General features: G+C 55.4%; 35 protein-coding genes (1 of these 35 running past the window's edge). 21 read left to right on the forward strand and 14 right to left on the reverse strand.

Annotation, left to right across the window (positions count from 1 at the left end):
* Window positions 1-105 precede the first annotated feature (105 nt).
* From RDV48_13915 to RDV48_13940, 6 genes are all read right to left on the reverse strand, one after another.
* Complete coding sequence (locus RDV48_13915) at window positions 106-1,269, reverse strand: ATP-grasp domain-containing protein (protein ID MDQ7823891.1); 1,164 nt, start codon at window positions 1,267-1,269, stop codon at window positions 106-108.
* Between the two features lie 10 nt (window positions 1,270-1,279).
* Window positions 1,280-2,323 carry an ankyrin repeat domain-containing protein gene (locus RDV48_13920; protein ID MDQ7823892.1) on the reverse strand — a complete coding sequence of 348 codons (1,044 nt, stop codon included), beginning with the start codon at window positions 2,321-2,323 and terminating at the stop codon, window positions 1,280-1,282.
* Between the two features lie 14 nt (window positions 2,324-2,337).
* Window positions 2,338-3,036 (reverse strand): hypothetical protein, encoded by a 699-nt coding sequence (locus RDV48_13925; GenBank protein MDQ7823893.1) that lies wholly within the window; start codon window positions 3,034-3,036, stop codon window positions 2,338-2,340.
* Window positions 3,037-3,183: 147 nt separating this feature from the next.
* Window positions 3,184-3,966, reverse strand: coding sequence for a hypothetical protein (locus tag RDV48_13930; protein MDQ7823894.1), 783 nt, complete (start codon window positions 3,964-3,966; stop codon window positions 3,184-3,186).
* A gap of 173 nt (window positions 3,967-4,139) precedes the next feature.
* On the reverse strand, window positions 4,140-5,231 hold the full coding sequence (locus RDV48_13935) for a hybrid sensor histidine kinase/response regulator (GenBank protein MDQ7823895.1): 1,092 nt from the start codon (window positions 5,229-5,231) through the stop codon (window positions 4,140-4,142).
* A gap of 27 nt (window positions 5,232-5,258) precedes the next feature.
* Window positions 5,259-6,359: a hybrid sensor histidine kinase/response regulator gene (locus RDV48_13940; GenBank protein MDQ7823896.1), complete on the reverse strand. Its 1,101-nt coding sequence runs from the start codon at window positions 6,357-6,359 to the stop codon at window positions 5,259-5,261.
* Between the two features lie 192 nt (window positions 6,360-6,551).
* Between RDV48_13940 and RDV48_13945 the strand changes: the two genes are divergently transcribed.
* The 10 genes from RDV48_13945 (at window position 6,552) to RDV48_13990 (ending at window position 20,815) form a co-directional block, all read left to right on the forward strand.
* Window positions 6,552-7,937, forward strand: a complete 1,386-nt coding sequence (locus RDV48_13945; GenBank protein ID MDQ7823897.1) for a TolC family protein — start codon at window positions 6,552-6,554, stop codon at window positions 7,935-7,937.
* A gap of 53 nt (window positions 7,938-7,990) precedes the next feature.
* Window positions 7,991-9,322 carry an HlyD family efflux transporter periplasmic adaptor subunit gene (locus tag RDV48_13950; GenBank protein ID MDQ7823898.1) on the forward strand — a complete coding sequence of 444 codons (1,332 nt, stop codon included), beginning with the start codon at window positions 7,991-7,993 and terminating at the stop codon, window positions 9,320-9,322.
* Window positions 9,323-9,333: 11 nt separating this feature from the next.
* A complete protein-coding gene (locus RDV48_13955) occupies window positions 9,334-11,277 on the forward strand; it encodes an ATP-binding cassette domain-containing protein (protein ID MDQ7823899.1) in 1,944 nt (647 codons plus the stop codon).
* Window position 11,278: 1 nt separating this feature from the next.
* Window positions 11,279-12,427: an ABC transporter permease gene (locus tag RDV48_13960; GenBank protein ID MDQ7823900.1), complete on the forward strand. Its 1,149-nt coding sequence runs from the start codon at window positions 11,279-11,281 to the stop codon at window positions 12,425-12,427.
* Between the two features lie 5 nt (window positions 12,428-12,432).
* On the forward strand, window positions 12,433-13,560 hold the full coding sequence (locus tag RDV48_13965) for an ABC transporter permease (GenBank protein MDQ7823901.1): 1,128 nt from the start codon (window positions 12,433-12,435) through the stop codon (window positions 13,558-13,560).
* 143 nt (window positions 13,561-13,703) lie between these two features.
* Window positions 13,704-14,114, forward strand: a complete 411-nt coding sequence (locus RDV48_13970) for a hypothetical protein (protein MDQ7823902.1) — start codon at window positions 13,704-13,706, stop codon at window positions 14,112-14,114.
* Window positions 14,111-15,970, forward strand: coding sequence for a radical SAM protein (locus tag RDV48_13975; protein MDQ7823903.1), 1,860 nt, complete (start codon window positions 14,111-14,113; stop codon window positions 15,968-15,970). The genes RDV48_13970 and RDV48_13975 overlap by 4 nt, the downstream gene beginning before the upstream one ends.
* Window positions 15,971-16,137: 167 nt before the next feature.
* Window positions 16,138-17,130 carry a hypothetical protein gene (locus RDV48_13980; protein ID MDQ7823904.1) on the forward strand — a complete coding sequence of 331 codons (993 nt, stop codon included), beginning with the start codon at window positions 16,138-16,140 and terminating at the stop codon, window positions 17,128-17,130.
* Window positions 17,131-17,661: 531 nt separating this feature from the next.
* Window positions 17,662-20,013 (forward strand): HNH endonuclease signature motif containing protein, encoded by a 2,352-nt coding sequence (locus tag RDV48_13985; GenBank protein MDQ7823905.1) that lies wholly within the window; start codon window positions 17,662-17,664, stop codon window positions 20,011-20,013.
* Window positions 20,014-20,197: 184 nt separating this feature from the next.
* A complete protein-coding gene (locus RDV48_13990) occupies window positions 20,198-20,815 on the forward strand; it encodes a molybdopterin-dependent oxidoreductase (GenBank protein ID MDQ7823906.1) in 618 nt (205 codons plus the stop codon).
* A 100-nt stretch (window positions 20,816-20,915) separates the two neighbouring features.
* Here the strand turns inward: RDV48_13990 and RDV48_13995 are convergent, their stop codons facing one another.
* Window positions 20,916-21,134, reverse strand: coding sequence for a hypothetical protein (locus tag RDV48_13995; protein ID MDQ7823907.1), 219 nt, complete (start codon window positions 21,132-21,134; stop codon window positions 20,916-20,918).
* Complete coding sequence (locus RDV48_14000) at window positions 21,121-21,699, reverse strand: UbiD family decarboxylase (GenBank protein MDQ7823908.1); 579 nt, start codon at window positions 21,697-21,699, stop codon at window positions 21,121-21,123. Before RDV48_14000 ends, RDV48_13995 begins: the two co-directional genes overlap by 14 nt.
* Window positions 21,700-21,873: 174 nt before the next feature.
* On the opposite strand from RDV48_14000, the gene RDV48_14005 reads away from it, so the two are divergent.
* From RDV48_14005 to RDV48_14015, 3 genes are read left to right on the forward strand one after another with little or no spacing between them, the layout of a single operon-like run.
* The gene (locus RDV48_14005; protein ID MDQ7823909.1) at window positions 21,874-23,724 is read left to right on the forward strand and encodes a PAS domain S-box protein; all 1,851 of its coding nucleotides are present in this window, start codon (window positions 21,874-21,876) and stop codon (window positions 23,722-23,724) included.
* 51 nt (window positions 23,725-23,775) lie between these two features.
* Window positions 23,776-27,033, forward strand: coding sequence for a hypothetical protein (locus RDV48_14010; GenBank protein ID MDQ7823910.1), 3,258 nt, complete (start codon window positions 23,776-23,778; stop codon window positions 27,031-27,033).
* A 1-nt stretch (window position 27,034) separates the two neighbouring features.
* Window positions 27,035-28,135, forward strand: a complete 1,101-nt coding sequence (locus RDV48_14015) for an NAD(P)/FAD-dependent oxidoreductase (protein ID MDQ7823911.1) — start codon at window positions 27,035-27,037, stop codon at window positions 28,133-28,135.
* A 5-nt stretch (window positions 28,136-28,140) separates the two neighbouring features.
* On the opposite strand, the gene folE2 is transcribed toward RDV48_14015, so the two are convergent.
* The 3 genes from folE2 to RDV48_14030 are packed head-to-tail and all read right to left on the reverse strand — an operon-like array spanning window position 28,141 to window position 31,351.
* Complete coding sequence (gene folE2 / locus RDV48_14020; protein MDQ7823912.1) at window positions 28,141-28,920, reverse strand: GTP cyclohydrolase FolE2; 780 nt, start codon at window positions 28,918-28,920, stop codon at window positions 28,141-28,143.
* Window positions 28,917-30,134 carry an ABC transporter substrate-binding protein gene (locus RDV48_14025; GenBank protein ID MDQ7823913.1) on the reverse strand — a complete coding sequence of 406 codons (1,218 nt, stop codon included), beginning with the start codon at window positions 30,132-30,134 and terminating at the stop codon, window positions 28,917-28,919. The genes folE2 and RDV48_14025 overlap by 4 nt, the downstream gene beginning before the upstream one ends.
* Complete coding sequence (locus RDV48_14030) at window positions 30,134-31,351, reverse strand: adenosine deaminase family protein (GenBank protein ID MDQ7823914.1); 1,218 nt, start codon at window positions 31,349-31,351, stop codon at window positions 30,134-30,136. The genes RDV48_14025 and RDV48_14030 overlap by 1 nt, the downstream gene beginning before the upstream one ends.
* A 174-nt stretch (window positions 31,352-31,525) precedes the next feature.
* Between RDV48_14030 and RDV48_14035 the strand changes: the two genes are divergently transcribed.
* Together RDV48_14035 and RDV48_14040 are read left to right on the forward strand one after the other, a co-directional pair.
* Entirely contained in the window at window positions 31,526-32,812 is a 1,287-nt protein-coding gene (locus RDV48_14035; GenBank protein MDQ7823915.1) for a glycosyltransferase, read from the forward strand.
* Between the two features lie 97 nt (window positions 32,813-32,909).
* Window positions 32,910-33,155 (forward strand): hypothetical protein, encoded by a 246-nt coding sequence (locus RDV48_14040; GenBank protein ID MDQ7823916.1) that lies wholly within the window; start codon window positions 32,910-32,912, stop codon window positions 33,153-33,155.
* Between the two features lie 5 nt (window positions 33,156-33,160).
* Here RDV48_14040 and RDV48_14045 read toward each other — a convergent pair whose 3' ends face one another.
* The 3 genes from RDV48_14045 to RDV48_14055 form a co-directional block, all read right to left on the reverse strand.
* Window positions 33,161-33,628, reverse strand: a complete 468-nt coding sequence (locus RDV48_14045; GenBank protein ID MDQ7823917.1) for a hypothetical protein — start codon at window positions 33,626-33,628, stop codon at window positions 33,161-33,163.
* Between the two features lie 129 nt (window positions 33,629-33,757).
* Window positions 33,758-38,995, reverse strand: coding sequence for an HD domain-containing phosphohydrolase (locus RDV48_14050; protein MDQ7823918.1), 5,238 nt, complete (start codon window positions 38,993-38,995; stop codon window positions 33,758-33,760).
* Between the two features lie 314 nt (window positions 38,996-39,309).
* On the reverse strand, window positions 39,310-43,746 hold the full coding sequence (locus tag RDV48_14055; GenBank protein ID MDQ7823919.1) for an HD domain-containing phosphohydrolase: 4,437 nt from the start codon (window positions 43,744-43,746) through the stop codon (window positions 39,310-39,312).
* A gap of 299 nt (window positions 43,747-44,045) precedes the next feature.
* Here RDV48_14055 and RDV48_14060 point away from each other — a divergent pair, with 299 nt between their 5' ends.
* The 6 genes from RDV48_14060 to RDV48_14085 all read left to right on the forward strand — a co-directional run.
* On the forward strand, window positions 44,046-47,378 hold the full coding sequence (locus RDV48_14060) for a PD-(D/E)XK nuclease family protein (GenBank protein ID MDQ7823920.1): 3,333 nt from the start codon (window positions 44,046-44,048) through the stop codon (window positions 47,376-47,378).
* Window positions 47,353-51,075, forward strand: a complete 3,723-nt coding sequence (locus RDV48_14065; GenBank protein ID MDQ7823921.1) for a UvrD-helicase domain-containing protein — start codon at window positions 47,353-47,355, stop codon at window positions 51,073-51,075. The genes RDV48_14060 and RDV48_14065 overlap by 26 nt, the downstream gene beginning before the upstream one ends.
* Before the next feature lie 68 nt (window positions 51,076-51,143).
* Window positions 51,144-52,877 (forward strand): ankyrin repeat domain-containing protein, encoded by a 1,734-nt coding sequence (locus RDV48_14070; GenBank protein ID MDQ7823922.1) that lies wholly within the window; start codon window positions 51,144-51,146, stop codon window positions 52,875-52,877.
* Window positions 52,878-52,888: 11 nt separating this feature from the next.
* Entirely contained in the window at window positions 52,889-54,355 is a 1,467-nt protein-coding gene (locus tag RDV48_14075; protein MDQ7823923.1) for an ankyrin repeat domain-containing protein, read from the forward strand.
* A gap of 12 nt (window positions 54,356-54,367) precedes the next feature.
* Entirely contained in the window at window positions 54,368-55,891 is a 1,524-nt protein-coding gene (locus RDV48_14080) for a caspase family protein (GenBank protein MDQ7823924.1), read from the forward strand.
* 25 nt (window positions 55,892-55,916) lie between these two features.
* On the forward strand, window positions 55,917-57,671 hold the 5' portion of the coding sequence (locus RDV48_14085) for a caspase family protein (protein MDQ7823925.1). 318 nt of this gene lie beyond the right edge of the window; 1,755 of the gene's 2,073 nt are visible here — the first part of the coding sequence; its start codon is at window positions 55,917-55,919; its stop codon lies off the right edge, out of view.

Genomic DNA, 57,671 nt, shown 5'->3' on the forward strand with positions numbered 1-57,671 from the left:
CCCCCCTGCCGCCCTTTACCCGGTACTGTGAATATACTCGAGCATGGCCTTCATGCGGAGTTCAATGTTCTCCGCTTTGTTCATTGCCTGCCCCCCTGCCGCCCTTTACCCGGTACTGTGAATATACTCGAGCATGGCCTTCATGGTGTCCATGTCTTCAGATCTTATGATAAAGTAAGTGTCCCCCATTGCCGGGGCAAAGAGGGACGGCATGGCGCCATCCTTCACCACGTGATTTCCCCAGGTCCTGAGCACATCCTCATGGGAGTGCACATAGTGCTTGCAGGCTTTTCTCCCGATATAGCAGCAGTAATATTTCCTTGTATACCGCGCCTTGAACTCGCCCGTCATGATGAGGTTCGCCCACTCCCCGTAAATATCAATATCGGTGGCATAATTGAACATGTCAGTGGTAAAGCCCCCGGGGGGGCGGACGTTCACTTCAAGCCCCATGAGCTTTCCATCCCTGTGGGTCCTGAAGTATTCCAGGTGGAAAAACCTCTCCTTCACCCCGAAGGCCTTGAGGGTCTTTTTCCCTGCCTCCACGAGATCAGCGGGAATTGAGCGCAGGGAGTAGTAATAGACATGGTCTCCCTCCTGTATCGCCTCCATGATTCCCTTGTTATAGACATGAGAGGTATAAAAGACGGGGTTCCCCTCCCTGTCGGCGAGGCCGTCAAAAGTGCAGGTATCGCCGAAGACATATTCCTCAATAAAGTATGAATTAGGGGGATTTGATGAGAAAAAGTGCTCAAGCTCCCCGTCATTGTTGATTCTTTTTGTATTCGATGCGCCCACGCCATTATCGGGCTTCACCACCACGGGATATCCCGCTTCACTGAGGAACTCCTTCGCTTCGGGAAGGGTGGTGACGACCTTTCCCTTTGCCACATCGATGCCCCCTGCCCTGTAAAGCTTCTTCATTCTTGATTTCAGCTTGATATCATTGATCTTGTCGGCTTTTATGCCGGGTATGTTGAAGTCGGTCCTGAGCTTCGCCTCCTTTTCGAGCCAGTACTCGTTATGGGAGTCAAGGCGGTCCACCTTCCCGTATTTATGGGTCACATAGGCCACGGCCCGGAGAAGACTGTCGTAAGACTCCATGGAATCGACTCTGTAGTACTCAGTAAGCGAAGAGACAGCGCCGTTCCCGAGGCGCTCAAAGGCCTCATCGGCGATTCCTATGATATTGGCTCCCCTTTTCTTGAGGGCGGCGCAGAAAAGATGGTACTGCGGCGGGAAGTGGGGGGAGAGGAATATCACGTTCATTGCATCACCTCTAAAACCAGGCCCCTGTCACTCGCAGGTAGTCGGCAATCTCGCTTTTCCCTGCCCCCACCACCGCGGTGAGAAGAGTCTGGCCGTCATTGTCCTTGGCGTTGATATCAGCGCCCTTGCCCACGAGAAATTCCACGGCATCCTTCTTGTCACCAAGGGCTGCCTTGAAGATGGGCGACTTCCCTTCGTAGTCCTTGGCGTTCACATCGGCGCCGCCGGCGAGAAGGACCTCCGCCATATCGACACGCCCCTGCCCCACGGCAACGTGAAGAGGTGTTTTGCCTTCAAAATCCTGGGCATTGATATCGGCCCCATGGGAGACAAGCTTCACGCACATTTCCCCCTTGCCCTCAAGGGCAACCCAGTGAAGGGGCGTCCTGCCCGTTGCATCCTGGTCGTCCAAGACAGCGCCCTTGGCAACAAGCATATCCACCAGATCTCCATGGGTGCCATGAGCGGCCCAATGAAGGGCCGTGGCGCCGTTCTTGTCCTGGTCCGTCACCGATGCGCCATGATCAAGGAGAAACATGGCAGCCTTGACTCTGCCATTGCAGGCGGCAAAGAGCATCGGTGTGAGACCGTCGCTGTTCTTGCCGCTGATGTCCGTTCCCTTTCCCAGAAGATCGCCGAGGGCTCCCATGTCCTCTGACATTATCGCGTCGAAGATGGTTTTCTGTTTCTTCTTCACCGGCTCTATCATCTTTGTCTTTTTGTCTTCAACAGGTCTGGGCCGTGTCTGGCTTGCCACGGGAGGCTCCGGTAGAGCATTGATCCCGCCGACATCCTGGGCTTTCCTTGCCCCGGGATAGACAAGGGACCCACCGGTGGACGATGTTTCCGTGAAGATCGAGGCTCCAGTGGCCTGTACTGTTGATGCCTTGGTGATAAGGTAGATCGGCAGGCTGCATACAGGCGCAAAAAAAGTGAAGATTGCCCACCCGAGGGCCTCACCTGCCGCCTTGTTTGATTTCACTGCGTCCTGGTATACCCACCATGCACCCACAGGGCCGCTCAAAATCCACAGAACCGATAAGCACCCCTCCATACGATCCTCCCCCTTTACACGGCCAATTCAAGCTTTGTCGTCACACGGCTCTCCACATGGGCATCCCCGCTGTCAATAACGGTTGCCGTGGTCATATGAAAGCCCAGGAGCCTCCCCTGGCGGTGGGCAAAAAAGACTTTTCCCCCCGCCGTTATCTTTGCATGAGCGTTATCTCCCGCAGGCAGTGATGTTCCGGGGCAGGAGACCGCTATGACGGCGCACTCCAGATCGCCGATAGGCAGAAGGCCCTCATAGGTATATTCATAATCGAAGGTCAGGCTCCTTTTTTTCCCCCTGAGCTCCGACGGAGCGCCTGCAGGGAAGAGGACCTCGCCCGATCCTCTCCAGGAGTCGCCCGGGGAAAGGTCCCGCTCAGGAAAAGAGGGATAGACAAAGGGCAGCCTCACCGATGAGGCGATAATCTCGCCATTTTTTCTCATAGTGACCGTGAGGGTCTGCTCCGCCGGCCTGAGAGGTGTCGTCATGCTGTTCTTGGTGACGGAGCCCTCCCTTATGGAAAATTCTGCGTCAAAGGCATCGGGAGGGACCTCCCTTACTATTCTCTCCTCTATGAGCATTTCCAGGCAGTATTCATGGGTCGCTGCCCGGTCGCCTTCCCGGACATGCTGCAGCGAGCTCGTCACAACGTGGTATTCCATCACCTCGTCCTTGCGGGGCTGGTAGGCAAGCCTTATGGTATCCTTCTCCGGCACAGAGTACTCCTCCTGGTGGTTCAGAGGCACAGGGTCGTTTCACCCATAATTACACAAAAAAGGAGAGGTTCCTCCCCAAAAAAGATGGACAGCTCCCGCTCACGGCCGTGAGCGGGAGCTGTCCACCCATGTGCGCCCTGAAGCTTCCTAGAAGAAGAAAGGCATCATCATGAAGGGGAAAAAGCTCATGCCGCCCGAGCCGAACATGCTCATCATCGAGAGAAACTGAAATGCCTGGCGCTGCTCGATATACTGCTTCATACGGGGATCTTCCGTCTGGACTGCCTTCTCATCGGTCTTTCTGTCGGCGGCATTGTAGACCTGCTGATCGCCTGGATGGGGCAGGCCGTATTTGGCGACAGTATGATCAAAGCTGTCCCTGCTGTAGCTCCCCAGGGCATAGGCCTCACGGGCATGGATCCCGAGTTCCGTTCCCTTCTGAGAATCGCCGAGTGCCTTGAAGGTCTGGAGGTTCACATACTCCTTCTCCCGCTCCGGCGAGAGCTTCATCTTCTCGGCCTCAGAGCGCGCTCTCACATCGACGTCCCTCATTATGCCCCTGATCTGCTCCTGCATTTCAGGGTTCTGGCTCCTTATGGAGGAAAACACCTCGTCGCTTTTCTGGGAGAACTTTTTGGTGAGAAAACTGTTGTAATCGATATCGGCCCTGGCTTCATCAATGACGTCATCGCCCGACCTGGGACGGGGAGTATACTGGCTCGCGAACTCCTTGACCAGGTTGGGATGATATATTCCCGTTTCGCCGTCAGAGGTGCTGACGAACACATCGCTCGATTTCTCATCAACTCCAAGCTCCGTAGTGGCAGCTATCATGTTCCTCCCGTTGGAGCCTGTCACATAGACCAGGTTTTCCATGGTGAGGTTCCTGGAATTTACGTAGAAATTAGGATTGTTCACCTGCTGTGCCATCTGGGAGATCCCCTTTCAATGATACTTTTAATGATTACATTTTCTTGTGTCACTATTCTCATTATAAAGGGCTTATATTTCCTAATCTTTAAGAAAGTATTAACAAAATATTGCCAGGGAGTTAAAGTTTCGTTTCAATTGTAAACTTTTTCCTTGCCTGCAGGCAGCCAGCCTCACTCATTCCAGGCCTCGGCGGAAAGCGCAAAGCGGACCATTGTTCCGGCCCCCGGGGCGCTCTCAATGCTTATCCGGGACCGGTGATGTCTCAGGATATGATCCACCAGGTAGAGGCCAAGGCCCATGCCCCTGCTTTCCCCGCTCCCCTGCGCGAATTTCTGGAAAAGCTTCTGCTGATCGGCGACAGTAATCCCCTTTCCCGTATCGGCCACCTCAACGGCCAGGCCCTTGCCCTCCCTCTCGGCCTTCACCGTGATAGAGCCTCCGGGTGGGGTATGGTGGAGGGCATTCAGGACGAGGTTCTGGAAAACCTGCCTGATGCGGAGACTATCTCCGTAAACTTCCGCCCCGCGGGGACATGAGAAAGTCAGGGCCACTTTCCCGAGACCTGATGCGATGCTGAAAGTGTGCTCCATCTCGCTGAAAAGGCTGGTGAGAGAAAAGGAAGCGAAGTGATACTTCAAGTGCCCCGCTTCAAGCTTTGAGAGGGTTATGATATTTTCGATGATAGAGAGCATTACTTCGCTTGAGTGGTGGATGATGTTGTTAAACTCAAGCTTCTCCGCCGATATGCCGCCGAACTGCGGGTTTCCAAGAAGAGCGGTAAAGCCGATTATGGAGGTGAGCGGTGTCTTGAGATCGTGGGTGAGCGTGGAGACAAAGTCCTCCCTCATGACATCCATCTCTTCCGAGAGCCTGCTGCGCTCCATGGCATAGCGGATCGAACGGATCAGTGTCTCCCTTTTCAATGCCGATTTGGTGATAAAATCCTGGGCACCCATCTGCACAGCGGCAATGCCTGTCTTTTTACTGTCAAGGCCCGTGAGGATCACCACAGGGATTTTACGGGCTTTTTCAATAATGGCGCTGAGGGTCTCAAGCCCATCGCTGTCGGGAAGGGTCAGATCAAGAATCACAAGGTGGTAGAGAAGCACCGAGAGCCTCTCGCATGCATCGGCAAGTGTGCCCACCACATCAAGATTTATGACAAGATCGCCGTCCTGCCGCTCTCTGGTGTATTCCCTTATAAGTGCCACGTCAACGCTGCTGTCTTCCACAAGAAGGACCTGCACTGAAGCGTATTCCATACTTTCACCTCGCTGTCCGGGCTGCCGTTATTTCCCCTTTCCCCAGCCACCGGCCCCCGACCCCTTCTTCAGCGTGAACCTGAACTTCGTGCCCTGCCACGGGGCGCTTTCCATCTCAATACGGCCCCCATGGGCCTCGATTATGTACTTTACCGTGTAAAGGCCGAGCCCGGAGCCCCTCTTTTCCTTGCTGCCCTGGGTGAACTTCCTGAAAAGCCTCTCCTGCTCATCGGGCGGTATGCCGTATCCTGTGTCCGTCACCATGACAAGCACCTGATCGCCCTGCTCCTCGGCTGAAAGGGTGATGGTGCCTTCAGGGGGAGTATAGCGGAAAGCATTGCTCACCAGGTTGTAAAAAACCTGCCTTATCCGTTCGAGATCAGCAGATACATAAAGGTGGGGAGGGCAGTCAACGACAAGCGCGGTGCCGCTCTGGAAGACCTGCGGCTCAAAGATTCTCTTAAGCTCTATGAAAAGATTCTTCAGCAGAAAATCCTCAAAACGGTATCCCATGTCGCCCATCTCGATTCTCGCCGCGCTTTCGATATTGTTGATCAGCGCGAGCATGAGATCGCTTGAGAAGACGATGAGGCGGGCGAATTCTGCCTTTTCTTCAGAAATGTCGCCATAGAAAGGATCTTCAAGCATCGAGGCAAAACCCTTGATGGAAGTGAGGGACGTCTTGAGATCAAGCGAAAGGGAGTTGATGAAGCGCTCCTTCATCGAGCTGATCTCCTGTCTCATCCTCTGGCGCTCCAATGCATAAAATATGGAACGGACAAGCTCATCGCCGCCTGTCTTCCCCTTTACCAGGTAATCCTGTGCCCCCCTTCTCAGAGCCTCTATCGCAGCCTTCTCATCATCGATCCCGGTGAGCACTATGGCGGGAACTGCCTGTTCCTGAGAAAAAAAGAAACCGATGGTTTCAATGCCCTTGGAATCAGGGAGGGTCAGCTCAAGGAGCACCAGGTCGGCTTTTTTTCTGGAGAGCTTTGCAAATCCCTCGGAAAGGCTCTTCGCCCGGGAGAGGTGGAAGTCATTGCGGGAGCTGCTCAAAAGCTCACAGAGGTGATCGTAGTCCTCACCGTCGGCCTCAATGGCAAGTATCTTATAGGGGACTTTTTTCATCGGTGCTCCGGAGGAAGCTCTCTCTTAATCCAGGTTATATTCGCACTTATATCCATTTTTCCTTGCGCGAAGGAATTTAGGAAAAATGAGAGAATGTATAGAAATTTCGCAGAGATCCCGGCAGTTCATCAAAGCATCTCAAGACGCAAAGCGACACAATTTCAGATACAATCAGCTTTCAGGACATTTTTTATGCAGAGAGTCATATGTTTCATAATTTTTTCGTGCCTGATAACTTTGACGGCCTGCCAGGCCGCTGAAAAGCCGGGACCCCTCTCCTACAGCCTCACCCTTGACCAGGCTATCGACTATGCCCTGAAGGAAAACAGGACCTATGACAATGCGAAGATGTCCATCAAGTCCGCTGAGCTGAGCTATCGTGCTGTGCAGAAGGAGTGGCTCCCCAAGTTTACCACCAATTACTCCTATGACAGGACCTTCAGCGACCTTACTTTCTCCGCATCGGCTCCGGATATAAATGATCCCAATTTGATGGATACCTACAGCATCTCCTTCCCCCAGGACAACTACATGTGGACTACGTGGTTTTCCATGCCGCTCTTCTCGGCATCGCTCGATACGCAGGTAACCATCGCCAGGCTTGGCATCGACGTGGCCAAGGTGCGCCTTATCCAGGCGAAGAACGAGCTGGTGGCCAATATAAAGCTCTACTATTACACGGTGCTCAGGGACCAGAGATTCATCGAGTTTCTTTACCAGAACCTTAAAAGCTATGAAGAGCTTGAAAGGCTCAATGACCAGTATCACCGCCAGGGCCTGGTGGCGATGAACTCCGTGCTGGAGGCCCGCGTGGAGAAGGCCAACGCCGAGCAGGAGCTTGCCAACTCCATAAGGAACGCCGATGTCTCCCTTGCCACACTGAAAACCGCCATGTCCATGGACATCACCAGGAATATCACCATCGAGGACATGCCCGAGAAGGCTGTCTTTGATCTCACCTTTCTGCAGTGTATCGAAGCTGCAAAGAAACAGAACCCCGAGCTCATCGCTTTCCAGTTTCTCAAGAGCCAGGGAGAGCTTGCCGTGAAGCTGGAAAAAACGGAATATACCCCTTCGCTGAACCTTTCCGCCTATTATATGACCTACGGCGACACGCCGGGCATGCAGCCCGTTCCCGGCATTCCCGGCAGCCTCCTCACGGGGATGCTGAGCCTCAACTGGATGTTTTTTGACTGGGGGAAAAAGGCCGACGAGGCAAAGATAAAGCAGGTCGAGCTCGATCAGCTCAGAAACAATGAAAAGCTCACCTATGACAGGGTCGTGCTGAGGATAAAAGAGGCTTACAGCCAGCTCAGGACTGCGGAAAGAAATATGGAGACGGCAAAGATCGCCATCGTATCGGCAAGGGAGAACCTCAGGATCTCAAAGCTCCGTTATCAGCAGCAGGTGGCTCCCCAGAAAGAGGTCATAGATGCCCTCACCAATCTGAAGAGGGCCGAATATAATTATCAATCAGCCTTCTATGCCTATCACATCGCCGTGGCGGGCCTTGATCAGGCCATGGGAAAAGACACGGCGAGGATCATAGAGAGCCAGAAAGGCGATGTGCGGAAGTGAAGGCGCGGCAGCGGGCCGATCTCATGTGATAACTTAAACTCGAGAGGTTGACTATGGACAAGAACAGGATTATTCAACTCGTGCTGATGGCCATTTTCATAGGCCTCATGCTTGTTGCGGGGTGCAACTTCATCAAGGAGCTCCAGGGCGAAAAGAAAGAATCAAAGACCATCATCGACGTGAGCGGCCGCATCGAGGGTGATCAGTTCAACGCCGGCGCGAAAGTGACGGGAAAAGTGGACCGTCTCCTTGTCGATGAAGGTGATACAGTAAAGAGAGGCCAGCTTCTTGGCTCCATATACTCCGAGCAGCTCAAGGCCAGCGTCGATTCAGCGAAAAAAGAGGTTGAGATATGGAAAAGCCGCATCATACAGTCCGAATCGGCGCTGGAGCAGGCCAAGGCAAGAACCCATGCCTCTGTCAATCAGGCAGAGGCAGGTCTGAACGTGAACACCTCGCAGCTCAACAAGGCCCAGGCCCTTTACAAACAGAGCGTGGCGCAGCTTGACCAGTCCGTCCTTGCCGTCAGGCAGGCCGAACTGGACCATGCCCAGGCAGGGGCCAGCCTCAAGAAGGCAAAGGCAAACCTCGATTACAATGACAAGGAATTCCAGCGCTACAAGAACCTCCTCAAGGAGGACGCCATCCCGAAGACAAAATATGATGCCGTCGAGACACAGTACATCACCGCAAGGGAGGATTTTGTGCTGGCGAAAAAGCAGGTTGACAAAGCCCTCACCGCCATTGACACGGCGAAAAAAAACCTTAATGTCGCCAATGCCAACGTGAATATCGGCATTGCGGGGATCAAGGAGGGAGCCTCGTCGGTCGAAGCGGGAAGAGCCAACGTAAACCTTGCCCAGGTCGGGTCCTATGATATCGAGCAGCGGGAAAAAGATGTGAAAATGGCCCATCAAAGCCTTGCGAAAGCCCAGGACGCCCTCAAGTCTGCCTTGGCGGACCTTGAGGACTCCCGCGTCTATGCACCGATTGACGGCAGCGTCATCAACAAGATAGTGGAGCCTGGCGAGGTCATTGCAGGCGGAACTCCCCTCGTCACCGTCGTTGACCTCAACAAGCTCTATCTCCGGGCTTTCATGCCCACAGAGAGGCGCGACAGAATAAAGATCGGCAATGCCGTAAAAATCACACCCGACGGCCTGGACCAGAGCTTTGAAGGTGTCGTCTATAAGATATCCGACAAGAACGAGTTCACCCCCAAGAACGTGGAGACCAAGGACCAGAGAACCAAGCTGGTCTTTTCCGTGAAAATCAGGATACTGGACAACAAGGAGAAAAAGCTCACGCCAGGCATGCCCTGCGAGGCCCAGATTGACACGGCCAGGAACATCTCCACCGAAGGCCTGGATAAGCCGGAAAAATAAGGACGTGCCTGATGGACTCAATTCTCACCGTGACCAGTGTGTCCAAAAGCTTCAGGAAGGTTCAGGCCCTCAAGAATGTCTCTCTTAAAGTGAAAAAAGGCGAGATATTCGGTCTCATAGGCCCCGACGGCGCGGGGAAAAGCACCCTGATCTACATCATAGGGGGGCTCCTGCGCCCGAACGATGGCTCGGTGACTCTGCTGGAGAACGACATGCTCAAAGATCCCGAGGTGGTGAAGCCTCACCTTGGCATCCTTCCCCAGGGCCTTGGCCTGTCGCTGGCCGCCGAGCTCTCCATAGAGGAGAACGTAAATTACTTCGCCGAGATCAACAGCGTGGACCCGAAAAAGCGGGAAACCCTCAAGACGGACCTCCTGGAAGTGACAAAGCTGATGCGCTTCAAGGACAGGGCCGCCAAGAACCTCTCGGGCGGCATGAAGCAGAAGCTCGGCATCTGCTGCACCCTCATCCACTCACCCAAGATGGTCTTCCTGGACGAGCCCACCACCGGCGTCGATCCAATCTCCAGGAGGGACATCTGGTATCTCATCAACAAGATCCTGAAGGAGAACGACATCACCATCTTTCTCACCACCTCCTACATGGACGAGGCTGAGCGCTGCCACCGCATGGCCCTCATGCACCTTGGCGAGGTTGTGGCCATGGGTGATATCAATGACCTCACCAGGCAGATCGACGGCAGGCTTATTGAGATCTACGTGGACGATCAGCAGAAGGCTCTTGGCATCTTCAAGAATATGGAGGCGATAAAAGTCATTTACCCCGCCGGGATCAAGCTTAACGCCATATACAGCGGGCAGGAGGCCGCCGGTGACTCCATCAAGAGCTTCGGTGAGGCCCATGACATCAAGGTGAACCGCATCGAGGAAGTGGTGCCCACTCTGGAAGACGTGTTCCTGTCGAAGATTATGAAGCAGGCCGCAGGATTCAACCAGGAGGCCCTCGAGGAGTTCTACAATGTGCCGGGGAAAACGCAATGCAGGAAGAGCAGCGACGATATCATGATCGAGGTGAAGAACCTCTACAAGATATTCGGGAACTACACGGCAGTGGACAACGTGAGCTTTGACGTGAAGCGCGGCGAGATATTCGGCTTCCTGGGCCCCAACGGCGCCGGCAAGACGACGACGATAAAGATGCTCTGTGGCCTCTTCCCGCCCACGAAAGGCTCGGGCAAGATAAGCTCCTTTGACATCATGAAGGAGCAGTGGAAGATCAAGGAAAACATCGGCTACATGTCGCAGAAGTTCTCCCTTTACCGCGATCTCACCGTGGGCGAGAATATCGAGCTTTACGCGGGCATATACGGTGTCCCTGAAAGCGACCTCCAGAGAAGAAAAGAGCTCATCCTGAAGGTGGCCGACCTCGAGGGGAAGGGGGATATCATCACCGACAGCCTCCCCATGGGCATCAAGCAGCGCCTGGCCCTGGGGTGCGCCATCATCCACCAGCCTGAAGTGATATTCCTTGACGAGCCCACGTCAGGCGTCGATCCCATCGCCCGGAGAATATTCTGGGACATCATCTTCTACCTCTCCCAAAAAATCTGCGTCACCATTCTCGTGACGACCCACTATATGGACGAAGCCGAGCAGTGCAACAGGATCTCCCTGATGCACATGGGGCGCCTGATAGCCCTGGGAGCTTCCCTGGAGCTGAAGAAGAAGGTCACCGCAGAGATAGGCCTGATGCTTGAAATCCTCACGACGGCGCCCTTTGAGAGTTATGACATCCTGGGGAGACATTTCGGCTTCTGCAACATATTCGGGAGGACCATCCATCTCTATACCAGGGATGGCGCCAAGGATGAAGGGAAAATAAGACAGCTCCTCTCGGAGCAGAAAATCGAGGTCCTGGACATGAGAGAAAAGCTCATGCCTTTTGAAGATGTCTTTGTCTATTTCTGTGAAAAAGCCGAAAAGGGGGAAATCTGAGATGTTCTCTCCGCGCCGGATGTGGGCCGTAACCATGAAAGAAACCCAGGAGCTCGTGAGAAACTGGATGAGCTGCCTTCTCACCATCATCGCGCCCATCATTCTCTATTTCCTCTTTGCCTACGGCTTTCCCCTCGAGGTGAAAAACATCCCCATCGGCGTCCTCGACGAGGACAGGACAAAGACAAGCAGGGAACTCATCGATACCTTCTCGGCGAGCAAGGTCTTCAAGATCAAGCAGTACATCGACCGGTTCGAGGATATCGATACTATCATCAGGCAGGGAAAGATCAGGCTCGTGCTGGTGATACCTGAGAAATTCGAGGAGAGAATCAGGCAGGGGATGCCCCAGTCTGTCCAGGTCATCATAGACGCCATTTACACGAGCAGGGCACAGATGAGCGGCGGGTACGCTGACACCACTGTCGCGGCCTTCAGCGAGAAGGTGTTCAACGACTATTTCAGGAAACGGTTCGGCCCCGGCCAGGGGGCGGGCTCAGGGATGCCCGTTGAGCTCTTCGTGAGCCCCTGGTTTAACCCTACTTTCCGGAGTGAAGATTTCATCATCCCCGGGGTCATCGCCATCGTGCTGGTCTTTCTTCCGCCGACCATCATGGCCATCTCCATTACCAAGGAAAAGGAAACAGGCATGATACTGAACATGTACTGCTCACCGGTCACCAAAACCGAGTTCATACTGGGAAAGGCTGTCCCCTACACGGTCCTCACCTATGCCAACTGCCTGCTCTTCATATTCCTCTCCGTGTTCTTATTCGGGGTGCCTTTCAGGGGGAACATTCCCCTCATGCTGGGTGTCTCCCTTCTCTATGTCATAGTCGTGATAGGTATCGGTGTCTTTGTGGCGGTTCTCGTTCCCACGCAGATAGCGGGGATATTGATCACCTCCATAGTGAACCTCGTCCCCACCTTCATGTATTCGGGCTTCATGCTCCCCATCATATGCATGGATCAGGCCGGTAAAGAAACGGCCTATATGCTGCCTCCTACTTACTATATTGACTTTACCAGAAAGCTCATGCTCAAGGGGGTGGGCCTCGAGTACCTCTGGGAGGACATTGTGGTGCTCTCGGCGATGGCCGTGGGCCTCTTCGTCATCTCCATCATACTTTTCAGGAAAAGGCTGGGGTAACAGCGATGGGCTTCAAGTTCTTCACCCTTCTCAGGAAAGAGGTAATCCAGTTCACAAGGAATACCGTGCTGCTCGTCATCGTCCTCTACGCGGCCACGCTCGACGTGTGGATGGCCGCCCAGGTCACGTCGGACCTCAAGAACTTCCCCATCGCCATCTACGACATGGACAAGAGCCAGAAAAGCTACGACCTGGTAAGGAAGCTGAGGCCTCCCTACTTTGTCATCCATTCCTACATAGACGATGAAAAGAAGGTGCAGGACCTCATCCTTGGCGACGACGTGGGCGCAGTGCTCATCATACCAAGGAAATTCCAGGATAATATCGTCTCTTACAGGGGAGCCCGCGTGCAGCTTGTGCTGGACGCCACGACAAGCAACACGGCAGAGATAGCCGCGGGGTACGTGGGAGCAATCATCGCTGATTTTCAGAACGAGATTCTCACGAAGGAATGGCAGGTCTCGACGGTGATGTACAAGCTCATGCCACTCATCAGGAGCGAGACGCGCTTCGCCTTCAACCCCAACCTGAATGATGCATGGGCGATGACGCTCCAGGAGTTTTTCACCATCTTCACCCTCATCGCCATCCTGCTTCCCGCCACGGCAATGGTGAACGAAAAGCAGTTCGGCACCATCGAGCAGCTCATGGTGACGCCCGTGAAGCCTTACGAGATAATGTTCGCCAAGGTGCTCCCCATGATGGTGGTCTTCATTTTCGCGAGCTTCATCTGCATCTACACCATCCTGATACCGCTGATCCATGTCCCCTTCATGGGGAGCCTGCTGGAATTTCTCATCGTGACCACCGTGTTCTGCTTCACCGCGTCGGGGATAGGCCTCCTTGTCTCGACGCTCTCCAACAACCTCTCTGAGACCGTCCTGCTCACCCTCCTGGTCCTCTTCCCCATCATGTTCCTTTCGGGCACGTGGGTGCCGCCGGAGGCCATGCCGCCCTGGATGGCGTTCCTCGTGAACTTCTCCCCCCTGAAATATTACCTGGACCTGGGCTACGGCATCATTCTGAAGGGCAACTCCCTCCTCTTCATGTGGACTGAGTTCCTCAAACTCACGGCTCTCGGCGTGGTAGTCTTCTGGATAGGGGCCCAGCGCTTCAAGAAGATGTTCGGGTAAAATCGGGGACAGACTCCCCGAGGATTCCATGGGCCCTGCGAAGTCGGCACCACATGAGAAAGTTGAAGGACAAAATGCAGGAGGATGGGATTCTTTCGTGAAATAGAGCAAGAGCGTCAGCTTGGGGTGTCTGGAGGTGGACGATGAAGCTTACTACCGAGGAGATAATGGAGCGGATCAATGCCTATGTGAACTATGCCCATCGTATAAAAGAGATAAAGGACCTCCTGCTTGATTTTGAGATATATGGCGAAGAGGATATCGTGGAGGCGGCGATGATCCAGCAGGAAGAGCTTCTCAGGGAGATCCACGTCATTTATCAGGAAAGAATGCTCCCCATAGTGGAGGAAATAGCCCGTCACGTCGATGACAACAGGCACCTGCTCACTCAGCCCCGGCGGGAGCCCACGGCAGAGGAGGCATCACAGAGAGAGGTTCAGGCGGAACAGCCAGAGGGGGAGGCGGAGGATCCCGATGCCATGTCACGGTCAAGCGCAAAGACCTTGGGCGATGCATTCCTTTCATCAATGAAGAAGAACCTTGACAAAAAATGAAGGACGAGAAACAGAAAACACTCCTCATCTTCCCTCCCCAGTGGATCCCCCTGAATCCCCACTTCTCCCTCGCCACCCTTGCAGGCCACCTGAAAGGTGAAGGGCATGAGGTGGTCCTTGAGGATATCAACATAAAATTCTACCGCCACATACTGTCGCCGGAATATATGGATTATTCGGCGGCAAAGGCGGAAAACAGCTATCAGTTCCTCAAGCAGAAGCTCATGATCACCCTGGCGAGCAATGATGACTCCCTTGCCGCCCAGATTGACAGCGCGAGGCTGCTGAAGATTGAAAAAAATCCCGGGAGACGGGAACAGATGATCCAAAAGGTCAAGGAAGAGCTTCCCCTGGCTTTCTCCGTCTTTGACTCGAGGGAGAAGTTCTATGACCCTTTCCTTCTCGTGAAAGCCTTCCTCACCGTCGATAAAGCCCTTGAAATCGCGTCACTCCCCTATTATCCTGCAAAGATAAGGTTCAATGACTTTTTCACCCCCCGCTTCCCCCTCACCGTGCAGGGGATCATTGATTTCACAAATGATGCAGACGAAAACATGTTCCTCCCGTTCATGAAGAGGGAGGCCACGCGGCTCCTTAAATATCAGGCCGATATCATAGGCATCTCCATCAACTCGCCGACACAGCTCCTCCCGGGATTGACGCTTTCCAGGATCCTGATGCAGAAAAAGCCGGAGGGATGCCACCTGAACATAGGGGGCAACTATTTCACAAAGCTCAGGGAGGTGATTCTCTCCCGCAAGGAGCTCTTTGACCTCTTCACCGACAGTATTATACTCGGCGAGGGGCAGAAGCCGCTGCTGAAACTGATTGCGGCACTCAAAGGAGGAGAGAGCCTGAAAGGCGTCCCCTCCCTCATATATGCGGATCCGGAGCTGGGGCGGCCTGTCTATACCTCCAGGGACATGCCCGTTCCCCTCAACGACCTTCACCACCAGGTGCTGGACGATCTGCCTCTGGACAGGTATTTCGTACCTGATCTGGCAATCTCCCTTCAGTCCAGCAAAGGCTGCTACTGGCAGAAATGCACCTTCTGCGACACTGACTTCGGTGTTGAGCCCGATATCAAAGACGTGGACCGCCTTATCGATGAAATCAGATTCCTCAATACCTCTTATGGCATCAGGCATTTCGAGTTTATCGACGAGTCCATCACCCCTCAGTATATGGATGCAATGGCCCGGCGGATCATCAAGGAAAAGCTCGACATCACGTGGTTCTGCAACGCACGGACAGAGCGCGCCTTTACCAGAAGGCGCCTTGATCTTTACAGAAAGAGCGGCCTTGTCATGCTCCTGTGGGGTGTGGAATCGGGAAGCGCGAGAATAATGAAGCTCATCAACAAAGGCGTGGATTTCGAGAAAAGGCTGGAGATCCTCAAGAGCTCAAGCGATTCCGGTATCTGGAACTTTGCCTACATCTTCTTCGGCCTTCCCACCGAGACAAGAGAGGAGGCGGAGATGACCATCGACCTTATAAGGGATCACACCGATATCATCCACTCCTATGGAAGAAGCGTCTTCACTCTCGGCAGGCATGCCGCCCTTAAGGACAAGGCGGAAAAATTGGGCCTCGTGGAATGCATTATGGACGAGCAGGAGCTTTCAACAAGCATGGGCTACCGCTCCCTCACAGGAATGACGCCCCGCGAAGTGATGGAGATGGCCGATATCTGCAAGGCCGCCTGCCATCTTCAATATGGCGAGCCTCTCTGGATGTACCTCAAGTACAGGGAGATCCTCTTTCTCTATATCAGCCGCTACGGCATGGACTTCGTGCTGAATCATAAATTCACCGATGAGCAGAAGCGCACCATTCATAGCATGTACGGCTCCTGAGACAGTATAGGCAATAATTGCACAGCTCATTCTGAAAAAATGAATCAGAGAATTTTACAAAATATTAATGATATTCAGATTTTTTTCAGAATTAATTGAATTTCAATTCACCGGCGCCGGTGATAAAGCGGGTAAGATAATGAATATCCTGGAATCTGGAGGCTACTATGGAAGGAATACCTGGAATCCCCAACTTTGATTTTTCAAGAATCGAGGAACTGTCAGCAGACCTGCAGGAGCAGAAGATGAAGTGGGAAAATTCCCTGGCTCAGAAGCCGCAGGCTCAGGAGCCGCAGGCTGAGGAGCCGCAGGATAAGGCGGTAAAACCCAAGGCGGCTCAGCCCCAGCAGGGTGCGAAGGCAGGAGAGGCAAAGGGAGCCGGCAGAGGAGTTGACGGGATGACAGGAGCTTCCCCGGCTGCAGGAGCCGCCGGAGGCGGAGAGCCCATCATCAATAAGAACGGGACCAGGATGAACGCCCAGGAAGTGGCCACAATTGCCGACATCTTCAAGAAGGCCGGCAAAAGCGGCATGAAGCCGGAAGAGCTGGCGAACAAGCTGAGGGAGAGAGGCATCGAAGCAGAGGTCACCAAGATCAACGGCCATCCGGCCATCAAATTCGCCAACGGCGATGCCTTTGTCGATACGAGCGCCAATGGCGTTCTTGATACCGATGACAAGGAGTGGGTCGAAGCGCTGAACATATTGAAGGGAAAATACGGAGCCAATGCTCCCCAGCTCCAGGGCGGCTCGCCCCTGTCACCCCTGGCGAATGCCGGCGGCCTCGGCGGCCTCACCGGCGTTGGCGGCGATGGACAGGCTGTCACTCCCAACAATGCTGCAGATATTGTGAATGCCTTCGAACAGAATACCCAGCTCCAGAGAGGCGAGGCGGGCGGCCCGCAGCTCCCCAATCCCACAGGTGAAGGGAAGGGTCAGGATTCAGGGCAGCTGAAGAGCGTCATGGCGGAGCTTGACGGCTCGCTCGGCGAGAAAGGCTACAAGGGAAGCACCGCCGAGGAGCTCCTTCAAAAGGGTGAGCTGGAATCAGTGCTGGGAAAATATGGAATTCAGATGCCTGACGAGCTCGAGCGGAAAAGCGCCGGCGATTTCGTGAACAATCTCTTCAGGGATGCCCTGCTGATAGCCAGCATAAAATAAGGGCTCCAGATTATAGCCGGGCAATGCATATGGGGCAGGTTCTGAACCTGCCCCTTTGCTTTCCCAGGTGCTGATCCAATATTAGATGAATCCCTATTTCAACAGTTCCGAAGGCAGATAATAAATTAGACACAATCGCAAGTGATCCAGTTTATGATCCAGTTTAAGTGGATCATGATCAAGTTTTTCCCGGATAACATCAAGGCTTTTCAGAACTCGTCAATTGGGCTGTCACATATTCTTTACCAACAGGGACAAAGATTATTTTCGGTGAAACAAACGGCTCCCTGGGAGGGACTGAACGATTACAAAAATTCTTCCGCCCGGAAGCGGGTCCGACTTGAAATGCCCGAAAACCGGCCTGGCCGCTCGCTGGCTGGCGCGTAACAGCCTTCAGGGTCATTTTTGACCTTTTCGCCTCATCCGGGCCATTGGAAGGACACTGGGTGATGGCGTTTTATCGTTGCCGTGATGAGGTTTCAGAGAGGTGACCTGTTTGATATTTTATCGCTGATATGCTATGATATAATCATGGATACACATGTAACCCAATTCATTGCTGCCCTGTTTCTCCCTGATGAAGAAGAGCTTCTTCACCTCGGTGATCCTTTTTCTTCCCAGGATTACGAGGATATGCTCCTTCTCCCGGAGCCTTATGAGCTTCCCGCTGAAACCAGTCACCAGACGGAGCGCCTGGTAAAAATCACCAGTGAGGGCCTCATCCCCGAAGCGGAAAAGCTCACGGAGGACAGCTCCTTCGGCTCAATCGACAGGGATGAGCGGGCAGAGCGCATTGATTTTCTGCTCTGCGAGGCAGTCCGCGGCCGCCTGGCACTGGATCTCGTGCTTGGCGGTCTTCTCGTTACTCTCAAATCGAAAGGAGTTGATCAGTTAGGATACCGCTCCATGGGGACCTTCGCCACGGAGCATCTCTCTTTCTCGGGGCGCACCGCATCGGAGCTGATGCACAACTATAAGCTCCTCAGGAGCCTGCCCCTCACGCGGGAGGCCTATCTGCAGGGCAGGATCGCCAAAAGCGCTCTCAGGCATCTTTCGAGGGTCATCACGCCCGAGAACGAGGGAGAGTGGCTCGGTGTCGCCCGGGCGCGCTCTCTGTGCGGCCTTGAGAGGGAAGTGAAAAGGGCTCTCGCGGGAGAAAATGCCGGATCGGCTCCCGCTTCCGGGGTAAGCGATAAGGCACACGATGCTGAGCCTGAGGGCACGATGATGTATTTCAGCGTGGCACCGTCCCTTGCCCTCACCTGGGACTTCGCCCTCTCCCTCTTCCGGGACAGGGAGCACTATGACGGACCGCTTTCGGGATTTGTCGAGGCGCTCCTTGCGAACTTCCTGGCCTCAGGGAAAGTGGCGCCGGAGCTTCCAGCCCTCGATGCCGACGGGAACCGCCCCATATTCTCCCGGGGGGGTCCCCTCCTGAAAAGGAGGATGAGAAACCGCCGCGTGAGCGCTCCCGGCGAGGTCAGCGGGCAGGCCGGCGAGGGAGAGGCCGGTGAGACTCCGTGGTCATCACCATGGAGCATCTTCTTCCCGTCGTGGCTTGAAGAGGCCCGGCCGGAAAAAGTTACCGGGGCCTCCGCGAGGGCAATTGCAGGCCGCCTGATCAGGGCCGCCTCGATCCGCCAGAGGCTCGACGTGGCCGCGGGGATGCTCCTTCGGGCGATGGATGAGCGGCAGCTCCACCGCCTTCTCGGCTATGAATTCATCGAGGACTATGCAGGGGAGCGCTGCGGCTTCTCGATGGCGCAGACCCGCCAGCTCATAATGCTCGCCGAGGGATTCCGGCGCCACTCACTCACCGATGACGCCTTCAGAAAAGGCGTCATCACCAGGGAACAGGCGCGCCTCATTCTTCCCCTCGTGGACTCCAGGAATGAGTCACAGTGGATCGCCTATGCCGCGAGCGTGCCCACCGTTGACCTCAGGGAAGAGGCGGGGCGTGTCGCCAGGATCCTGGAGTATGACTGCCTGGTCCCCCACAATTATACTCTGCTTCCCGGATTCCGCTACGTCACCGACGAGAGGCTTCACGACCTGCCGGAGGAGGTGCAGGACTGCATACGTGACGGCTCGTGGTACAAGGGGCCCTCACTTGATTCTTCGTGGCCTCTTGAGGCAGACGACGAGGAGCTCTTCGCTTCCCGCGACAGGCGCTTCGATGCGCCCTGGAAGTATTTCAGCGGTGTAGAAGAGATGATGGCCTCCGAGGCCTCCATGAAAATTGAAAAAGATTCGCGCCTGTGTGCGGGGCAAAAAGCCCGGGAGCTCTGCACCATCCCCCGGGGTGAGAGCCCCGAGGAGACCTTCCTGGTGGACATCCTCTCGGCAGGGAGCCCCTCAAGAGCTGCCACAGGAACCATGATGATAAAATTCTTTCTCCCCCGGGAGCTTGAGGTGCTCTGGAACCTCGCGGCCCATGCCTTTCTCGTCAGGCTTGCCCTGGCGGAAGGCGCTGACAGCCTGGTCCTCCCGGAAGAAAAATTCCTTGCCGCCCTCATGGCGGACTATCTCAAGACCGAGGGAACCTTGAAAAAAGCGGCCCATCATCACAAAATCCTGAAGCGCGACCGGTTTCGCTGCCAGACCCCCGGCTGCCGGTGCCGTCGGAATTTGCACGTGCATCACATCATCAGGCGCTCCCAGGGCGGCACCGATGACCCCTGGAACCTCATCGTGCTCTGCGAGGCCTGCCACCTCCACCTCCTCCACGGCCTTCGGACCCTCACCGTGAGGGGCAGGGCGCCCTTTGAACTCACCTTCACCTTCGGCTCCCTCTCTGAAGCAGGGGCCCCTTTCCTGGTCTATCAAAGAGGAGTCCGGCGGGAATCAGCGGCGCATGCCGCCGGTGTCTCCCCGGGCTTCTGAAGGCCGCTTTTCCAGAAGAGATAAAATGATCGGGAATGATCCTCCAGGGGAATGGCAGTTATCATGGAGCAGTCCTCCGGGGGCCTCCAAGCATCATTATAGAGAGGCACCCCTGCCCCCGGGCGGATCGGGCAAGGGCCGTTGATTGCTTGATCCAGTGAGCCTGCGACAGAAAGGTGATGAGATGAACCGCATCGTGGAGATCGTCGCCTGGATTCTCTCCCTGCCTGTGGCGCTGTGGCGGGCGTCAGCACCGAGGAAGTATCTTTCTGAGCTTGTCACTTACTCCATTGACGGCATGGAGTGGCCTGACCTGCCGTCGTGGCGCCTGGAGGTCTCCGGAGAGGTGGAAGAAAAGCTGGTCCTGGACTGGGATTCATTCAGGTGCCTTCCCCGCTCTGAGCTGAAAAGGGATTTTCACTGCATCACCGGCTGGAGCGTCCTGGATGTAACCTGGGAGGGAGTCCTCTGGAAGGATTTCCTTGCCCGGATAAGGCTCCTGCCTGGCGGCAGATTCGTAAGGTTCATCTCCCATGGCGGCTACTCGGCTTCATTTTCACTGCAGGAGCTTGAAGGCGCCATTCTTGCGGACACCCTGGAAGGCCAACCCCTTGCCCCCGAAAGAGGCGGCCCGCTGCGCCTTGTGGCGCCCGAGCTCTATGGCTATAAGAGCGTGAAGGGGCTCAGGCGGATCGAGATAACCGCGGCCCGCCTCCTGGGCTTCTGGGAGCTCTGGGGATACGGCCCCTCCGGAAAGATAGGGGCCACGGAGAGAAAGCGCATCGCGAGGGCAAAAAGGTGATGGGCCTCATGGATTCATAGGGAGAGTGTATCATTGCCTGGATTGTGTCCTTCTCCATACGGACTCCCCTCGGTTCTCCGATACAGGCAGCTTCCCTGCTCTACAGCCTGAAGATAAAGTGGTTAGGTGAAACAATTTCCAGGGTGCCTTCATTGAGCCATGTAGAGAGCCGCTTCTTATCCATGCGCATAAGGGCCTCGCGTTCGGCGGCATCACGATTCTTACGGCGCGTGCCCCTCTTCCGGCCCAGGACTGCCCGGACAGCAAAAAAATTCTCTTTCTTTTCCCTGATGAATCGTTCGAACTCAAGGGTTCTCATGCTTAAGCCTCGCCACTTCCCCGCAGAGCTCCCCAAGGGCTGCCGCAGTGTGCTCCTCAACGCACCTTCGTTCAAGATAGGCACGGTCAATGTTGTCTCCATACATGAAAAGCAGCTCTTCGGCCCAGTAGCCGTCATCGGTGGACTTCCAGTGAACAAAGGCATTCAGCCTGTCCACTATAAGGTCCTCTATGCCGATGAGAGCCACTTGCAGGCCCTCCACTTCAACGATGGTGACCCTGTCGCGCTCTTCCCCGGCGAGTGCAAAGCCTGGGATTTCAATGAAGAGGTCGAGTTCCTCACTTATCCAGTGCCTCCCCTCCTTCCGGAAGCCCCATCCATTGAGCAGGACCCCGAGAGATCCGGGATCCGCATAGACCAGGTCCACATCACCGGTCGCATATCCGCCGGTAGAGTAAAACTCAAGTGCAAATCCCCCCACCACAACGGGCCTTTCTTTCTCTGAACCAAGTGCCTCAGACATGAGACCAAGGAAAAATAAAGTCCTCTTAAGGGGGTCCTGAATGGTCTTCGCTTTATCCAGAAGCTCTCGATAACGCTCCATGGCACCTCTCTGCAGGTATTGCCGAATCTTCCACTTCATTATAACAGAAAGAGGAAAGACCATCAACAAGAATCAGGCGTGTGGCCTCATGACACGCCACTATTTGACCACCCAAGCCCCTTTCTGCTATAATCGCTCATGACTGGAATATTCTGTTCTCCTGGAGTATGAAAAATGGACTCTCCGGCAGCGCCTTCCCTCGATCTCCCCGTTGAAATCCCGCTCGATGAGAGCCTTTTCAGGGATATCCTGGGCAGCATCAACGCCCTTGTGCTCCTGCTGGATCCCCAGGGCCGCGTGATTCACTGCTGCCTCTCCTCGGAGAGCAGCCGCTTTTTTAAACCCGGCTCAGTAAATGGAAAGCCTTTCTGCGAAATTGCCCCCCTCACCGACGAGAAGGGAAATGCCGATCCCGTATGCTCCACGCTCAGCGAAGGGAAGAGAGAATTCCATTATAGAAGCGCGTTGACTGCACTGAACGGTGAAAAAGCAATCATTTCCTGGTCCCTCTCACAAATCCCGGCAGGCGGCGGCACCCTCAGGTATATCGTCGCCACAGGCATCGACATCACCTTGCAGGAAATGATGGAGAAAAGAAGCAGTGAATTTGAAGCGCGCGTCAGGAGCATCCTGGCCTATGCCCCCCTTGCCATCTTCATGATCGATGACACGAGCGCCATAGTGATTGCCAACAGGAAAGCCGCGGAGCTCACCGGCTACCCGGAAGAGGAGCTCAAAGGCAGCTCCATGGATATCCTGATACCGGAGAGCATAAAGGCACGGCATGAAGCGCTTCACCTGCAATATCTCAAGCATCCCACTGCACACGTGATGGGCGCCGGAAAAGATATCAACTGCCTTCGCAAAGACGGGAGGGAAGTTCCCGTGGAAGTGGCCCTCAGCCATATTGACTCACCTTCAGGCTCACTCACCGTGTGCTTTGTCTCAGATATCACGGTACGCAAGACCATCGAATCAGAGCTCAAGAAGGCCCGCGAGGAGTTCATCGCCATCCTGGCCCACGATCTCAAGAACCCCCTGGCATCAATGATGGGATATGCCCAGATCCTGCAGCGCAGGCTGGGTAAAGAAGCCGACAAGGACGTCTTTGAATACCTCATGATGATAAGCCAGTCCGGCAGCATCCTGCTGAACCAGATCAACAACATCGTGACTGCATCACGCATGGATGCCCATATGAGCACGTACCATTTCGAATCGTTCTCTTTCTCCGAAGTCCTCGAAAAAATGAAGGCCCTCTTCATGCCCCTTGCGCAGTTCCAGGAGATCACCCTTGAGTTCTCATCAAGTAAGGACCTCAAAGTCTACGGAGACAAAGACAAGCTCAGCCACGTATTTGAAAATCTCGTCATCAACGCCTTCCGCTACACACCCCGCGGGGGGACGATTGGCATAGAGGCCCGCCCTGAAGGCGAGATGGCCGTCATCAAGGTCTTTGACACGGGGAAAGGCATCCCGGCGAAGGACCAGGAGCACATTTTCGAAAAATACCGCCAGGTGCAGGGCGAGAAAAAAGGAACAGGCCTGGGCCTCTACATTGTGAAAAATGTGCTGGAAGCCCACAGGAGCCCCATCGCCCTCGAAAGCTCCCCGGGTAAGGGCACGTCGTTCACCTTTTCACTTCCTGCGACGAAAGAAAAGGAAGCGCCGCTTGCCGGCAGTTTCCTCGTGGTGTGCAGCAATGAGAAGCTGCGCTCCTCCATCACGGCATACCTTGAATCGGAAGGAACCCTGCCCGAGCTGGCCTCAAACGGCATGGAAGGCCTCCGCATGGCTTCCACGGGGGATTACCATTCCATCATCATCTCAGATGACCTGCCCGATCTCACGGTGAAGGACTTCATGAAAGCCTTGAAGCTTGGCGAGGCAACGATAAATGTCCCCCTCATCGTCATCACAGAAAAAGATTCTCACAGCCACGGAAAGAAACCGGCAAGAGCGCTCCGCTGGCCTTCTGATTCAGGGCTGCTGAGGGGAATGCTGGAAGAAAGGGCTTCACAATAACAGCCTATTGATCTGCATGGGCAGTCTGAACTTGTTCCCTGGAGGTGCCTTATGGTTTCAAAGCTCGACGACAAAACCACCACTCTGCTCAAGCTGGAGTATCCTTTCCCCCTCTCTTACCCCTATTTTTCCATGAGAAACGCCGAGGAGTTCAAGACAAAGCTTGACAAGTCCATCGAGGTTCTGGAAAGCCTTGTGAAATACCTTGCCACCATCACCCTGGGCTCCCTGCTGAGAGGGCCCGTGACGGCGGAGCACGCCACGTTCCTTCTCTCCTTTCTGCCGCGGCCTTCTCTGGGCACCTGGAACGCCGTCCTCAGGGAGACGCTGAGCGCTCATCACACAAGGCCCGAGGACCTCTTCCTGCCGGAGATATACCACTTCTATTTCAAGGCAAACAAGAAGCAGTCCGAGAATGCCAAAATCATAGACGAGCTTATCAACGAGAGAAACAGGCTGGCCCACGGCGGAGGCCCCTCGTCGCCCAAAGACTGCGAGGCGAAAGCCGAGGAGATAGCGCCGAAAATAGAGGACCTGCTCCTTAACCTTTCGTTTCTCCGCGATTACGATCTCCTCTTCATACGATACTCAAAGAAGGAGGGGGAAACTTACCATCACTCCGTGAAACGGTGCATGGGCGCTTTCGCGCAGTTTGAGAACCGGGATATCTCCACTGCCTCGGCGGAAAATGCGAGCCACATGTATCTCTACCACAGGGAGCGGAATGCCCTCCTCGATCTTCATCCCTTCGTGGTCTTCAGCGACAGGTTTGAAGGCGCAAGCTCCCAGGAGATTTTCTTCTATAACAGCTCCCAGGACAACAAGGCGAGCTACATGAACTACCAGTCGGGCCACTCCTTCAAAGATGCCGATCTTTACGGCGACATCGAGGCCCTCACAGGGAAGCTGAAAGCTTTCGCCACGGTGAAGGAGGTCCGCTTCGAGGAGTACAGGAAGCTTGTCGTCGAGGCATGGAAATTCGGGAAAGTCTCCCCTGAAGACAGTGAGAAGCTTGCCCGCAGGCGGGAAGAGCTCAAGATATCGCCCGAGGAAGGGGTAAAAGTCGAGGAAGAGGTCAAGGAAGAGCTTTTCTTACGCCACATGGAGGGCCTCATAGGCCTTCTCTGCGATGATGACAGAAAAATTGAGGCTTCGCAGACCATCATCAACACCGGCGTGAAAACAGTGCCCTGTCTTATAAAATCGCTGGATAACGAGAAGGCTCTTGACGAGATCGTGGCTATCCTTGCAAAATTCGGCAATGAGGCCATACCTTCCCTGAAGGAGGCACTGGGTGATGAAAAGCGGAAAAATGGCGCCCGATCAGCCTTGAAAGCTCTTGGCAACCAGGCCATATTTGAGCTTCTGAAGGATCTCGAGAAGGAGGAAGAGATACCCGGCACTGAGGAGACTCTGGTCTTCTTTGAAGGGCAGGCCGTGGCACCCCTTATCGAGGTTATCAGGGCGCGGGAGCAGCGGGCTCAGGAAGGCGGTATGAAGATCGTGAGCCTCAGGGAGGACAGGGCCTGGATCCGCGCCAGGGAGATCCTCAGGAATATCGGGAAACCTGCGGCAGAGGTGCTGGTTACCGCTCTTGACGATCCCCTTATTGAGGGCACGGCATCACAGCTCCTCAGCGATATTGGCAGCAGCTCCTATGAGCCCCTCGTGAAAGCTCTCCGGGATGAGGCTCTGAAGGGAAAGGCCCTGGCGATACTTGGTACTTTCGGTCCTTCCACGGTCCCCGTGCTTCTCGAAGAGGCGGGGAAAAACGATGGCCTCTCGGCCCTCGCAGAGGAATATATCCTCCGTTTCGGCAAGGACAGCCTCCCTTACCTTGCTGAAGCGCTCAGGCTCGGGACGTGTACGGGTCTCGTGACAACCCTCCTGGCGCGCTTTCCAGACGAGAGCCCTCCCCTCCTCATCCCCCTCCTGTCAGATGAGAGCCTCGCGCCCACGGCGGAATCACTCCTCCTCCAGGCAGGAGCACCGGCTGTCCCCCCCCTGGTGAAATCCCTCGGTGACAGCACCCGCGGTGAAAGGGTCCAGGCCCTCCTGGGCAGATTCCCTCCCAGTGCCGTGCTGGAATCGCTCCTTGCCGAGATCAGGCTCAAGGGGAAGAGCATCATTGACTCCACAAGCCTTGCCGGGAAGATTGAGTCGGGCATGAGGAGTGTTCTGAAGGATCTCCAGAAAAGCAAGATCTTTGGTTCCGTGCAGGAAACACTGAAAATCAGGAGCGACTCCCTCGAAGAAGCCCTCAAGGGGATAAGGGATCCCTTCACCAAGAGGGCCTTTTCCCTCATCACCTCCATGGAGCCTGCCACGCTCTCTGAGCTTGTTGCTTACCTGGATGACGATCAGCTCTTCGATTTCATAAGGCTTGCCTTCGTGACTGTCGGCGCAAAAGGAGCCTCCGTGATAATTGACGCTATACCCCGCTACACCGAGAAGGCACGGGATCACGCAGTCACTATCCTTTCAGACATGGGAGCTCCCGTGGTGCCGCTCCTTATCACGGCCCTCGAGGACGGGGCTAAAAAGCCCGTGGCGGTGAGCGCCCTTGTGGCTACAGGAATTCCCGCCGTGAAGGAAGTGGCAAATGCCCTCATTGACGACCTGAAGCGTGAGACTCTCCAGGGCATTCTGAGGGAGATTGGCCCCGGTTCCGTCCGGGAGTGCCTCCCTTTCCTGGGTGTCCCCGTCATAGGCGAAGCCCTTGACGAGGTCTTTCTCTCGATGAAGACCGAAGCCATCACCGCGACACTCGTTGAGTGCCTTGAGGTATCTTCCTCCAGGGCTCATGTAGTGAACCTCCTCAGGAGATTCGGTGAGAAAGCCACGCCAGCCCTCATCGAGGGACTGAAAAAGGAACCTCTTACGGCCTCTCTGATGGAAGTCCTCCATTCAGTGGGCCCCGCGGCGGTGCCTCCCCTCTTCGAGAAAGTCCGCGGAGAGAGCGGCGCCGTGCAGAGCTTCATCAAAAACATCTTCAGCCTCGGCCAGAAGAGCACCCCGTCCTCGCCGTCCAGGAAGGCCCTCGTGGAGCTCTCTGCCTCGTGGTGCGATCCTCTCATTACCATAAGCCGCGACGCCAAAAACAGGGATCTCGCCATACCGCTTGTGGCCGAGACGCTTGTCTTCATAATGTCCCGCAGGGATCTTGCAGAGGGCCCCGTGAGCCTCTCGAAGATCAAGGAGTATCTGTCGGCTTCAAGCCTCACTTCCCAGGTGAAGACCGCCCTTGACTCCCTCAAGAGCTATCCCGACCAGGTAATCGCGGAGACAAAGGCGGCGCTCGAGGTGTAGCATGGATGCAGATATCGTCATAATAGGCGCCGGTGTCGTGGGTCTTGCCGTGGCGGCCCATCTTGCCGGCACGGAGAGGGTTCTTTATGTCCTCGAGAGGAACGAGAAGTTCGGCCAGGAGACAAGCTCCAGGAACAGCGAGGTTATCCACGGGGGCCTTTATTACAGGCCGGAATCTCTCAAGGCACGGCTCTGCCTCGAGGGGAACAGAATGCTTTATGAGTTCTGCGAGAAGCACGGCATTCCCTCGAGGCGGATTGGGAAGCTCATCGTGGCAAACAGCGACGAAGAAAGGGAAGCCCTCGAAAATGTGAGGAAAAATGCCGTTGCATCAGGAGTAAAAGGGATCCGATGGCTCACAAGGCAGGAAATCATTTCAATGGAGCCTGCCATTGCCGCAGAAGAGGCGCTTTTTTCAGAATCTACGGGTATTATTGACTCGCACCGCCTCATGCGCCATTTCCTGGTGAAGGCCGAGGAGCAGGGAGGGCAGGTCGTATACCGCTCCTTTGTATCGGAAGTGGAAAAGCTCGATGACGGCTACAGTGTGAAGGTTGCCCATTCCTGCAGGAACTGCTTTGATTTCACCACCAGGCTTCTTATAAACTGCGCCGGCCTCGATGCCCACAATATAGCAGCGGCTCTGGGCCACCGCCATCGGATCCACTTCTGCAAGGGAAGTTATTTCAGCGTGGGTAACGGAAAAGAGAGGCATATCAGCCACCTTGTCTATCCCCCGCCTGAGATGGCCGGCCTGGGCATACATGCGACACTGGACCTCGGTGGGCGAATGCGCCTCGGGCCTGACACAGAGTATGTCCAGGACCCTGGAGATTACCATGTTGACGAGACCCGGAGCGATGCCTTCTTTGAGAGAACCCGCCCATTCCTTCCCTTCCTGGAGGCCCGGGACCTGGCTCCTGACATTGCAGGGATGCGCCCCAAGCTCCAGGGCCCGGGGGAAGGCTTCCATGATTTCCTGATTTTCTTTGATCCGCCGGGGGCACTGCATCTGCTGGGGATCGAGTCGCCGGGCCTCACCTCGTCGCCTGCCATAGCCCGCCTGGTGGAGGCTATGCTGAAGGAGCAAGACCTCCTCTGAAGAGCTCAGCGCGACTCACTGTGGTATGCAAAAGCGCTGTGATTATGGATCGACTCCGCTGATTCGCACTCCACCTCGAACCAGTCAATTCTCGAATCGCTCCTGAGGAGCAGCACGGCATCCCTCACCACGTCCTCGACAAACTTGGGGTTCTCATAGGCCTGCTCCGTCACGTACTTTTCATCGGCCCGCTTCAGGAGGGGAAATATGGCGGCGCTCCCCAGGGGCTCGAGGCCTGACACGAGCTCCTCGATCCATATGAAAGCGCTTTCAGGGTAGTGGACCCTCACCTTGAGAACAGCTCTCTGGTTATGGGCGCCGAAATGGGAGATCTCCCTGCTGCAGGGGCAGAGTATATGGAGAGGGATCTTTACCCCGAGCCGGAACAGGAATTCCTCTTCCATGAGCACGCCGCTGAACTGGCACTCGTAGTCCAGGAGGCTCATGGCCTCGCTCACAGGAGTGCTCTTGGCAATGAAGTAACGGAAATCCAGCTCAATCTCGGCTCTCCGGGCACCAAGGCTCTTTCTCACGGCTTCGAGAATCTCCTTCACCTCAATGCTCGAGAGCTTCCGGCGGCTCCACCCGTAGAGCTCCTCGACAAACCTGCTCATGTGGGTGCCGCGGCACTCATGGGAAAGGTCGGCCGAGAGGGAAACCCTTGCGAGGACGGGCTGGTACGACCCGTCGGGGACCCTGATCTCCAGGGGCAGGTAAATATCCTTCACTCCTGCCTTCTGGAGGGTTATTCCACGGTGATCCCGGGAGCCCTGCACATCCTTCATCGGAGTGCTTCCCGCTGGTCCCAGGGAGGCATTGGGAATAGAAGAGGTGCCTTGCTGAAGCTGGCGGGCCACACGAGCATGAATTCTCCCTTCTGTACCTGCTGGATAAGGAGGGGATGGCTGTTCTGGTTGGTATAGCTCTCGAAATGCTCGAATCTTATTTTCCCGAATACGGTATCGGCATCAAGGGCAAGGAGCCTTGTGCGGAGGCCGTCTCTTGTGAGGGTATCCCCTCCTTCCATGCATTTCGCAAGGACCTGCATGGTGGCATAGGTCTCGGCGCTGTGGTACTCGGGGTACACCCCATAGCGGCTCCTGAAGGTCTTCACAAAATCCCCCGCACCGGGCCATTCAACAAGGCGGTTCCACTGGGTCACCGTGAAAACATATTCCACATCGCCTTTCCCTTCGCTCAGAAACTCGCTGAGGCTGAAGCCGGCTCCGCAGCCCGCAAAAACCCGGGGATTCAGTTCCACTTTCCGCGCCGTTCTCATCAGGTTGAGGCCGTCCTCTTTGTGGGCAATCATCACGATGGCTTCAGGCTTCTTTGCCTTCACCTCCCTGAGGAGAGGCTCAAAAGTGAGGGACTGGTTTTCAAAGCCGCTTGACTGCTTTATTTCAAACTTCATGTCGGAGGCGTACTTCCTGATGTGCTCCGAAGTTCTCACGCCGAAGTCATCGTTTTCATACAGCACCGCAAGGCTCCTTGTGTGAGTGCAGTTCTTCAGAAAGTCCAGGACCGTGACGGCATAGTAAGAGGCAGGGGCATTCATCCTGAAGACCCACTTGTAACCCCTCATGGAGATCTCTTCAGAAGCGCTCGTCGGCGAGATGAGAGGTATCTTTCCCTTCTCGGCCTCTTCTGCGATGGCGATGGTGCAGAGGTTGCTGTAAGAGCCGACAAGGGCCAGCATCTCCTTGGACTCGGCAAAGTGCTTCGCTGCTTCCCTGGCTTTGGTCTCATCACCCTGGTCATCTACGTAGACTACCTGGAGCTGGTCTTTAGGCTGCTTTCCGGCATTCAGGTTCTGGAGCGCCATATCGATTCCCTTTTTCATGGACTCGCCGAAGCTCTTCCTGATGCCGGTAAGAGGAATAATGACACCGATTTTCCTTTGAGGGGGGCCGCATCCCCCGATTAAAAGGAGCAGAGCCACAAAAGCCGCAAGGACCGCCGCACCCCCGCGGGGAAAAAACCGCCCGAACCCTGCCACTATTCTCCCTCACTTTTCACATAAGCCTTGTTCACCTCTTCCAGGGCATCCTTGTACTTCAGCTCCCGGGCGACCCTGGAGCGAAGGTTTCGCATGGAATTGTAGGAGTTGAGCGCCTCGGGGTAATAGCAGTTGTAAAGAGCGCTGTTAAAGCCGTGGGTGATGAGGATCTTTATATGGTTGAGATCGAGGGAGAATGCCTTCGCCGCTATATAGAGCTCCTTGGTGACGGTGGTATCGGATACGAGCCTGTTGTCGGTGCAGAGAGTGGTGCGCAGGCGGTTCTCCAGGTATATCCTGAGAGGGTGGGACTCATAGGTATTATGCTCGGGATTGGTCTGCAGGTTGCTCGTAAGGCACACCTCGATGGGGATCCTCTCATTCATGAAATATGACATGAGAAGGGGATCCTTGTAAAGATTCGTGCCATGGCCTATCCTCTTTACATTGTTGCAGGTGACGGCCTGCTGGATGCTCTCGGGGCCGAAAGCCTCACCGGCATGGACCGTTATGGGGATATATCCGTTCGTCACAATGGAAAAGGCCTTTTTGTAGCGCTTCGGCGGGTTGTCCATCTCGGCGCCCGCCAGGTCGAATCCCACGATATGGTGATCCTTTTTGGCCATCTCGACGGCGTGCATGGCCGTCTCAACTGCCATGAGGACTGATGCGCTGTCGTGAGTAGCGTAAGGAAGGGATTTCATGAGGTTATCCTCTATGCCGCATGACACATAATGGCGCATGGCGCATATTATTATGCCTGTCACCATGTCATATTTCCCCTCTGCCCTCGCAAGGCCCCTGCACACGGCGGAGGTGATGCTCTCCATGTCGAGCCCCTTGTTGGTATGAAGAATCGGGGCAAAACGCACTTCGAGGTACCTTACGTTTTCCTGTGCGGCGTCCTCTGCAACTTCAAAGGCTATCCTTTCCAGTGATGCCTCGTTCTGCATCACTGAAGTGGTTATCTCAAAGGCCTTGAGATATTCGGGAAGGGACTTGTTCTTCGCGTAGACAAGGTTATCTTTCACGAGAAGCTTTGAGAGCTCTTCCCTGCTGACAGGATAGGGCATGCCCTGTTCCTTGATGAGCTCGACAATAGTATCTATCCTCAGGGAGCCGTCGAGGTGGCAGTGCAGATCCGTCTTTGGAAGGCGGAATATCTCCTGGTAAAGGGGATCAGATTTATCGACCTCCAGGCGCTTTTCCTTCTTCATATGAGCTCCTTTCACTTGATTTCCATGTATCTTCTATCTACAGTGGGCCATTCCTGCCGTACGCCCCGGGGCTTCAGCCTTCATCAAAAGGAGTTCTCAGGATCTTTCACGAATCTCACCGGAAACTCCAGCAGGAAAGTCCTGGTGATTCGACACTCAGAGAGGAAAGGGCTGATGACAAGGTTTATTACCCCTGACAGGGCGCTTTTTGTGCTCCTCTGCTTTGAAGGGCCTGATCTCTATTCGCAGGCCGGCGGGCTCGGCATAAGGATGACCGAGCTTTCGAGGGTGCTCTCGGAGCAGGGCTTCATCAACCATTTCTTCTTCATCGGCGACTGTAACCTGCCGGGAGAGGAGAAAAACTATGGCCGCAAGCAGGTGCTCCACCGCTGGTGCCAGTGGGTAAGCGGCTACCACCCCGAGGGCGTTTACGAGGGAGAGGAAGGAAAGCGCAACGAGTGGGACAAATCCCTTCCTCCCTACCTTGTCGAGCATATCATAAAGCCTGCGGCCTGCGAGGGCCGGCCCATCGTCATACTTGCCGAGGACTGGCACACGGCAAGGACCGTGCATATCCTTGACGCTCTTCTGAGGGAGCAGGGCCTGAGAGACAGCTGCATCATTCTCTGGAATGCCAACAACGAGTTCGGCTTTCACCACGTGGACCTGCGGGCTCTTGACGCCATCTGCACCGTCACCACCGTAAGCTCATTCATGAGAAGGCGCCTCCTCCCTTACGGCGTCGATCCCCTGGTGCTCCCCAATGGCATACCCGGGAGAATCATAGGGTCCGTCGATCCTTTCCGCAAGCATATCCTGAGGGAGAGCTTCAGGGGCCTCCTCCTTCAGAAGACCGGCCGTTTCGACCCCAACAAGCGCTGGATGGAGGCAATTCACGCCCTGGCCATCCTCAAGGAGAGCGGGGCCATGCCCCACCTCGTGATGAGGGGAGGCCGTGAGCCTTACAGGAGGGAAGTAATGGGCCTCGTGGAGCGCCTGGGCCTCTCCCATGCCGTCATAAGGGTCTGTGATCCCTCATACGAGCATATTCTTAATGCCCTGAGGCATCACAGCCAGGCCGATATAATCGAGATGGACTTCTATGTGCCCGAGGAGTTTCTGATGCTTCTTTACGGTACTGCCGACACGGTGCTGGCCAATTCTGGCTACGAGCCTTTCGGCATCGTGGGGCTCGAGGTCATGGCCAAGGGGGGAATAGCTATCGTGGGTGACACGGGGGAAGATTATGCAAGGAGCTTCTTTAACAGCTTCCGTGTCCAGAACGATGATCCTGCCGAGCTCGTCTCATTCATACTCCGCGTCAACCTGGACAGGGGCCTCCATAATTTCATGAGGAACAATGCCCTGATTACAGCCCGTGAATATGTATGGGAAAATGTGCTGGACAAGCTGATCTTCATGGTGGAGGAGATCGGTACTGCCTTAGGGCAGCTTGTCTAGCCCTTTACTTTTTCTCCCAGGTCGTGATAATACTTCATGACGTGAAAAGGGAGAGTGTTTCCTCACTTATCCCTGTACCATGAAAGGAGCTGTTATTATGAGCTTTACCTCTTCAGACCCAGTTTCTTCCGTCAGCCAGGGCGACTGGACAGTGGGCACGGGCAGAAAAGCCTCGCAGATGGATGCGCAGAATTCCGAGTATGCGGATCAGATGTCACAGTCCCGGGAAGCCCAGGCAAACCAGAAGGCTGAAGCGGAAAAAATGCAGGCGGACCGTGAAAAAACCATGGCAGAGTCGCAGAACAAGGTGATACAGGCCCAGGCACAGCAGGCAGCGGGTTAGCAGAATCAGGCGAAGCTTTCGGTATGATGGCTCCCCCTCATCCCCAGCACCCTGTTCACTTCCTGTCCTACGTCAATGGAGTGGTTCAGGATGTCTGTGGCCTGGGAGGCAAGCTGGAGGCCTTCGTCAAGACAGAGGGTTGATCCCTCTTCGGTATTCTCAATGTACCGGACCATCTCTGCCAGCGCTTCGAGCATCATCTCGGCGCCCCTGAGCGCCGAGCCATATTCTTCATCAATGAGAGCCTCCAGTTCGGGATCACTGAAGGGGGTTCTTTCCATTTCTCTGAGGGTAACAAGGCTTGCCTCAACTTTATTCCCGATTCCCGAAAGGACCTGGAGAAACTCATCGGGCGAGATTATGGCCTCCTTCAGGTCAAGACAGGCAGCTTCAAGTGTTGCAAGGTGTCCCCTCTTCTGCTGCGGGAGCGTGAGGCCTTCTGGTATCCTGGGAAGCACGGCGCCGCAGCTCATGCAGACTCCATCGCCTTCGAAATTCTGTGTTCCGCACCGTACGCAAATCATGGGGACCTCGCTTCTGTGGGGAAATAGTTCTCTTCAGGGGAGGGTGATCCCTTTTTCGCAGGGGCTCACTGGTATGGTTCAGGCAGACTGTGCCATCGGTTCTTCTATTATCCGGAGGAAAGCCTCGACGAGCTTCGGGTCAAAATGGGTGCCGGCGCAGCGCTTGAGCTCCTCTACAGCATTCTCGACGGTCATTCCCTTACGGTAAGGCCTGTCGGAGACCATCGCGTCAAAGGCATCGGTGATGCTCACTATCCTCGCCGCAAGGGGAATATCCTCGCCCTTCAGCTTGTCAGGATAACCCGAGCCGTCATACTTTTCATGGTGGTTTCTTACCACGGGAAGCACATGGGACATCGCGGGGAGAGGCTTCAGAAGCTCTTCGCCGATAAGGGGGTGCTGCTTGAGGACCTCAAATTCCTCGTCGGTAAGGCGGCCCGGCTTATAAAGGATGCTGTCAGGGATCTTGACCTTTCCTATATCGTGCAGGAAGCTGCAGTTCTTGAGATCGATCACGCCGAGATACTTTGAAAGGCGCTCTTTCACCGGCGAGGGCGCTTCCTTGAGATCGAGCTCCACTTCGCCGATGTCGTGGAAGCGGGCTCCATCCTCAATGCTCCTGAGCTGCTTTTCATCGGTGACGCCAAGCTGCCTTGCCAGTGAAACCGAGAGGTCAATCACCCTGGAGGAATGGTCAAAGGTAAAGGTGCTGGAGGCTTTCATAAGCATGTATATGAGCTTTGCCGCCATTTCATTGCCTGTCCAGCTCTCCTTCTGGGACTTCTTGATGACGGATTCAATGCTTGAAGCGGCATTCTGTACTGCTTGGTTCTCCTGCTTGACCTGGGTCTGCCTGGTCGCCTCAACCTTCTGAACGGCGTCTTTCTGGACATCCTGCTGCGCCTTCTGTTTTACCATAACCGTGCTGTCTTGCTCTGCAGGGGCTTCGCTCCGTGGAGGCTCTTCCTTCCTCAGGGAGATCACGGCGGCCCGTGGTTTCTGTCCCTGGACTGCTGCCACAAAGCTTCCGGGATCTCTCCCCTGCTCTCCCTCTCCTTCTCCCGTGCTCCCCTGTTTCATTGCTGCCTTGGGTTCCACGACACGGAGGAAAGGTGTCTGGCCAGTTCTGGGCTCATTCTTCACCTGCTCGGCAAGGGAAGGCCTGTTGGTCTCGGCACCAGCCACTGAATCGTTGATGACGGAGCGGGCATAACCTCCGGGATCCTTTGACCCGCCCTCTGCAGAGATGCGCGTCATGTGCTGGCTGCCTATCTTCTCAAGGGGCCTGGACTCCGCTGCGGCCTTTCCACCCCTGAGAACAGAAGCACCCATGGTTTTCGTGAATCCCTGGTGCTTTTCAGAGAGCTGAATCCTGCCCTGAAGGCCCTTTGTCTCTTCATCCCGGGCGGCAGCGGGGGCGGCAGCGGGAGGGGCTGCCTGCATGCTCTTCTGGGCCTGGGGCTTTTCATCAGCTCTTGCAACGAGGCTGTCAATCTTCTCGATAAGGGTTCTGTGTGATTCCATAGTTTCAGGCACAGCTTTTGTCACCGGCGGTGCTGAGGGAGCGCCTGAGGGGGCAGCCGAGGGCACATTCTCAGTTCTCGGCTTGATCACCTGCGAAGTGGAAAGAAGGAATTCTCTGCCAGGGGAAGCGCCCTTGTCCGGTGCACCCATGAAATAAGCATTCTCCCTGCTTCCCTGAATGTCTGCGTCTTTTCCCCTGGACGGGAAAGCTTCCGATTTTGCCGGCGCTTTCATGGCCACTTCGGGGCTTTGCAGGATTCTATCCCGTATCGACGGCTCTCCCGGGACTTTCATTGAGTCGGCCCTGGCAGGCGCCTGAAGCCCGGAGTCTTTTTTTGTTCCAGCCCGCGGGGAATTCTGCCGGCTATCGCTGTTCTCTGAGATCTGCCTCTTTCCCGGGGCCTTGATATCTTCGGGCCTTATCAGCCTGAGAGTATCGCGCATTTCCTTCAGGGACCTGACTTCATCGACATGCCTGTTGCTCTCTGCAGGAGCCTGCGGCTTTCCTGCCCCTTCCTCGGCGGGCTGGGAAAGACGCTTGTCATTCACTTCCTGCTGCGGAGCAAGCAGGGAAGTCCTGAGCACCACGCGCGTTACCTGTTCCTGAGGCACTTCCCTCGTGGCGACGGAGACCTGCCTCAGAGGATCTTTGTCTTTCTCACTATTCTTGACCTGGTTCGTCTCGTTCTCTGACAGCACCTGCAAGGCAGCAGGAGCCTGAATTGTCGGGGAAACTTCACGTGAGCTTCCTGCATCGCGAACGATTGCTCCCGCCTTTGATGGATCGCCTGCGGAAGGGGCCTGGAGAGCACCAGGAGCCTGGCTGCCCATGCCTGTCTCGCGGACAGTGCTCTTCGCCTGAACCGGCTCTGCATCTACGGTATTCTTGCTGGCAGGCTCCACCGTCCGGGCTGCTCCATTCTCTCTCTGCTCTGCTGCTGGAGGAGGGGCATAACCCTGGGAAAGGGGCCTGGCAGACGTCTCAGGGCTGTTCACCGGGGTTCTTGTGCTTTCAGTGCGGGAGATCTTTTTCTCGCCAGAAACCTTTGCCTCCTGGACATTGGCCTGGGCAGGCTCTTTCTGCCGGGCCGCATTGCCCGGGAAACCTTCCCTGCTTTTTTCCTGAGAGGCTTCCTGAGGCTTCACGGGGGCCTTCTCCTGCAAGAGGGCCTTCCCGGCGATATCATGAGTTTTCCCATGCTCCCCGGCAATGGCACGGCCCTGCTCTCCCGCTTTTCCTGCCTCGGCTGCCTGCTGGCCCTTATCACAGTTTAAAGCCCTGGGTTCCTGCGGTGACCCTGTTTCGCCTCGCCTCTCGGTTTTCCCGGCAATCCCTTCACTTTTGACTGCACTGCCATGATGCTTGGTATCAGGCGCCGTTCCCTTTGATGATTGTGAGGGGGGAGGCACAGCAGAGACAGGTGACGGCCTCACACCGGGGATATAGGCAGCATGGGGCTGGGATATGCCCGGGACATCTTTTCCGTGAGAAGCTCCACTGTTCTGGTTCTTTTGAGGGTCAGCTCCTCCAGAGGAGCGCGGGACTGAAGCTTGCCAGGGAAGACTTCCGGCAGCCTGGAATAGTTTTTCAGCCTGACTGTTCAGGTTGTGGCTCATATGCTGTACCTTGGAGAGCACATTGTCGTTGAGGCTCACTACCCTGTTCTGCACGTCGCCTTTTATATCAATGGTCTTTGACTGCAGCTCGCTGTGTATACGGTCAATCTTGGGTGATACCGATGATGACAGCTCCTGGCTGCGTGCAGAGGAGGAATTGTTTTCACTGTCAGCCTTCTTTTCCGCAACCATGTCTTTCACTCTTGGCTTATTTTCCACTCTATTTGCCTTCATATCCCTTGCAGCGTCTTTTTCCACCGGCACGAGAACTTTGCAAAGCTTTTCCTTGCCTTCGACGACGGGCGTCACTGGCACCTTATTATCGTGCTGCCTGTTATGATGGACGCCATGATGGCCATGGGCCGGAGATCCGTGATGAGCCGCCGGTTTATGGTTCTTTATGAGCGGCGAGCCAGTGAGGCTTTTCGCATGGTGTGCCGTACCGGCTGGTGAGGGCACCACCTTTTTAATAAGAGCCGGCACTACTTTTTTCGTGGCCGGTGTCTTTCCCCCGCTTACCGTGAGGGCCTTCACAGGCGCCTTGGAGTCTGATGCAGTGCTCTTTTTCTCGGTGCGGGAAGAGGACGCAGGCTTCTCCTTTGAGCTCTCCACCTCTTCCCTTACTTCCTTTTCTGCCTCGGAGGCCTTGGACTTCAGGTCGCCCTGCATTTCCTGGGCCACGCTGCTCAGATCGGATCTCACTTCCTGGACTTTGGGAGAAACCTCATTCTGAAGGCCCTTTATGTTGGTCTCCACTTTCTCGCCCACATTGGCGGCATCATTGCCGGCCGGGATGCCCTTGTTCCCGAGGTGCTTCTGTACCTCCGACGTTGACTGCGACAACTTGTTCTGAATCTCGTTCCCTATCGACTCGGCCTGAACCTCCACTTTGTCCTGCACGTCGCCGGCCTTGGAGGTCACATAGGAGCCGAGGTCTTCCACCTGTGACTGCACTCCCTCGGAGACACTCTCTGCCTTTGAGCTTACTTCCTCATTGATAGTGCTGGATTCAGACGGCGTAACCGACGACGATTCCGTATCAGACGAGACAGCGGTAGCATCAACGGGAACAGCATTTATCGCAAGGTCACTCGTGAGGTGATCCTTGCCGGGAACTGTTCCGTCCGGGCTGACTGACGTGCTGTTCGGCTTCCCGTCAGGGTTGCCTGACGTTCCGTCAGCCACCGGATTGCTCCCGCCGGGTACAGAGCCGCTGGTGCCGGTTCTCCGGGCAGCTCCTTCCATAGAGGTATCTGTGGTGTTTCTCTGCGCCGACCCGGTGGTTCTCCAGCCTGTTTCCTTTGCGGGTGCCATACTCTGAGCGCCCTCCGCACCCTGGCTTTCCCGGGATGTGCTGCCGCCCGCGGGAGCTGTCTGGGCATAAGCTTCAGCCCAGGCATTATATGCTTTTGCCTCTGAGGCCCCGGAGGACTGATGATTCTGATCGGCACCGTGGTGACGACCGTGGTGATATCCATCATGGTGGCCACCGTGGTGACGACCGTGGTGACCTTCATGGTGGCTGTCCTGGTGGCTGTAATAATTACGCCAGAGGGCATTGAGGGAATCTGTCTTTGTATGTCCTTCCTGGCGCATATGCTCGACCTGCTGCTCCAGTTCCTTCATGGTATGCTGTATCTTTGCCATTTCGGCATCCATTGAGGTCTCGGGCATACCTTCCAGCAAGCCCTGCTTCTGAGAGGGAGTTTCCCTTTCACCGGGAGCATTTTCTTCTCTTCTCATCTCTTGAGCTGAAGCATGGCCATGGCCATGGTGCCTGTGATGAGTAGAGACATCATCGCTGCGCTCAGTTCCGTTTATGGGCGGTGCATAAGAGGCCTTTACCGCCGAAAGCCTGTTATTTTCCTCAGCGGAGCCGCCGTTGATATAGCCGTCGAAGAGGCGCTCAAATTTGCGATAGAGGCCAATGTTATAGAGATCATGGGCAGCCCTCTGCACCCTGTCCGTTCTCGAAGGAGAATACTCCCTGTCTGCCGGTGAGACTGACGGAGCGCCTGCCAGCAAAGATGAGGATGACAGGGAAGATGACGAGGAGGATATCGAAGGGCTTGAAATGCTTGATGAACTGCTCTGGCTCCTGGAAGGAGTATATGAGGATACTGCCGAGGTGGAGGAGACTGTATCGTTGTTCTGAGAACGACTCTCTTCTGACATGGTGCTGCCTTTCTCCCGCTTTCCCTTACTCTCATTATTACCTATTTTTGACAATGATAAAATCATGAATTTGTAAAAAAGGTTAACACAAAGTTTTCTTTTTGTTAACCTTTATTTAACAAAACCCGGCCAGCCAGTATCGGCAGCAGAAAAGGGATTATTAAAAAGCCTGAGGAATGGGAATATACGATGACCTATAAAAAAAAAGCCCATGTCATGAAGCTTTTCATAGATAACAGGACTAAAACCCTTATTGAAATAAGCTGGAGCCACCCATGACAGGAAGATGCGTGCACATTGTCGGGAATACTGCTCTAAAAGGCTTCCGTACTTACTATATGGATAAACTTTTCAACGAGGATCGGATCAAAGTGGGTTCCTGCGCAGCGCTTCAGTTCCTTCACCGCATCCTCAAGAGACATGCCTTTGCGGTAGGGCCTGTCGGAAACCATTGCATCAAAGGCATCGGTAATGCCGACTATCCTGGCGGCAAGGGGAATATCCCCGCCACTCAGCCTGTCAGGATACCCGGAGCCGTCGTATTTCTCGTGATGGTGCCTCACCACGGGGAGCACATGGGCCATTGACGGCAGGGGCTTGAGGATGGCCTCACCGATGACGGGGTGCTGCTTGAGCACTTCGAACTCCTCGTCGGTGAGGCGGCCGGGCTTATAAAGGATGCTTTCAGGGATCTTGACCTTGCCTATGTCATGAAGGAAACTGCAGTTCCTCAGGTCCATCACTCCCAGGTACCGGGAAAGCCGCTCTTTCACATGCTGCGGCGCTCCCTGGAGATCAAGCTCCACCTCGCCGATGTCGTGAAAGCGGGCGCCGTCTTCAACGGTCCTGAGATCGTCCTCGTCAGTAATGCCAAGCGCTCTGGCGAGGGCTGCCGAGAGCTCAATCACGCGCGATGAATGTTCAAAAGTAAAGGTGCTTGAAGCTTTCATCAGCATATAGATAAGCTTTGCCGCCATCTCATTGCCAGTCCAGTTTTCCCTCTGGGACTTCTTGATGACCGATTCTATGCTGGTGGCTGCATTCCGGGCCGCTGCCGCTTCCTGCATGGAAGGCGCCTTCCTGCTCTCTCCCACCTTCTGGGCATTCTCAAGATAACGCTCATTCTTGAGCCTTTCCTCCTGGCGCGCGCTCTCGAAGTGCACCTTGTCACCTGCTGACGTGGGATCGCTGCCTGCTTCACCGGTGCTTCTTATTACCCTGGCGCCTTTGAGCAGGGGGCTTCTCGAGAACCTTCCGCGGTGCTCACCCGAAAACTGCCTGTATTCACCCTCGTCCTTGAGCTTTCTCTCACCGGGCACCACTTCATCAACGATCCTTACCAGAGAGGTCGATCCGCCCTTCTTCACTTCAGCTTTCTCGGGAATGACGATGAAATTCCTGTTCATCTCGGCAGCCACAAGGGGGGCATGGGTCGAGAGAATGGCTCCCGGCATGGTATAGGTCTTCTCGGTATTTCTTATGGCCGATATTTTCTCTATGCTGCCGTTCAGGGATTTTTGAGTCCCGCGCTCCTCCTTGGGATCATGAGCCTTCCTTTTGGTCACATGGGATTTTTCCTGGAGAGGGGTTCCCCTGGTGAAGCCATCCCTGTAAGTAATGGAGAGAATGGCGCTCTTTTCCTCTATGTAGCCTTTCTGCAGAGGGATTGAATCGCTTTTAGCCACCTGGCTCCTGGAGGAGGCGGTAAGACTCCCCTGGATCTCCTCCATGAGGGGTGCCCTGGCTGTCTCATGGACCGAGCCCTCTCTCACTATCTCCTTTATCTCATGGTTCTTTGCCACCGGCGTGATGGGAGAAACCTGGGGCTCCCAGATCTTCGGGGAGGCGAAAAGATATGACGGCTCGATAAGGAGCGGCGCCTTTTCCCAGTGCTTCACGGGGACCGGCATCGCCTGGGGAACGGATGGCGCGTCGGGCGGAGTTTCCTGAACAGGGGACGCCGGCTTTGAAGGGCTGTCCTTGAGCGAGGGGCCGTCATCTTTCGCTTTCAGAGGCGCCGCTTCCCGAGGCACAAAAGCGTGCGTGACTGGCGGCGGGGCCTGTATCGCTTCGGCTTTCGGGGCCTGTATCTTTTCCGCCTTCGGGGCCTGAACCTCAGTAAAAACGTGAGCCTTCTCCGGGGGTTCCTGTGATCTTTCCTTTATAGATGTACCTGTCCCTTCAGTGAGGCGCACTCCACTCTTCTCCGCCGGGACGCTTTCTCTGTGAATGCCGGCAATGTTCGTTTTCCTTTGATCTGGCGACGGTATTTCAGGGATATTCCCTGTCCTTACTTCCGGTTTTGCCACGGAGGCGCTGTGAGAAGCCTGGAGGCCTCTCCCCCCGGCAGTCTCCTGGCTGGGTTGCTTTGTCCTGACTCCCTCATTCTTCGGATGCACTTCCGCACGATGGTGTGCCTCATTATTGCTTCTTCCCGCCAGGGTTTCGTTGAGCGCCATAAGTTTCTGAAGGGTGCTCCAGGCTTTCTCCGGTCTTTCGGAGAGCTCCTTTGGAATTGAGGCCTCTTTTTTCAGGCTGGAAAGCTTGTCCTGCACAATCCCCTCAGGGACAAGGGCACCGGGCTTTGAAGGCACGGCTTCCTGAGGCGGGACTTTCACGTTCACCGTGCCGGGCTTCATCTGCATTTCGGTTCCAGGCTCCTGAGCTCCGCTCCCGGGGACCTGTGAAGATGGCCCTTTTTCGGCAGGGCGTGTCTCGGGAGCTCCTTCACAGACCTTCCTGAAGCCATCGGTAACCGACCCTATTTTCTGCCGGGCGTCACTTTTTATCTGCTCGGCGGTGCTTTTTATCTGCGTGGAAAACTTCTCATAGAGGGACCTCATCTCTGAGTTGAGGTTATCCCAGTTGCGTCGTTTTGTTTCTCCATTCTCAAGGACCTTGCTCTTTTCTTCCTGGATCTGCGAAACAGGCTTATCTTTCACGGAAGATCCGGCAGGAGCGCTGCTGATGATCGAGGGAGCTCCCAGGGATTGTCCTCTGCGGGACCCTGAAAGGCCTCTCATCTTTGAAAGCTCGTCGCCGCGTTCCATTCCTGATGCTGCCGCAGTCTGGATTGAATCCATCTCGGCGAAGACCTTGTCAAGCTTTTTTACCGAGCTTGACTGCACTCCTTCAATCTGTGCCGATATGCCGGACTCAAGGGTATCATAGCCTGAGCGCAGCTCCATATCAATTTTTTCCACCTGAGCCTGGCCGGCAGGCAGCACCGCCTTTTCGACGGATTCCATGACGCGGCAGGACTCGCCTGCCCCCGTAAGTGCGGCACTGGCCCGTTCCTGGATCTGCGATGAGAGAGAATTTACTTTTTCTTCAACATCTACAGAGATGCTCTTTATGGTGTTGTCCACATCAGAAGATATTTTTTCGGTACGGGAAGCCAGGCGGCTTTCGGTGTTCTCCATGCTTGAGGTATTATTAAATGACCGCTCATCGACAGGGCGCTCGCTTCTCCTTTGAAGAAGCCTGCCGTTTCCCTCCTTGTCATCAGTGCGTCCAAGTAAAGCATCGAGAAAAGACTTTTCATCCCTGTCATTGTTCTTGCCGGACTGGCCTGTCAGGAACGGGTTTTCTTTCCCCTCTTCAGCACCGCCCAGGATTCTTTCAATGACTGAGCTGCCCTTGCTGTCATCACGACTGCCGCTGCTGTTTCTTAATAAGGTGTTCTCCCCCTTTTCAGAAACCCCGGCGGGAAGGCCTTCAAAAAGAGTTCCCTCTTTCCGCCCGGAGGCTTGAAGAAGCGTACCATTCTCGACTTTCTCCAGGATCTCATTTTCAGGCCCATTGAACTGCCCAAAGAATTTTTTCGCCTCTGCGAGGCCGGAAATGGTGCCCCCTGATGCCTGGGAAGGCTTCTCCCCCCCCTGAGGCCTGCCTGTGCCTTCGGTCTTAATTGCGCCTTCTGGCTTTTCCTCAGGCTGCAGGGCTGCGCCCATAGGCTTCTTTGTCACCTCTCCTGCGGCGGGAGATCCCTGGGATGAGGTGGCATCGGTAAGTCTCTTCATGACCAGGTCGAGAAGGTCAACCTGTGACCCTCCGTCCTGGCGGAGCTTTCTGGTGGTGCTCACATCGTCGAAGAAACGCTCTACAAGGAGTTTCTGCTCATTTGACACCTGCAGGGCGAGCCTTTGAATGGCGGTAATCCCGTTATTTATCCGGGCGAGATTGGCTTCGACGGGTTCCCGGGAATTTTCACCGCCATGGAAACCTGGGCGGTCTATGCTGTGCTGCTCATCTGAAGCGGAACAGATGGTGAAAAGAGGATGAGCTTCCTCTGCCCCTCTCAGACACTGATAGGTGCCGAACAGTTTGTCAAGGGTCCCTGTGAGCCAGCTCATGCCATCAGGGGATATGCCGCTCTCGTAATGGCCGTGACTGCTTTTCACCGGCCTCTCCGGCAGACTCCCCGGTGCAGCGGGTTGAGTCCCCCCCCGGGCTTTGCCAGGCATTCCCGCGGAAGAGGGCTGAGCCATGAGGGCGGCAATCTTTTCACCGGCACCTATATTGATAAATGAATCAAAAACACCTTCAAGGACGTCCAGCACCGCTGAAAGGCAGGCCTCCCTCGGGGTCTCGTCAAAACCGTAGACGCTCCTGAGGGATGAAGCCTGGGAGGCCGTCGCAAAGGAGGATTTTTTTACAGGAAGCCCGTCAGAGGGGACAGAGAGGGCTCCATGAAAAGAAACAGCCGTCACGGTGAGTTCCGCTTGCTGTCTATAGTGTTCCTGGCTCATCCCCGTTCCTCCCTCGACGATGGTGCCACCGGTTCCCCTGCAAAATCTGTTGCCGATGTGAACACCGCCTGGTGGTATAGCCTATTCCCCTCATGAGCCATATCACATTCTCCGACCCCTTTCTCTAGAGTTTTCATGTTAAAATTTTGTAACCACTGTTAAAATTTCGGATCATATGATGAGAAAATTGGTAACAAATCATTCAGCAGCACTCTTGCAGGATATTCGCAGAAACTGCGAATATCCTGGTGTACAATAGAAATCAAGAAGTCACTCTTGCAGCAGGCAGGTGAGTAGTTATGAACCTTTCACCGCCAGGGGTCGTTGTCCACCCCACCATCCCCGTGCTCCAGCAGGCCCAGAAGGATGACGGGAGATCAGGGCATGCCGCTTCCCTCGGAAGGCGCCATATGCTCTTCTCCGGCCTGGTGGACATGATCCTTGCCACCATGAGAGAGAGACCGAGAGACATTGAATTCCTGGGGCAGTATCTGCTGGTGAAAACCTCCATGGAAGAGATGAGGGACGATGAGTTCTTCTCATCGATAATCCCCTACAGAGGATTCATAGAGCTCATGGTCTCGCTGATAACCACCTTCAGGGAGGCCCTCGTGACCTCTGAAGATCTCTTCAGGGCTGCGCCGGAAATGGGAGACTCCTGCCGCAAGTATGAAGCTCTTGCAGCCCTCTACCGGGAATACCTCACCACCCTGAGAGAGGGGCCTGCCTGGGACAGGGGAAGGCACGCTGAATGTGACGCGCTCTGGGATGAAGCGGGAAAGAAGATGAAGGCCCTGGAGCTGCTGGAAAGCCCTGAGGCGCTCCCTCTCATTGATTCCCTCGAGGAAATCTCCTTTGAAAACATCTACCGCCTCTCAGCCCTGGATTTCAGGCTTATCACCACCCTGGCCGCGAGAGCCCTCAGGCTCTCGCCCGATCACCCTCAGAAAATAACATTCCGTCTCCCCTACGACCCATACCGCCAGGATGCGTACCGATATCTTGAGCGCACCGTGCTCCAGTTCGAGCACCTTGCCGACTCGCTCCCCCCCCTGACCCTGGACTTCCTTCCCGGAGGCGCCCCTGAGCCCCTCCTTACGGCAAGGGATTACCTGAAGGCCCATCTCTTCACTCCGCCCGAGGATCTCATTGAAGTCATCCCCGTCAAGGCCGATGCCACAGTGCGCCTCATCAGGGGAGGCGATATGGAAGACGAAGTGGCCGAGATATGCCGCGAGATAAGGGTGCTTCTTGAGGGGGGCGCAGCCCCGCGTGATATCGTAGTGGCATTCAGGAGCCTGGTGGGATACGGCGAGATTGTCGCCCAGGAGGGGAAGAAATTCTCGATACCCTTTACCTTCCCGAGGGGGAACCCTCTCCTTTCAAGCCACCTCGTGAGGATCCTGCTGGCGCCTTTCAGGATAATCGGCTCCAGGTTTTCCTCAAGGGAGGTCCTGGAGTTCCTGAGCTCATCATTCATTGACTGTTCGTGCCTTTCCGGCAGCGGCCCGCCCCTCTCGGAGAGCGACCTCGATGACCTTGTGAGAGGCGCAGGTATTGTTGATGACGGTTCCCTTCCCTGGGAGACTGCCCTGGAGCGCTACAGGGTGGCCCTCATCGAGGAAGAGGAAGATGAAGGCGACCGTTCGGGGAAAAGAGCCCTGCTTCTGGAGAAAATCGGGAGGGCCGCGGCGGTGATCGCCTCACTCAGGGCAATCCTCCGGCCTCTTGCCCAGGAGGCTCCTGTTCACCGCTTCACGGGCATCCTGAAGGGATTCATCAGGAGTTTCGAGGTGGAGAGGAATGTCCTGGCCCCCAGGGCAGCCCTGGCAGGTACCGCCTGGCCGCTTGACCTCCTGCAGCGCGACATGTCGGCCCTTGAAGGCTTTGTAAGGACGCTGTCCGACATCGAGAGGACCTTCAGGGCGCTCAGGATAGAAACAAAACTTACCACTGCAGAGTTCTACGACCTGCTGGTGGAAAGCCTGAGAGGCGCCCACATGGCAGCGCCAGGCGACCAGGACGGCATAAGAGTGCTTGATGCCTATGAACTGGTGGGCTACCGGGCGCCTGTTCTTTTCGTCGGGGGTCTGGCCGAGGGGAGCTTCCCCGTGAGGCATTCCCAGGACGTGCTTTTTCCCGACGAGGAAAAGGAGGAAATGGCGGCGATCCTGGGGAGAAAGCTCTTCATTTCCACCGCCATGAGCCACTGGGAAGATTATCTCCTCTTCTTCAACGCGGTAAACACTGCTGAAAATACCCTTTACCTCACCCATCCCACAAGGGACGAAAAAGGCGAGACCCTTATGCCTTCATACTTCCTGGAACAGGTGTGCGACCTGGTGAGGGAGGAACAGGATGGCATGGCACTCGTGGCCCGCGACACCACCGGCGCCCGTGGATTGCCCTCACCTTCCCAGCTTTTCAGAAAGGCTGACCTTGAGACCTATCTTACTTACAGCCTCTGGCGCCCGGCGGGAGAGACCGGGGGAACAGACGTGCTCCCTCTCCTTGGCGGATACCTTGAAGAGAGGAATTCGGGCGGCCGCCTTGAATGGATTTTCCAGCGGTGTGCCACCGAGAGGCACAGGGAGTCCTTCCTCATGGCAGCGCAGGACGGTGCACATTGCTCTTTTTTTGGCGCAATAGCACAGAAGGATCTTCTCGAACACCTGGCGCAACGCTGGGGCAGGAGCCACAGGTGGTCGGCCTCGCAGCTTGAAGATTATGGCCGCTGCCCCTTTGTTTTCTTCATGAAGCGTGTGCTCAGGGTGGAAAAGGCTCCCATGCCGGAGAGAGAGATAGACGCAGCATCGGCAGGCACCCTGATCCATGAGATTCTTGAAAGGTTTTACAGGCGACTCAGGGATGAGAACCTCCTGGCAGCCCGCGATGAGGGGGCCCTCTTGAACCTGATGAGGACCATGGCGGATGAGATCTTCCAGGAGTGGGAGCGCTCCAGGCCCACAGGCGACCCCCACTTCTGGGAGATAAGAAAGCAGAGCATCCTGCGGACGCTGCTCCTCTGGCTCGGCTATGACCTGAAGCCCTCTCCCTTCACGCCGTGTTGCTTTGAGATGGAGTTCGGGACCGGTGAGAGCGGGGAGTTTTCTTTCCAGGGGGCTGACGGCCTTCCCCTCCTTTTCACCGGCAAGATCGACAGGGTGGATGTTGATGAATCCACGGGATCCATAAGGGTCATTGACTACAAGAACTCAAAAAGCCAGACGTACAAGGAGAAAATCAAGGGGAAAAACATAGGGACCTTGAGCTTCCAGGTGCCCCTCTATGCCATGGCCGCCGCATCGATACTTGAAAAAAAGGGCCTCAAGGCGACGGCGCGCTCCCGCATAAAGTCGGGCTATGCGCTGCTGAGGAAGCCCGAGTACCTGGCGCAGGACTTCAACGATGACGAGTTCCTTACCTATTTTTCAACAGACAGTGAGCTTATCAGCTCCCCTGGCGAAGGCCGGAGAAGCTTCCCCCTGGAAACTTCCCTTATCGTGGGGCGCATCCGCGAGGGATGGTTTGTTCCCACGGGCGTCAACTGCGACTATTGTGACTACGGCGAAGTGTGCCGCTTCAGGATGGAAGGCGAGGAAGAGCATGGACAGGATAAAGTGGTCTCCTGAAAAGGAGCTGGTCTTTCTCTTTAAAAAAAACCTCTGCGTGAGCGCAGGCGCCGGTTCCGGCAAAACTGCCGCCATCGTGGAGCTTAACTCGCGGTTCCTCTCGGGGGATACGAGCATAGAGGACAGGCCCCCTCTCACCATCGACGAGATCCTGGCCATCACCTTCACAGACAAGGCTGCGGGAGAGATGAAGGAGCGCATCAGGAAGATGATTGATGAGCGCCTCAGGTCTGAAAGGGAACCCCTGAAGCGCCGGCGCTGGATCGATGCCCGGCGGGCCCTCCTCTCTGCCCATATCAGCACCTTTCACTCCTTCTGCCACAGGATGCTCCGTGAGCATCCCCTCGAGGCCGGCATCGACCCCCGCTTTGAGGTGGCCCGGGAAAAACAGGCTGCCGCCCTCCTCGAGGAGTGCGCCACAAGGCTGGTGCTTCAGAAGATACAGGCCCGCGACGCCACGGCGACGCAGCTGGTTATGGATTACGGCATGACGGCCCTTGTCAGGATGCTCATGGAGACCCTCGCCACTATCCGATCTTCAGGCGAGAGCACTGCCATCCTTGAGGATCATTTCCACACCCATGAGGAAAAAGCACTGAGGGACCTCGAGGATGCCAGGGGCCGCCTGGTGGCAGCACTCGCTGCCATATTTGACGCAGTAAGGACAGGCCAGGTCAAAAAAGAGACAAAGTTTGCCGATGCCGCCGCAAGGCTCTCTCCCTCCTTTCCCTCCCTGGAGCAGGCCATACTTTCTCTTTCAGCGTCATCTCCATCAGGAAACCTCAAGATCCTTGATGAGCTCCACGGGTTTCTGAAGGGCAGCGTTCCGGCAGCGGTAAAAGGCCTCTGCGCTGAAGGGAAGGCCATCGCTGACCCGAAGGCGGGCGAGATCATGCTCATATGGAGGTTTTTCCAGTCCCTGCCCATGCAGCATGCCTTTGCCTCACTCCTCTCAGAGCTTGAAATCGAGTACCGCCAGGAAAAAAAATCCATGGCCCTGCTGGACTTTGACGACCTTCTGCGCCTGGCCTGCGATATGCTCAGGAACAATAAGACTCTCAGGAGAAAATACAAGAAAGCCTACCGGGTGATCCTTGTCGATGAATTCCAGGACACCAATGAGCTTCAGAGGGAGATCGTCTACCTGCTTGCCGAGAAGGAGGGAGATGAGCACAGCCCCGCTCCCGGTGACCGCCCCGAGAAGATTGCCCTTGAGCCGCGGAAGCTTTTCGTCGTGGGAGACGCCAAGCAGTCAATATATCTCTTCAGGGGCGCCGACGTGGAAGTCTTCTCCCGCGTCATAGACGATGTGAAGAGCAAGGGGGGAGAAGTGGTCTCCTTCTCGGAGAATTTCAGGACTCTCGATGCCATCCTGGAAGTCATCAACCCTCTCTTCGGGAGCCTCATGCAGGGAGGCACAGGCAGTGCCTTCATAAGGTTCCAGGACATGGACCATCTCAGGCCCAGGAGGCAGTATCTGCTGAAAGAGAGCCGCGTGGAGCTCATCCTCACCGCCGATGAAGGCTCCGCTTCAGCCCGGAGGGCCCTGGAGGCTGATGCCATAGCAAGGAGAATATGCCTCCTTGGCGATCCCTCACTGGGTGTCACCGTTATCGACGAGGATGAAGAGGGGAATCCTCTGCAGCGCCCTGCCCAGCCGGGAGACGTGGCACTCCTTTTCAGGACCCTGACCCATGTGCGATCCTATGAGCAGGCGCTCCGCGCGTACAATATCCCTTATTATCTTGTGAAAGGACGGGGATTCTTCCGCTGCCAGGAGGTTCTGGACATACTGAACGTGCTCAGGTACCTGAGCGGCATCCACCGTGACGTGAGCCTTGCAGGGGTGCTCCGCTCGCCTCTTTCGGGTACCAGTGACGAGACGCTTATAAGGCTCGCCATGGCAGCACAGGGCTTATCTTTCGCAGAGGCCTTCAGGTCTCGCAGGTATCCCCCCCTCCCGCACGAAGAGCACATGAAGCTCACAAGGACAGCGGAAATACTCTCAAAGCTGGAAGACCTCAGGGATACCCTTCCTGTCGGGGAGCTCATCGGCGAGATCATCTCATCCTTTGACCTCGAGGCGGTGCTCCTGTCAACCTTCCAGGGAGCGCAGAAGGTGGCCAATATCCGCAAGCTCGTGAACATCGGGAGAAGCTATGAAAAGGGCACAGTCTCCACCCTTGAGGCCTTTGTGTTCCAGATGGAGAAGGAGGTAAGGGAGGAGTCCCTTGAGGCGGAAGCGCAGCTTCTCGGGGAGCTCGAGGGAACCGTCAAGATTATGACCATCCACCAGGCCAAGGGCCTTGAGTTCCCCGTCGTGATAGTGCCCGACCTCGGAAGAACCGAGCCAGGCAGGACCAGGCCCCTCGCCTATGCCCCGGGGAGAGGCATCGCCTGCCGCTATATCGACTCAGAAAGCGGAGATGCCTATGACAATTATCTTTACAAGCTCATCAAGGATGAATACGGCGAAAAGGAACAGGCTGAGTCCCTCAGGCTCCTTTACGTTGCCCTTACCAGAGCCCGTGATTACCTTGTTCTGACGGGAGCTCCCATCGGGAAAAAGAAGGAAGGGACCTGGAGGGAGAAGATCCACGGATTTCTCGGCCGGGAGGTGATTGATTCCTTCACCGCCTCAGGCGAGACGGAAAAAGAAGTGATCCTCTCCAGGGAGGGAGCTTCATTCCCGAGACGTTACAATGGCACGGTGAAGCTCCTCAAAGAGCAGGCCCTGTCGTTATCGCGGCCGCGGCGGGAGCTTGCCCCCGTTGATGCGGAGCCTTCACTTGCCCATCCCGGCAGTACCGGAAAAGTTGAGGAAAACCCTGACGAGGCACTGCCGCTTTTCAGCAGGGAGCTGGACAAAGGCACCGGCGACCTCGTCCTGGCGCGGTGCCTGGACTGCAAAAAGCCCCTGCCTTCAACGCTTTTTCTCACTCCCACCCACCTGCTCACCTTTCACGCCTGCGAGAGAAAGTATCTTTACGACAGCCTCATGCGCCATGGTGAAGGGGCGGGGATGCCCCTGGACAGCCAGTCGCCCGAGGAGATCAGGGAAGCCCAGGGCTGGGCCATGCACCGCATTCTCCAGGAGCTGGACTTTCTCAGTGACAGGGAGACCCAGCGAGGGGAGCTGGAGCACCAGCTCCTTAAAATCGGCCAGGGAAAGCCGGATCTTTTCAAAAGGACGAAGCACATCATGCAAGCCGTGCTCAGGTTCCTTGATGCCCCTGAGACAGCCAGGCTGGGCTTTTTTGACGCCAAAGCCCGCCTTTACAGGGAGCATCCCTTTTTCCTGAGGGTCGAAGCGGGCGTCGAGGTGTTCCTCCACGGCACGATAGACTTGATTATCGACGGCGGCAAGGGGCCCGTTCACCTCGTGGATTACAAGTATTCACACGCTGACAAGGATAAGCCCTCTGATTACCGCATCCAGCTCCTCTCTTATGCCATGGCGGTGAAAAACACCCTGCCGCACCGCGATCTCGATGCCTTCCTGATCTTTATGAGCGACGATTCCGTGGAGTTCCGCCAGGTTGACGTGGCAGATGCCGCCCTTGGACGGTTCCGGGAATCCCTCGCTCTTGCCTGCGGTAAGATGCGGGACCGGGCGGGAGAGGAAGAATGGCCGATGGCAGAGAGAAAAATATGCACAGGGCTGTCGTGCCCTTACAGGGCAAGGTGCTGGTATTGACATCCCATGTGTGGTAGAATATATATACCATTCACTGGGGGTGCTTTACCGATGAAAGGAGAGATGCCATGAGACAGTCAAAGAATTCAATGACTGCAGCGATCCTGGCGGCGCTGTTGTTCCTTGCACTCTCCCTCCCGCCCGGGGCCCATGCCGCGAAGCAGGGGACCAGGTGGGCCATCGTCGTCGGGATAAACAAGTATATGAAAGAGGTAACACCCCTTCGCTGCGCGGAAAATGACGCCCTCCAGGTCAAAAACGCCCTGATGAAGTACGGGGGGTTCAGCGAGGATAACATTTTCCTCCTCACAAGCGACCAGAAGGGAAACAGGATGCCCGACAAGGGCACCATAGTAAGGTGGCTTTCATACATAAAGCAGAACGCGAAGCCCGACGATCTCTTCGTGTTCTTCTTTTCAGGCCACGGGATGGACATGGAGAAGGAGAGCTTTCTCCTCACCATGGAAAGCGATCCTTACAGCCGGGAGACCCTGGAGGAAAGCTCCCTCAAGGTCTCAAACCTCAGGAAATACCTGGAAGAGATGCCGGCGGCAAAAAAACTCCTTTTTATAGATGCCTGCCGGAATGATCCCCGTTCAGGAAAGGGCGAAAAAGATAACCTCCTCACTGACGATTTTGCCAAGAGGCTGAAAATCAGGGCTCCCCTGCAGGCAAAGCCGGCGCAGGCCGGCATCGAAGGTGGTCCTTCGTTTAATTCCACCTTCTTCTCCTGCAGCAGGGAGCAGCGCTCTTATGAATGGAGCGAGAAATCGATGGGGTTCTTTACCTACTACCTGGTGGACGGCATGAAAGGCAGCGCCGCCGACGAGAAAGGGAATGTGACCCTTCACTCCCTTGATTCCTACCTGGGACAGAAAGTGGCATCGGCGGTGAAAAGGGAGCGGGGCTCGGAACAGAGGCCCTTCAACCAGTCAGAGGGCTCCGGCGGCTACCTCTCTTTTGTCCTCTCCAGGCCGGGAAAAGTGAATGATTCAGAACCGCATGGGGTGCAGCCCGTGGAAACGCCGGTGTCGCAGAATCCCGTCCAGCCTGCGGGGCAGGGAACGGTGAACACCACCTATGGGAATCCCTCGATAAACGCAATTCTGATTAATATGTATGATAGACAGGATATGACTAAATATTCTGAAATCATGGCTTCTTTCCAGAACAACCCCAATGCAGTGAACAAACAGGAACTCCTCAACTACTTTAGCGAGCTTACAAAGAATTCCAATACCATGGCCATAGTGAATTCATATATACAGAACGGCTGGAACGTGAATGAGCAGGACACCACGGGTGGCACTCTGCTTCATCATGTGGCAATGAGGGGTGATATGGAGACGGCGAAACTGCTTATCAAGAACGGCGCCAACATTAACGCAAAAGGATCCAGTGAAATTACTCCCCTTTATATGGCTGTTTCTAATGGCCAGAAGATTATGGCTCTCTTCCTCATAGAGCAGGGAGCAGACTGTATGGCAAAAACGAAGCCTGTTCCCAATACCGACGATCTCGGAGGGCATACCCCCCTGCACGTGGCAAGCGCTATCTGTGACGGTGAGGTAGTGAAAGCGATGCTCGACAAGGGCGCTGACGTGAACGTGAGAAACAGCATAGGTTCCACCCCGCTTCACAATGCCGCTGAAAAGGGAAATATCGATGCTGCAAAGATACTTCTCCAGTATCATGCCGATATCAATGCAAAAGTCCAGAGCCTGACACCTCTTCAGCTCGCCCGTGCGAAAAACCAGCAGAAGTTTGCCGAGTTTCTGCAGTCGCAGGGAGCCAGGGAATAAGGAAATCCAATATGATGACCTTGAGGCATATTATTGCTTTTCTCTCTGTAATTGCGGCAACCAGTTTACTCTGCCCCGGCAGCGGAAGCTGTGCCTCGCGGGAGTGCGGCCATGATACGGCGTCAGTCATTCCTGACGCAAGGCCGGTGAAGCCTCTTATCACCCCGGGCGTCAAGGTCCCTCCCCCTGTTCCGTCGCCCCTCCCTTCCTGTGCCCCTTCAAGGCAGGGCGATCTCGATGACCGCTTCGTATGGGCCGTCTTTTTCAAGGACCTTGAAAAAATGAAGTCCCTTCTTGAGGAAGGCGCCAATATCAACGGGAGTGACAGGACGGGGATGCCGGCCCTGGTGAACCTCTGGAACGGCAGACTCTCCGATTACGGGCAGGTGCTTGATTTCCTCACATCTCATGGCGCCGATATCAACGTAAGGGACAGCTCAGGCCAGACCATCATTCACCGCATGGCCTGCGAAATGAATTTCAACAGGCCTCTCTATGACTACCTTGCGGCCCACGGCGCCAACCTTGATATCGCCGACAATGACGGCTACACGCCCCTTCTCTGGGCAGTGGCTTTCAGCAACGAGAGGATGGTTCGCCTTTTGCTGGCGGGAAACGCCGACATGACGGCAAAAAACAAATACGGGCTCACGGTCCTGGAGAGCGCCAGGCTTGCCGATAACAAGAACATCCTGCGCCTCCTTGGCGGGAAGATGGAAAGGAAAGCGATGGGAGTCCCTCCTTGCATGCTCCTGGACCTTAACCCGCAGATTAACACGCACCTGCTCACCCTTTACCAGGGTTTTGACGTGAAGAAACTCCAGAAATCGATGGCGGCCTTCCAGGCCAATCCAGGCCCCGCCACCACGGAGAAGCTGCTCGCGTGCTATGCTCCATTGAAAAAAAACAACCTGGCTCGAAAAGTGAGAATGAGCATCCAGAAGGGCTGGAGTGTCGATGAAGAGGACTCTTCAGGCGGTACCCTTCTCTACCATGCAGCCCTGGTGGGCGACCTCGCCACGGCAAAGCTTCTCATTGAGAGCGGTGCCGATATCAATGCCAGAGGGGCCTGCGGCATGACTCCCCTTTATGCCGCCGTCACCAATAATCAGAAGGAGATGGTCCTTTTCCTGCTGAAAAAAGGCGGCAGCTCAATGACGAAAACAGAAGCAATCCCTTCAACGGGCGATCTCGGCGGAAACACGCCCCTCCATATGGCTTCAATGTTCTGTGACAGAGAAGTTGTGAAGGCCATGCTTGACAGGGGCGCCAAGGTAAATGTAAAAAACGTCACAGGCGCCACTCCTCTTCATTTCGCAGCCCGATCCGGCAACATGGAAGCAGCAGCCCTGCTTATCAAAAGAGGCGCCGATATCAATGCCAGTGCCCAGGGCCTCACGCCCCTCCAGATTGCGAGAGCCTGCAACAGGGAAAAGTGCGCCCGCTTCCTTAAGGCCCGCGGGGCAAAAGCGCCATAGGAGGTCATTCCGATGAAGCTGAACAGATGCATTGTGCTCGCTGCCCTGCTGGCAGCGGCTCTGTTATACTGTCTGCCTGCAAGGCCCGCTCCCGCGGTGGAACAGGGACGGCGTTGGGCTATCGTCATCGGCATAAACAGCTACTTCAAGGAAGTCTCGCCGCTCCATTGTGCCGTCAATGATGCCAGGGAATTAAAAAAGGCACTCATTGAAGTGGCAGCCTTCAAGGACGATGATGTATTCCTCCTCACCAGCGAGCAGAAAGGAAACCGGATGCCCGACAAGGGCACCATCATCCGCTGGGTGTCCTACATCAAGTCACAGGCAAAGGCCAGTGACACCTTTCTCTTCTTCTTCTCGGGTCATGGGATGGACATGGAAAAGGAGAGCTATCTTCTCACGATGGAGAGCGACCCCTACAGCAAGGACACCCTCGAGGAGACATCCCTCAAGGTCTCGAACCTAAGGAGATATCTTGAGGAAATGCCTGCAGGGAAAAAAATCATCATCATTGACGCCTGCAGGAACGATCCACGCTCAGGGAAAGGCGACAAGGACAACGTCCTTACTGAATCATTTGCGAAGAGGCTCAAGCTAAAAGGCCCCATGGAGGCGAAACCGGGCAGCGCCGTACCAGCGGGAACCATGGCATTCAACGCCACTTTCTTCTCATGCAGCAGGGAGCAGCGCTCGTATGAGTGGTCTGAGAATTCCATGGGCTTTTTTACCTATTACCTGGTGCAGGGCCTCCGCGGCGGCGCAAAGAACACAAAAGGTGCCGTCACCGTCAAATCACTGGACGAATATCTTGGATTGACTGTGGCACAGGCAGTAAAGCGCGAGCGTGGAAGCGTCCAGGCGCCATGGATAACCCTCGATGGCACCTCAGGAGGCCTGGAGTTCGCCCTTGCCCATCCTCAGGGCTCCGGCTACGTGGTGCCTTCTCCCGCTACCCTGACCACTGAAGCCCCCCCTCCCCCTGTATATGCCACCCCCGCGCTGCCTTCCATAGCACCCGTTCCTCCACCGGGGCAGGGGACGCTGGAGAATGACTTCGTATGGGCCGTTTTCCATAAGAACATGGATGATATCAAATCACTGATTGCCAGGGGAGCCGATGTGAACGGAAGGGATATAAATGGAATATCGGCTGTGGCGAACCTTTACAATCGCGATTTTGAAGAATACAAGCCGGTGCTTGATTACATTCTGCAGCATGGCGCAGATATCAATACAAGGGATTCCTCGGGACAGACGATTCTCCATAGAATGGCGTCAGGAGATACATTTCCCAGGGATTTTCTGGAATATCTTATCACTCATAAAATAGATATCAACGCCGCGGATAACGACGGTTACACGGCGCTCCACTGGGCCGTCACCTTCAATAACGAGAAAATCACCGCTTTTCTTATTTCAAAAAAGGCCAGCATCAATATGAGAAACAAAAGCGGCGACACCCCTCTGGGAATAGCCAGTATCAGGAAATACGAGAAGATAACGAGAATGCTCCGTGAAGCAGGGGCAAAGGAATAATATGCGCTCTCCAGGAGGAGAACCTATGAGAATGTCAAAATGGCTCTTTCTATTTATCCTTATATTCGCCGCCCTTTTTTCCCCCCGCGCAGCCGAGGCCGGCACCAGAAAAGCCCTCCTCATAGGGGTGAACGAATATACCGCCGTGAGAAACTGCAACCTCCTGGGCTGCGAAAATGATACGGACCTGATGAGCCATCTCCTGACCATGAAATATGGTTTCAAGAAAAATGACATCAAAGTCCTCAGGAGCAGGGAAGCCACTCTTAACGGCATAAGAAGAGCCCTGGAAGAGTTTCTGACCTCAATTGCACCCGATGACACCGTAGTGTTCTTCTTCAGCGGCCATGGCACCCGGACCAACGACCTTAACGGTGACGAGCCTGACGGCTATGACGAGGCCCTCTGCCCCCGCGATGCCGTGGCGTCCCTCACTGCCCCCCGGAATCTCCTCCTTGACGACGAGCTCGGGAGCTTCCTCGGGAGAATCCCTGCCAGAAATCTCACCGTGATCCTGGACTGCTGCTTCTCGGGGACTGCAACCCGTGCCCTCTCCGATACAGGCACCAAGGGCCTGCAGGGAGGGTTCCTTACCGAGGCGGTAAAGAAAAAGATCAAATTCATGAATCCGGGAGACTTCAACGAGGCAGTCCCGGCCTCAGGTAAGAGATTCTTCGATACCCGCGCAAAATCAGGCTCCAAAGAAGCGGGGACCTCCATCATTCTCCCGTGGGTGGTCATCTCGGGATGCGCCTCCTATGAAAAATCCCAGGAGAGCAGCATTGAGGTCAAAAACAGGACCTTCCCCTGCGGCCTCCTTACAAAGCACCTTTTCAGCTATCTGAGTAATAATCCAAAAGATACCTACGAAGATTCCTTGAGGGAGATCAAAAGAGCCGTAGTGGCAGAGAACCCTTTGCAGACTCCTCAGCTCGAAGGCAATTACCTCTTCAGGGGGTTCTTCAAAGAAGGGTTTCCCCAGGCAGCATCATCGGAGCCCAGGGCACGTCCTCCCGTTCAAAGTCCTCCCGTGCAAAGTCCTCCCGTGCAAAGCGACCCGGTGAACAGCGTGACAGCTGTCAATGGTGCAACTGCTACAATAAGCACAGGAGCAGGTACGGGCATCACAAGCGGTTCTCTCCTTGCCGCTTACCCTCCCGCTTCCACAGGTGTTGAAAAATCATCAAGCATCGGTCTGCTGAGAGTGAAGACTCTTGATGCAGTCTCGTGCACCGCCGATATCATTGAAGGCCTGGGTCGTGTAGTCCCCGGCTGCCCGGTCAGGGAGAAAACGAGGGTATATGCGAATGCGCCCGTCACTGTTGCAATAGAAGATTTTACAGGAGCTGATGGGATCGCGGCGAAACTCGGGGCCCTTCCCTATGTGAAGGTTGAAAGAGGGAATTCCGATGCTGACCGTCTTATCCTCCCTTCTCTCAATGGAGGCGGCTATGGCCTTTATGCCCCCGATTTCACTCTGCTGCAGGACTTCAGGAGAGAATCTCCCGGGGCCATTGCGGCTGCCGCCGCACCGAGCCTCAAGTCCGCTTACTACATAAAATGCCTGGGAAACCTCCGCAACCCCCTGGAGCCCTTCTCGGTGAAACTGGACCTTGATGAAGACAAGCCCGTCTATAAGGTGGGCGATCAACTGGGCGTCACCTTCAGGACCGATGAGGACTGCCATCTTATTCTCCTCCATGTCTCTTCAGACGGGCTCATATCGGTAATCTTTCCCAACAGGTATGACAGCGAGAGCTTCGTGAAAAAAGGCCGGAAA

The sequence above is a fragment of the Candidatus Eremiobacterota bacterium genome (assembly GCA_031082125.1).
Taxonomy (GTDB): domain Bacteria; phylum Vulcanimicrobiota; class CADAWZ01; order CADAWZ01; family Ess09-12; genus Ess09-12.

Coding starts and splice junctions, on each gene's coding strand:
- RDV48_13915 (MDQ7823891.1), bottom strand. CDS start 1,269: ATGAACGTGATATTCCTCTCCCCCCACTTCCCGCCGCAGTACCATCTT.
- RDV48_13920 (MDQ7823892.1), bottom strand. CDS start 2,323: ATGGAGGGGTGCTTATCGGTTCTGTGGATTTTGAGCGGCCCTGTGGGT.
- RDV48_13930 (MDQ7823894.1), bottom strand. CDS start 3,966: ATGGCACAGCAGGTGAACAATCCTAATTTCTACGTAAATTCCAGGAAC.
- RDV48_13935 (MDQ7823895.1), bottom strand. CDS start 5,231: ATGGAATACGCTTCAGTGCAGGTCCTTCTTGTGGAAGACAGCAGCGTT.
- RDV48_13940 (MDQ7823896.1), bottom strand. CDS start 6,359: ATGAAAAAAGTCCCCTATAAGATACTTGCCATTGAGGCCGACGGTGAG.
- RDV48_13945 (MDQ7823897.1), top strand. CDS start 6,552: ATGCAGAGAGTCATATGTTTCATAATTTTTTCGTGCCTGATAACTTTG.
- RDV48_13950 (MDQ7823898.1), top strand. CDS start 7,991: ATGGACAAGAACAGGATTATTCAACTCGTGCTGATGGCCATTTTCATA.
- RDV48_13955 (MDQ7823899.1), top strand. CDS start 9,334: ATGGACTCAATTCTCACCGTGACCAGTGTGTCCAAAAGCTTCAGGAAG.
- RDV48_13960 (MDQ7823900.1), top strand. CDS start 11,279: ATGTTCTCTCCGCGCCGGATGTGGGCCGTAACCATGAAAGAAACCCAG.
- RDV48_13965 (MDQ7823901.1), top strand. CDS start 12,433: ATGGGCTTCAAGTTCTTCACCCTTCTCAGGAAAGAGGTAATCCAGTTC.
- RDV48_13970 (MDQ7823902.1), top strand. CDS start 13,704: ATGAAGCTTACTACCGAGGAGATAATGGAGCGGATCAATGCCTATGTG.
- RDV48_13975 (MDQ7823903.1), top strand. CDS start 14,111: ATGAAGGACGAGAAACAGAAAACACTCCTCATCTTCCCTCCCCAGTGG.
- RDV48_13980 (MDQ7823904.1), top strand. CDS start 16,138: ATGGAAGGAATACCTGGAATCCCCAACTTTGATTTTTCAAGAATCGAG.
- RDV48_13985 (MDQ7823905.1), top strand. CDS start 17,662: ATGGATACACATGTAACCCAATTCATTGCTGCCCTGTTTCTCCCTGAT.
- RDV48_13990 (MDQ7823906.1), top strand. CDS start 20,198: ATGAACCGCATCGTGGAGATCGTCGCCTGGATTCTCTCCCTGCCTGTG.
- RDV48_13995 (MDQ7823907.1), bottom strand. CDS start 21,134: ATGAGAACCCTTGAGTTCGAACGATTCATCAGGGAAAAGAAAGAGAAT.
- RDV48_14000 (MDQ7823908.1), bottom strand. CDS start 21,699: ATGGAGCGTTATCGAGAGCTTCTGGATAAAGCGAAGACCATTCAGGAC.
- RDV48_14005 (MDQ7823909.1), top strand. CDS start 21,874: ATGGACTCTCCGGCAGCGCCTTCCCTCGATCTCCCCGTTGAAATCCCG.
- RDV48_14010 (MDQ7823910.1), top strand. CDS start 23,776: ATGGTTTCAAAGCTCGACGACAAAACCACCACTCTGCTCAAGCTGGAG.
- RDV48_14015 (MDQ7823911.1), top strand. CDS start 27,035: ATGGATGCAGATATCGTCATAATAGGCGCCGGTGTCGTGGGTCTTGCC.
- folE2 (MDQ7823912.1), bottom strand. CDS start 28,920: ATGAAGGATGTGCAGGGCTCCCGGGATCACCGTGGAATAACCCTCCAG.
- RDV48_14030 (MDQ7823914.1), bottom strand. CDS start 31,351: ATGAAGAAGGAAAAGCGCCTGGAGGTCGATAAATCTGATCCCCTTTAC.
- RDV48_14035 (MDQ7823915.1), top strand. CDS start 31,526: ATGACAAGGTTTATTACCCCTGACAGGGCGCTTTTTGTGCTCCTCTGC.
- RDV48_14040 (MDQ7823916.1), top strand. CDS start 32,910: ATGAGCTTTACCTCTTCAGACCCAGTTTCTTCCGTCAGCCAGGGCGAC.
- RDV48_14045 (MDQ7823917.1), bottom strand. CDS start 33,628: ATGAGCTGCGGCGCCGTGCTTCCCAGGATACCAGAAGGCCTCACGCTC.
- RDV48_14050 (MDQ7823918.1), bottom strand. CDS start 38,995: ATGTCAGAAGAGAGTCGTTCTCAGAACAACGATACAGTCTCCTCCACC.
- RDV48_14055 (MDQ7823919.1), bottom strand. CDS start 43,746: ATGAGCCAGGAACACTATAGACAGCAAGCGGAACTCACCGTGACGGCT.
- RDV48_14060 (MDQ7823920.1), top strand. CDS start 44,046: ATGAACCTTTCACCGCCAGGGGTCGTTGTCCACCCCACCATCCCCGTG.
- RDV48_14065 (MDQ7823921.1), top strand. CDS start 47,353: ATGGACAGGATAAAGTGGTCTCCTGAAAAGGAGCTGGTCTTTCTCTTT.
- RDV48_14070 (MDQ7823922.1), top strand. CDS start 51,144: ATGAGACAGTCAAAGAATTCAATGACTGCAGCGATCCTGGCGGCGCTG.
- RDV48_14075 (MDQ7823923.1), top strand. CDS start 52,889: ATGATGACCTTGAGGCATATTATTGCTTTTCTCTCTGTAATTGCGGCA.
- RDV48_14080 (MDQ7823924.1), top strand. CDS start 54,368: ATGAAGCTGAACAGATGCATTGTGCTCGCTGCCCTGCTGGCAGCGGCT.